The organism is Brevibacillus migulae (genome assembly GCF_004521915.1).
Classification (GTDB): Bacteria; Bacillota; Bacilli; order Brevibacillales; family Brevibacillaceae; genus Brevibacillus_F; species Brevibacillus_F migulae.
In genome coordinates, this window is the sequence record NZ_SDKD01000004.1 from 113784 (window position 1) to 171454 (window position 57671).

Annotated in this window: 43 protein-coding genes (2 of these 43 cut by a window edge); 33 read left to right on the plus strand and 10 right to left on the minus strand. The window is 50.9% G+C overall.

The genetic code is table 11. From position 1 onward, the window contains the following. A protein-coding gene (locus EIZ37_RS06025; protein WP_134683677.1) for a hypothetical protein crosses the window boundary here: on the minus strand, positions 1–18 show its 5' portion. Its footprint begins 513 nt before the window's first position; 18 of the gene's 531 nt are visible here — the first part of the coding sequence; its start codon is at positions 16–18; its stop codon lies off the left edge, out of view. A 304-nt stretch (positions 19–322) separates the two neighbouring features. Here EIZ37_RS06025 and EIZ37_RS06030 point away from each other — a divergent pair, with 304 nt between their 5' ends. Genes EIZ37_RS06030 through EIZ37_RS06045 form a run of 4 tightly spaced genes read left to right on the plus strand, consistent with a single transcriptional unit; the run spans position 323 to position 7139 of the window. Next, the gene (locus EIZ37_RS06030) at positions 323–685 is read left to right on the plus strand and encodes a DUF3307 domain-containing protein (protein ID WP_235827899.1); all 363 of its coding nucleotides are present in this window, start codon (positions 323–325) and stop codon (positions 683–685) included. Positions 686–734: 49 nt separating this feature from the next. Further along, positions 735–2513: a CHASE2 domain-containing protein gene (locus EIZ37_RS06035; protein WP_134683679.1), complete on the plus strand. Its 1779-nt coding sequence runs from the start codon at positions 735–737 to the stop codon at positions 2511–2513. Positions 2514–2560: 47 nt separating this feature from the next. Then, a complete protein-coding gene (locus EIZ37_RS06040; protein ID WP_134683680.1) occupies positions 2561–5989 on the plus strand; it encodes a FecR domain-containing protein in 3429 nt (1142 codons plus the stop codon). Next, positions 5964–7139 carry an NHL repeat-containing protein gene (locus EIZ37_RS06045; RefSeq protein WP_134683681.1) on the plus strand — a complete coding sequence of 392 codons (1176 nt, stop codon included), beginning with the start codon at positions 5964–5966 and terminating at the stop codon, positions 7137–7139. The genes EIZ37_RS06040 and EIZ37_RS06045 overlap by 26 nt, the downstream gene beginning before the upstream one ends. A 52-nt stretch (positions 7140–7191) precedes the next feature. Here EIZ37_RS06045 and EIZ37_RS06050 read toward each other — a convergent pair whose 3' ends face one another. Then, positions 7192–7752 carry a cupin domain-containing protein gene (locus EIZ37_RS06050; protein ID WP_134683682.1) on the minus strand — a complete coding sequence of 187 codons (561 nt, stop codon included), beginning with the start codon at positions 7750–7752 and terminating at the stop codon, positions 7192–7194. A 112-nt stretch (positions 7753–7864) separates the two neighbouring features. Between EIZ37_RS06050 and EIZ37_RS06055 the strand changes: the two genes are divergently transcribed. Beyond that, positions 7865–13810: an AAA family ATPase gene (locus EIZ37_RS06055; RefSeq protein ID WP_134683683.1), complete on the plus strand. Its 5946-nt coding sequence runs from the start codon at positions 7865–7867 to the stop codon at positions 13808–13810. 106 nt (positions 13811–13916) lie between these two features. Here EIZ37_RS06055 and EIZ37_RS06060 read toward each other — a convergent pair whose 3' ends face one another. After that, positions 13917–14288 (minus strand): response regulator, encoded by a 372-nt coding sequence (locus tag EIZ37_RS06060; protein ID WP_134683684.1) that lies wholly within the window; start codon positions 14286–14288, stop codon positions 13917–13919. 247 nt (positions 14289–14535) lie between these two features. Here EIZ37_RS06060 and EIZ37_RS06065 point away from each other — a divergent pair, with 247 nt between their 5' ends. From EIZ37_RS06065 to EIZ37_RS06085, 5 genes are all read left to right on the plus strand, one after another. Continuing rightward, positions 14536–14865: an antibiotic biosynthesis monooxygenase gene (locus EIZ37_RS06065; RefSeq protein ID WP_134683839.1), complete on the plus strand. Its 330-nt coding sequence runs from the start codon at positions 14536–14538 to the stop codon at positions 14863–14865. A 541-nt stretch (positions 14866–15406) separates the two neighbouring features. Continuing rightward, the gene (gene htpG / locus EIZ37_RS06070) at positions 15407–17293 is read left to right on the plus strand and encodes a molecular chaperone HtpG (protein ID WP_134683685.1); all 1887 of its coding nucleotides are present in this window, start codon (positions 15407–15409) and stop codon (positions 17291–17293) included. Positions 17294–17498: 205 nt separating this feature from the next. Further along, a complete protein-coding gene (locus EIZ37_RS06075; RefSeq protein ID WP_134683686.1) occupies positions 17499–19553 on the plus strand; it encodes a BglG family transcription antiterminator in 2055 nt (684 codons plus the stop codon). Positions 19554–19568: 15 nt separating this feature from the next. Beyond that, entirely contained in the window at positions 19569–19844 is a 276-nt protein-coding gene (locus EIZ37_RS06080; RefSeq protein WP_134683687.1) for a PTS sugar transporter subunit IIB, read from the plus strand. Positions 19845–19850: 6 nt separating this feature from the next. Further along, positions 19851–21113 (plus strand): PTS ascorbate transporter subunit IIC, encoded by a 1263-nt coding sequence (locus EIZ37_RS06085; RefSeq protein ID WP_134683688.1) that lies wholly within the window; start codon positions 19851–19853, stop codon positions 21111–21113. Positions 21114–21554: 441 nt separating this feature from the next. On the opposite strand, the gene EIZ37_RS06090 is transcribed toward EIZ37_RS06085, so the two are convergent. Then, complete coding sequence (locus tag EIZ37_RS06090; protein ID WP_134683689.1) at positions 21555–22757, minus strand: MFS transporter; 1203 nt, start codon at positions 22755–22757, stop codon at positions 21555–21557. A gap of 196 nt (positions 22758–22953) precedes the next feature. On the opposite strand from EIZ37_RS06090, the gene EIZ37_RS06095 reads away from it, so the two are divergent. Continuing rightward, positions 22954–24615: a PAS domain-containing sensor histidine kinase gene (locus EIZ37_RS06095; protein WP_134683690.1), complete on the plus strand. Its 1662-nt coding sequence runs from the start codon at positions 22954–22956 to the stop codon at positions 24613–24615. Between the two features lie 72 nt (positions 24616–24687). On the opposite strand, the gene EIZ37_RS06100 is transcribed toward EIZ37_RS06095, so the two are convergent. Further along, entirely contained in the window at positions 24688–25938 is a 1251-nt protein-coding gene (locus EIZ37_RS06100; RefSeq protein WP_235827900.1) for a GGDEF domain-containing protein, read from the minus strand. An 89-nt stretch (positions 25939–26027) separates the two neighbouring features. Then, complete coding sequence (locus tag EIZ37_RS06105) at positions 26028–27227, minus strand: ROK family transcriptional regulator (protein WP_205683792.1); 1200 nt, start codon at positions 27225–27227, stop codon at positions 26028–26030. Positions 27228–27381: 154 nt separating this feature from the next. On the opposite strand from EIZ37_RS06105, the gene xylA reads away from it, so the two are divergent. The 8 genes from xylA to EIZ37_RS06145 all read left to right on the plus strand — a co-directional run bounded on the left by xylA (position 27382) and on the right by EIZ37_RS06145 (position 38356). Beyond that, a complete protein-coding gene (xylA, locus tag EIZ37_RS06110) occupies positions 27382–28698 on the plus strand; it encodes a xylose isomerase (RefSeq protein WP_134683691.1) in 1317 nt (438 codons plus the stop codon). Between the two features lie 34 nt (positions 28699–28732). Continuing rightward, on the plus strand, positions 28733–30229 hold the full coding sequence (gene xylB / locus EIZ37_RS06115) for a xylulokinase (RefSeq protein WP_134683692.1): 1497 nt from the start codon (positions 28733–28735) through the stop codon (positions 30227–30229). Positions 30230–30326: 97 nt separating this feature from the next. After that, on the plus strand, positions 30327–32069 hold the full coding sequence (locus tag EIZ37_RS06120) for a sensor histidine kinase (protein ID WP_328591347.1): 1743 nt from the start codon (positions 30327–30329) through the stop codon (positions 32067–32069). After that, a complete protein-coding gene (locus EIZ37_RS06125) occupies positions 32066–32860 on the plus strand; it encodes a response regulator transcription factor (RefSeq protein ID WP_134683694.1) in 795 nt (264 codons plus the stop codon). Before EIZ37_RS06120 ends, EIZ37_RS06125 begins: the two co-directional genes overlap by 4 nt. A gap of 107 nt (positions 32861–32967) precedes the next feature. Next, a complete protein-coding gene (locus EIZ37_RS06130) occupies positions 32968–34308 on the plus strand; it encodes an extracellular solute-binding protein (protein WP_205683794.1) in 1341 nt (446 codons plus the stop codon). A 108-nt stretch (positions 34309–34416) separates the two neighbouring features. Then, positions 34417–35298, plus strand: coding sequence for a carbohydrate ABC transporter permease (locus EIZ37_RS06135; protein ID WP_134683695.1), 882 nt, complete (start codon positions 34417–34419; stop codon positions 35296–35298). Between the two features lie 84 nt (positions 35299–35382). Beyond that, the gene (locus EIZ37_RS06140; protein ID WP_134683696.1) at positions 35383–36207 is read left to right on the plus strand and encodes a carbohydrate ABC transporter permease; all 825 of its coding nucleotides are present in this window, start codon (positions 35383–35385) and stop codon (positions 36205–36207) included. A gap of 28 nt (positions 36208–36235) precedes the next feature. Continuing rightward, positions 36236–38356: a glycoside hydrolase family 52 protein gene (locus EIZ37_RS06145; RefSeq protein WP_134683697.1), complete on the plus strand. Its 2121-nt coding sequence runs from the start codon at positions 36236–36238 to the stop codon at positions 38354–38356. Positions 38357–38412: 56 nt separating this feature from the next. Here the strand turns inward: EIZ37_RS06145 and EIZ37_RS06150 are convergent, their stop codons facing one another. After that, a complete protein-coding gene (locus EIZ37_RS06150) occupies positions 38413–39174 on the minus strand; it encodes an IclR family transcriptional regulator (RefSeq protein WP_134683698.1) in 762 nt (253 codons plus the stop codon). A gap of 395 nt (positions 39175–39569) precedes the next feature. Between EIZ37_RS06150 and kduD the strand changes: the two genes are divergently transcribed. Beyond that, entirely contained in the window at positions 39570–40334 is a 765-nt protein-coding gene (kduD, locus tag EIZ37_RS06155; protein ID WP_134683699.1) for a 2-dehydro-3-deoxy-D-gluconate 5-dehydrogenase KduD, read from the plus strand. Between the two features lie 137 nt (positions 40335–40471). Here the strand turns inward: kduD and katA are convergent, their stop codons facing one another. Then, positions 40472–41926, minus strand: a complete 1455-nt coding sequence (gene katA / locus EIZ37_RS06160) for a catalase KatA (protein WP_134683700.1) — start codon at positions 41924–41926, stop codon at positions 40472–40474. A 390-nt stretch (positions 41927–42316) separates the two neighbouring features. Here katA and EIZ37_RS06165 point away from each other — a divergent pair, with 390 nt between their 5' ends. The 9 genes from EIZ37_RS06165 (at position 42317) to EIZ37_RS06200 (ending at position 52213) form a co-directional block, all read left to right on the plus strand. Next, on the plus strand, positions 42317–44044 hold the full coding sequence (locus EIZ37_RS06165; RefSeq protein WP_134683701.1) for an ABC transporter ATP-binding protein: 1728 nt from the start codon (positions 42317–42319) through the stop codon (positions 44042–44044). Position 44045: 1 nt separating this feature from the next. Then, a complete protein-coding gene (locus tag EIZ37_RS06170; protein ID WP_134683702.1) occupies positions 44046–45896 on the plus strand; it encodes an ABC transporter ATP-binding protein in 1851 nt (616 codons plus the stop codon). A gap of 201 nt (positions 45897–46097) precedes the next feature. After that, the gene (locus tag EIZ37_RS06175) at positions 46098–46475 is read left to right on the plus strand and encodes a DUF2642 domain-containing protein (RefSeq protein WP_134683703.1); all 378 of its coding nucleotides are present in this window, start codon (positions 46098–46100) and stop codon (positions 46473–46475) included. A gap of 19 nt (positions 46476–46494) precedes the next feature. Then, a complete protein-coding gene (locus EIZ37_RS06180) occupies positions 46495–46692 on the plus strand; it encodes a hypothetical protein (RefSeq protein WP_134683704.1) in 198 nt (65 codons plus the stop codon). A gap of 35 nt (positions 46693–46727) precedes the next feature. Beyond that, positions 46728–48302, plus strand: coding sequence for a glycosyltransferase (locus EIZ37_RS06185; RefSeq protein ID WP_235827901.1), 1575 nt, complete (start codon positions 46728–46730; stop codon positions 48300–48302). Then, positions 48256–48957 carry a glycosyltransferase family 2 protein gene (locus tag EIZ37_RS06190; RefSeq protein ID WP_407921120.1) on the plus strand — a complete coding sequence of 234 codons (702 nt, stop codon included), beginning with the start codon at positions 48256–48258 and terminating at the stop codon, positions 48955–48957. The genes EIZ37_RS06185 and EIZ37_RS06190 overlap by 47 nt, the downstream gene beginning before the upstream one ends. A 4-nt stretch (positions 48958–48961) precedes the next feature. Further along, positions 48962–50089 (plus strand): glycosyltransferase family 4 protein, encoded by a 1128-nt coding sequence (locus EIZ37_RS26320; protein ID WP_235827902.1) that lies wholly within the window; start codon positions 48962–48964, stop codon positions 50087–50089. Positions 50090–50105: 16 nt separating this feature from the next. Beyond that, positions 50106–51161: a polysaccharide pyruvyl transferase family protein gene (locus EIZ37_RS26325; protein WP_235827903.1), complete on the plus strand. Its 1056-nt coding sequence runs from the start codon at positions 50106–50108 to the stop codon at positions 51159–51161. Between the two features lie 149 nt (positions 51162–51310). Further along, a complete protein-coding gene (locus tag EIZ37_RS06200) occupies positions 51311–52213 on the plus strand; it encodes an aldo/keto reductase (protein WP_134683707.1) in 903 nt (300 codons plus the stop codon). 135 nt (positions 52214–52348) lie between these two features. Here the strand turns inward: EIZ37_RS06200 and EIZ37_RS06205 are convergent, their stop codons facing one another. Continuing rightward, positions 52349–53629 (minus strand): sensor histidine kinase, encoded by a 1281-nt coding sequence (locus EIZ37_RS06205; RefSeq protein WP_134683708.1) that lies wholly within the window; start codon positions 53627–53629, stop codon positions 52349–52351. Further along, positions 53626–54312, minus strand: coding sequence for a response regulator transcription factor (locus EIZ37_RS06210; protein ID WP_134683709.1), 687 nt, complete (start codon positions 54310–54312; stop codon positions 53626–53628). The genes EIZ37_RS06205 and EIZ37_RS06210 overlap by 4 nt, the downstream gene beginning before the upstream one ends. Positions 54313–54594: 282 nt before the next feature. Between EIZ37_RS06210 and EIZ37_RS06215 the strand changes: the two genes are divergently transcribed. From EIZ37_RS06215 to EIZ37_RS06230, 4 genes are all read left to right on the plus strand, one after another. Continuing rightward, a complete protein-coding gene (locus EIZ37_RS06215) occupies positions 54595–55542 on the plus strand; it encodes a FecCD family ABC transporter permease (protein ID WP_235827906.1) in 948 nt (315 codons plus the stop codon). After that, entirely contained in the window at positions 55543–56559 is a 1017-nt protein-coding gene (locus tag EIZ37_RS06220; protein WP_134683711.1) for a FecCD family ABC transporter permease, read from the plus strand. It begins immediately after the preceding gene. 21 nt (positions 56560–56580) lie between these two features. Further along, positions 56581–57522 carry an iron-hydroxamate ABC transporter substrate-binding protein gene (locus EIZ37_RS06225; protein ID WP_167568699.1) on the plus strand — a complete coding sequence of 314 codons (942 nt, stop codon included), beginning with the start codon at positions 56581–56583 and terminating at the stop codon, positions 57520–57522. Positions 57523–57584: 62 nt separating this feature from the next. Further along, positions 57585–57671 carry the 5' portion of an HPr family phosphocarrier protein gene (locus EIZ37_RS06230; protein WP_134683713.1) on the plus strand. It continues 147 nt past the right edge of the window, so the window shows 87 of its 234 coding nt (coding positions 1–87); it begins with the start codon at positions 57585–57587; the stop codon falls past the right edge of the window.

The window sequence follows — 57671 nt, forward strand, 5'->3', positions numbered from 1 at the left end:
AGAAAAGTAATAACTCATGCTCCGAAAATCACCTCCTGTTTTTTTTGCACTTGTTCAACGAGTGGGAGTAGGAAGAAAGTCCTTTCTATTGACAACAATACTCTATTTTTTCCATGCGGTAAATTGTAAGCTAGGAATAACGAGGCATGAAAAAAGGGGGGAAAAGGATACCGACTTCTTCTATAATGGGAAAGTGACAGAATAATCGACAATTTTCTTTATGCGGCAACTAGCCACGAATCATTCGTGCAATGGCCAGGGATACATCCGTTGCTGGCAAAAAGCAGCGAAGACTTTTACCAAAAAAGGAGACAAGAAGGAAGTGAATGCTTTTAGTCAGTTTGATCTATTACTCCTTGCTCATTTGATAGGGGATTATTTATTGCAAACCGAATGGATGGCCAAGTATAAGGCCGAGCGTTGGAAGCCTTTGCTCACGCATTGCTTCGTGTACACGCTGGTCGTGGCGGTGGTCGCTTTTCTCTTTATCCCCGGCGGACTCTCCTGGTGGGCAATCGGCTTCATTTTCGTTACCCATGTGATCCTCGATCGCCGCGGATTCATCAGCTTCTGGTATAAACGAGTGATGGGCGTCACCGATGATCGCAACAAGTGGCTAATGATCATGGCCGATCAAATATTCCACCTGGTGATCTTGGCTGTCGCCATACGCATGTCTGCTTGATAGATCGGCAGAAGATCCAATTACAAAGGGGGCGCGGAGCCTACACATCATGAATAAAAAAATACGAAGCTTTTTGCTGGTTGGGAATGTCCTGTCTCTGCTGATCTGCCTGGCTGTTTTCCTCACAGGTTCGCTGCAGGTCTTGAGTCGGGCGCTCTATGATTACAACCAGCAAACATCCATGACACACACCCCGAATGAAGATCTCATCGTCATCGAGATCGATCAGGAGTCCCTCGAGTTAATCGGTACCTTTCCTTGGCCGCGCGATATATACATACCTTTGTTGCAACAAATCGCCAGTGCAAAAGCCATTGGATTCGACATCACATTTACGACGAAAAGTGAAGATCCTGCTGTCGATCAGGCGTTTGCAGAGGAGCTCGCGAACCACGACAACGTCATTATTCCTTCTTATGCCGAAATGGAGAGCTTTTTTCGTAAGGAGACTACGGTAAACCAACATGAGCTGATCAAGGGACAAGCCTTGTACAGACCGATTCCGGAGATAGCTGCCGCCTCCAAAACCGCTCATATCAATGCAACGCTTGATGAAGACGGGGTAATCCGTCGCACCTGGCTGATGTTAGATACACCTGAAGGTACAATTCCTTCGATGGGTTATAAAATTGCCGAAATGGTTGGCGCTGATGTCCATGATTATCTCGATGATCATCCTCAGGCCGAAATGGCTATCAAATACAACAGCTCCACAAAGGACTTCATGAGTATTCCCTTTTACATGGTCCTCAATGGGGAAATTCCTCCTGAAACATTTACAGACCGGATCGTCCTGATTGGATTTGCCGCAGCGGGATCAGATGCGTATCCGACACCGGTGGACAACCATATGTACCTCGTCTATGCCCATGCCAATATCATCGATCAATTGCTACGCCATGAAAAGATCGCGGTGACGGACGATCTACTGATATTGGCTGTAATGCTGATCGTCATGGCAGGCTCGATATGGGTAACCTGGAAAACCAAGACGGTGACAAGCATGGTCGTGCATTTCCTCAGTACGGTCATCCTGCTGGGGGGGCAATGGTTGCTCTTTTATCAGTTCTTGCATTTTTTCGATGTGAGCTACCCGATTGCGGCTTTATGGCTGGTCTACATCGTGAATCTGGCGTTGAAGACGTTTTTTGAAATGAAGCAACGGCAGTTCATTACCAAGCAGTTTGGCCGCTACCTGTCCCCGGAGCTGGTGACGCAAATTGCCAAAAGCGATGTGGAGCTGCCGTTGGGAGGCGTAAACAAGGAGTTGTCCATCCTGTTTCTGGACATCCGCGGGTTCACTCCGTTGTCAGAAAAGCTGCAGCCGGAGGAGATCGTTGATTTTCTCAACATGATGTTCGACATGATTACCAATCAGGTCCTAGCCAATAAAGGGACCATCGATAAATTTATCGGGGATGCTGCCATGATCCTGTTCAATGCCCCTCTCGATGTATTGCATCACGAGTATTATGCGGTGAAGACTGCCTACGATATTCAGAATGGAATGAAGAGTGTGCAAGCAGATATTCGCCAAAAGTATGGCGTAGAGGTCAGCATCGGCATCGGGATCAACACCGGGAATGTGGTAGTCGGCAATATCGGGTCATATTTGCGTGTGGATTATACGGCGATCGGGGATGCGGTCAATACTGCCGCGCGAATCGAGTCCAACTCCTCAGCCAATCAGATCTTGGTATCCGAGGAGACCTATCAGCGCACGAAGGAGTACTTCCTGTATCACGAAGCAGGAGAAAAGCAGATGAAAGGGAAGAGTGCTGCGATCCGCTTGTATGAGGTGGTCGATTTCGTTGCAGCGCCGGAATAAAAGGGGCATTCAAAAAAAAGAGATGGATTGAGGTGAGCGGAAAGACGATGGAGAGATTGGGAAAGTTGCCATTTATCCTGCCGAAAGTGTTAGCCGCTCTAACCCTGTTCTGCTTTTTTCTGGCAGGGATGGGGTCGGATGCGCATGCAGCGGATACTGCGCGTGTCGCGAGAGTGGAGCAAGTAAGTGGAACCGTCATGGTGAAAAAGGCGGGGGGAACAAAGGCATACAAAGCGTTCAAAAGCATGAGCTTGAATAAAGGCGATCAAATTTCAACCGGACCCAAGTCAAGCGTCGTGCTCACGATTGTCGATCATCATGATGAAATCACAGTGGGCGAGAATTCTTCCATTACCCTCGCCCAGTTACAAGCATCCCTTACTGGCAAACAGACCAACGTAAAGGTATCGGCAGGCTCTGCATTCATCAAGGTTAAATCTTTGACCAATCAGAGCGATAACTTCTCGATCAAGACACCGACCGCCATCATGGGGGTACGGGGTACGCAATTTACAGTGATGGTTGATCCAGTGACGGGCAAAAGCAAGGTGATCGTCGCATCCGGAATCGTCCAGGCAGAGAATACGCTAAATCAGGAACAGGTGACGGTGCTTCCGTTGATGCAAGGCGTGTTTTATGGGAATGAGCTCTCGCAGCAGCCTGAGACCGCGACGAGCTTGATCCTGCCGGAGGACATCGTGCAATCGGTATCGCCGGAAATCATAGAGTCGATGATTCGCAACAAAGAGATGCTGGATCAAGAGCACGATCAGCTCATTCAACAATTGCAGGGCGGGGCAGCCGAATACCCACAATTGCATTTGGAGCAGCAAGCAGATGTTGAACAGTATGAGGAAAACTTGAGGAATTGGATGAATGCCTTGATAAAAGAGGCATTAGACGAGAAAGTGGTGAGCGAGAGTCAAATTTCCGGAGCCATCAATCAGGCGAATCCGGAATTGACCCGCAAAATCCAGCTCGGCGGGGAAGGCGACGCCGTCCATTGGAATGAAAAGCAGCTGGAAGAACGCGACCATTTGCTTGAAGCGGAGCGAAAGTATAGGGAGCAGGTGGAACAAGAGTTACAGAACCGCAACAATCAAGTGCCGGTCAGCCTGCAAGAGCAAATCCGGCAACAAATAGAAGAATTGCGCCGGCAAAACGACGCTGCCAAGCAGAAGGAGCAGGACAGGATCGATCAATTAGCGCTCGCTAGGGAAAAAGGAAGTATGGACTCCCATTTGGGCGGGTCTATCGGCGGCTCCGGCGGCTCGGGAGGTTCCGGTGGTTCGGGTGGCTCTGGCGGATCAGGCGGAGGCTCTGATCCCGGCGGCGGAGATGATAAGGAAGATAAACTGGACATCGCCAGCATCCCTGCCATAACAGAACGGATCGAGGCTGGCACCTCCTTTAAACTGCCGTCGCGGGCGACAGCCGTATTGAAGAATGGTGACAAGGCGAAGGTATTCGTGAGCTGGGGTCAGACCCAAGTAGATACCTCGCTGACAGGCAGCTACCGTTTTTCCGGAAAAGTGAAAGATTACAAAGAAGAAGTCATTTTGAACCTGCACATATACGCACCTTTTGACAAGCCGGCGAAGGTACAGAGCGGAACCATGCTGTTTGAAAAAGACTTTATGCTCGTAATGGGCGATCAGACCATTCCAAGCGATGCGACTGTCACCATCACGGAGGTGCAGCCCGCCAACAGCATGACTGCAGCAGGTTTGGTACTCCAGTTTGCTTTTGAGGGGATGAAAGTGAAGGAGTCCGTGACGCTCTCTTATCCCATCGCTTCAGGAGAAGATGCGAGCGATGTCGGTATTTTTAGCGAGAAACGGGAGCAAAGATGGGCATACATCCGCTCTACCAGTGTGAGTGGTGGAAGGGCCATAGCCAGTGTAGACGAATTGGGAACGATCGGCGTGTTTCATGCACCTCAAGTATCCCCCGTTATCGCAACGCCGGATGCTGGACTGGTAGATGGAAACACGAGCATTACACTGGAAACCAGTACAGCGGAGGCCGACATCTACTATCGGCAAAGTGGGAAATTCGACCGATACAAGCGAAGCGATAAGCTGAGGTTATCCGATGGAGGCGAATTGGAAGCATACGCGGCTGCCGATAACATGCGTGACAGTGAAATCAACAGCTGGACATACAGCACGGTAGCGGCTGATGTTGTCGATAGCCAGCACGTAGAGATTTCCTTTTCCGAACCGATACGCAGTGGTTCTGGATCGGAAGTGACCCTGCAAAACGGGCGCACCTATCGTTTGGGCGTCGAATCCAAAGATGGATCACAGCAATTGGCGATAGCAAGCGGCTCGCAAACAGGCAGCCGTGCCGTGCTGTTAACGCTGGCGAACGATACAGCAGAAATGCCGCAAAATACGTTTGTTGTGAAATTTTCGGATGACAGTGATGTCGTGGAGAGTAATTCATTCCTGTTAGGGAAGGTGCCTCCACCGCCGCCGCCACCACCGCCTCCACAAGAAGATAAACGGATTAGCCTTGAGTTAAGCCCTGATGGCAGTGCTCTCTTTATCAGGTGGGATCCGGTCGAAGGCGCTGCTCGGTATGAAATATGCATTGATGGCGAGTGTGTACCTGTAGAACAAGGTGAAGATGGAGACCAGTTGGAATACAAGCTACTGACAGAGCAGGGCGTAACGTACAAGGTGAAGGTTACTGCCTTCGATGGTGAGAATCATGCTATCGCAAAGGGGACGGAGACGTATACAGCTGAAGGGGAAATACCTCCAACGGAGCTGGAATGGATAGAAATCGAGGAAGTCAGAGAAGATCATACTTATATCAGATGGAACGCGGTCGAGAATGCAGACTCCTATCAAGTTTGTATCCTTGAAGTTGCGTGCTCGTCGCCAGGCGAACCCAGTGGAGAAGGACAGCAGCTGGAGTATCATCCTGACATAGAAGCTGCAGGTACTTATGAGGTGATGGTTACAGCTTACTCAGGGGATCAGGCAATCGCCAAAGGAACGAGGTCGATTACCGTTGAAGGGGATACAGAGCCGCTGCCACCATTGGAACTGGAAGGAATCGAAGTTATACCGGATGCATTTTCGGTTCAAATCCAATGGAATCAAGTCATGAACACAAAGCATTACGAAGTATGTGTAAACAACGAATTTAATGATGAAGCCGGCCAGGACAATTGTGGCTATGTGACAACCAATGTTTATGAGATGCAAGACCTGGCACCTGGTTTGTATACGGCGAGCATAACTGCTTTAAGCAACGACGATGATATTTTGGCAAAGGGAGAAGTATCATTTTCGTTTGGGCTGGCTTTAAAAGCCTCAAAGTACACGGATTCCAAACAACGAAAAGACCTGAAAAAAGCGAAAAAGCGAAAAGAAGCGCTAGACCCAACAGATGAGACAGACCCAGTAGAAGAGAAAAGCCAAAAGGAGGGTGAGGTCTTTGAGACAAACAAGGAAACAGACTAGCCAAAGAACGATCTGGTTATCCCTATTCCTGGGGGCAATTCTCTTTGAAGCGAGTCCAGCAACAGCAGCTTTCGGATCCACAATACCCGAAGCCAATCCGATTCAGACAAACACAGTGCAATCCCAAACTATCGCTGGTGCTGGAACGGTAGGAGATAAGAACGGTCCCGCACCGTCCGCCACTTTCCGCCAGCCTATGGGTATTGCCGTGCATTCGGATGGATCCGCCTCTATAGCGGATTCGTCCAACCAGCTCATTCGTAAAGTCACAAATAACACCGTAAATACTTATGCAGGACTTAGCATCTCCCGCGATGCCAAAGGCTTTCCGGAAGGGACGCTTCTGGACGGTCCCCTGCACCAATCGATGTTTCAGCAGCCCCAAGGCTTAGATGTCGATCGGGAAGGCAATCTGTATGTCGCGGATGCTGAAAACCATTCGATCCGTAAAATTACGCCGCAGGGTGTGGTGACAATCGCCGGAGACGGTGTCCAAGGATATCAGGACGGCCGTGAGGAAAAAGCACGCTTCCATTCCCCTGCAGACGTGGCGGTTGCTGAAGACGGAACAATTTATGTAGCGGATACGTTAAATCATGCCATCCGTAAAATCACCCCAAAGGGCAAGGTGACGACCTTGAACCGTGTGTCAGAGCGGATCGTTGCATTGTCCAGCGGGTACGTGGAGCGCGCGGGAGATTACCAGGATGGCAAGCTGAGTGAAGCCAAATTCAATGAACCGTCCGGCATCGCAATCGATGCGCAAGGCAATTTATATGTGAGCGATTCGGGAAATCAGCGGATCCGTTATATCGATCTGAAAAACGAGACCGTGACGACTGTCGCTGGGGAACCGACTCTTGCCTATCCGCCAGCCAGCTTTTATGCGGAAGGAGCTCTGGAAGACGGAGAAGCGGGAAAGGCAAAGTTCCAATTTCCCAAAGGGATTGCCGTAACCGCAGAAGGTGGGCTTGTAATTGCAGATAGCGTGAATCATGCGATTCGTTATTTGCACGGAGGAACGGTAACCACGCTCGCCACATCCTTTGATACGCCAGTTGACGTCGATGTCGATGCGCAAGGGAACATCTGGGTAGTCGATTCCGGCGCGAATGCGATTTTGCAGCTGCAGATTCCCGAAAAGAAATGAAACAAAGAAGAAGCCTTGGAAACAAGGCTTCTTTTCACTTTTGCTCAGTCCTTTATGTATAATACTTTTCCAACGTCTTGGCAGAGCCCGTCCACTTGGACAGCTTGGCCAACAACCCGAACATCACTTTTTGCAAACCACGTGGAACATGAGGAACGTAAAACTCGCCCATTTCAAACAGCGTACCGAGCAACAAGATATTTTTCGGTATGTCCTGCTGCAAAAAGGGCAGGTAAAAGCTTCGGCCATCTGTGTCCAGACCATAGCCGCATCTTACAAAATGCTCAAACGTTCCAGCCGGCCGAATTTCTACCGTAAAACTGACAACCTTGTCAGAAGGATTCCAGAAGCTATGGATCGTACCCTCCGGCACATGTGCCTTCTCTCCTTCTTTCAAAAAGGTCTTTTTCCCATCAATGGTCAGCTCCAGATTCCCTTCCAGACCAGTAAACGACTCGACAAACTGCGTGTGGTAGTGCGGGAAAATTCCATTGGCGGGGGGCAAATCAGTGCGAAAGAGAAGAAACTCCCCATTGGTTTCCTCCATCGTTTTGAGAAAGGTTACTTTCTCACCTGTTCTTGGGTTGATGACGACACGGCTTAATTCAGACATGAAAGTTCCCCTTTAACATTGTAACTTTAAGAAAAGTGCTAATCAGAATATAATGGATATACATAACGTTCGACAAGATTTGACATTTTTACGTTTATGAGGGGAGGGTGTAATGAGCAAGCTAGAATTGGATTTACATGGCTATCGATTATCAGAAATGATTGCAAAGAATCGCAGTACGATCGTATACAGGGGCGTTCGAGCGGAAGACAATCAACCGGTCATATTGAAGATGCTGAAGGAAGAGCACGTCACGATTGAATCAGTCGCAACATTAAGAAATGAGTACAACATTCTTCAATCCATTCATTCCGCAGCCGTTGTCAAAACGGTGGACTTCCTCAATCGGGGCAGAGAAACGGTGCTGGTGACCGAAGATTGCGGAGGTGTGTCCCTGGATATCTTCTTGAAAATGGAAGGGCTCACCATTCGCGACCTGATTTTGATCTGTATCCGGATCGTTGAATGTATTGAGGAAGTACATAAACACCGCATCATCCATAAAGATATCCAACCTGCAAACATCTTGATCCATCCCCTTACCCGAGAAGTGAGATTGATCGATTTTGGCCTTGCCACGCGTCTTCAACCTGGTCATCACGGCATGAAAACGGTCAGGGAGTTGGAAAGCGGCTCCAGCTACATGTCTCCCGAGCAGACCGGGCGCATGAATCGCTCTCTGGATTATCGGACAGATTTTTACTCCTTTGGGGCCACCGCTTATGAAATGCTGACGGGACACCCGCCTTTTCGCGCCGTCGATCTGTTGGAATTGGTGCATGCCATTATGGCGGTCCAGCCAGTCTCTGTGATTGAAAGCAACCCGCAAGTGCCATATGCCCTCTCCGCGATCATCATGAAATGCTTAGCCAAAAACGCGGAGGATCGTTACCACAGTGTCAGCGGTTTGCTGGCTGATTTGCAGCAGTGCAGATTGGAAATGGAAGAGACGGGCACGATACAGCCGTTTCTTTTGGCACAGCATGATCTGTCGGATCGCCTGCATATTCCGCAAAAATTGTATGGACGAGATCACGAGTTGGCCGTGCTTGCCGAGACATATCAGCAAGTCTGCAACGGGAAGACAAGGCTGGTTCTGATCCATGGCCAAGCTGGCGTCGGGAAGTCTGCACTCGTTCAGGAATTTCAGAAAACACTATGGCCCAGCAGAGGGCGGTTTATATCCGGAAAATTTGATCAGTACAAACAAAACATTCCCTACATGTCCCTGATTCAAGCCTTTCAAGGGCTTATCCGGCAGCTTCTTGCAGAAAGCAAAGAGGAGCTGGATGTATGGCGCACCCTGATACGGGAAGCAGTCCAAGGCTTGGGACAGGTGATCGTCGATGTCATTCCCCAGTTGGAAATGATCATTGGCATACAGCCGCCTGCACCTGAATTGCCTCCTGTCGAGGCCAAGAACCGGTTTCAAATGGTCATGCAGCGGTTCGTACGTGCATTGGCCAGGCCAGACCATCCGCTGATCTTGTTCCTGGATGATTTGCAGTGGGCCGATCACGCGACATTGCAGTTAGTCCAGCAGCTGATTACGGACATGCATGTTCGCCATCTGCTGGTCATCGGAGCCTATCGTTCCGATGAAGTCGGGTCGGCGCACCCCCTTGTGCTGATGCAAAGAGAACTAGGCAGCAGGGAAGGCACATTGCAGGAAGTGACGCTGGAGCCTTTGCGTGAATGGGAGATCAACCGCATGATCGCAGAGATGGTTCATACCGATGTGCGGGAGACCATCCCCCTGGCCCGATTGATCGTACAAAAAACAGAGGGAAATCCGTTTTTCGCCAAAGAGTACGTAAAAACGCTTCACGATCGGAAGTTACTCCGGTTTTCCTATGCAGAGAAACGCTGGCAGTGGGATTTCATGGAGATCGAGAAATTCGGCACAGCTGACAACATCGTTGCGTTTCTGGTGGAAAAGCTCCGCACACTGTCTGCGGAAGAGCAAAGACTGCTTGCCTATGCGGCATGCCTGGGAAGCACGTTCACCTTAGAGATGATCGCTGCTGTATATGGAATCTCGGATGCAGGGGCGCTCCGGAAACTATGGCCTGCCATCATGGAAGGGCTTGTCGTTTCCCGGCAAGAAGAGCAGTATCTGGCCTATGTGGGGCTGGAGTTTCAGTCGAATCGTCTTCATCTGCAATTCTCCTTCGTTCACGATCGTTTGCAACAGGCAGCCGTTTCCTTGCTATCCGACAGGGAGCGCGAGACGGTCCATCTGCAGATTGGAACGATGATGCGGAGCTATTTTGCCGATACGCAGCGGGATGAAGAGCTCTTTGAAATGTGTGATCATCTGTATCAGGCAAAAGCGTTGATCAACGACCAGGAAGAAAAGGCTCGCATCGCGCAGCTGCATCTCCTGGCAGGGAAAAAGGCGAAAGCATCGACTGCTTACGATGCCGCTTATACATATCTGAATCAAGGGGCGGAAATGCTGCCTGCATCAGCGTGGGAGGACAATTACCCTCTGGCTGTCGAGTTGTATACTCTGCAAGCAGAAGCCGCTTATCTGAGCAATCGGTTTGAAGAAGCGGAGCGATTGTTTGCGCTTGTTCTTGGCCACGCGCAAACCGTATTGGAGCAGGTTGCCATTTTGGAGATCAAGATCCTGATGTATACCGGCTTGGCCAGGTTCGCGGATGTGCTGGCTTATGCAAAACAGGCTTTGCGTTTGCTGGGGGTTTCTCTTCCGAAAAAGATCGGCATGCTGGATATGCTCACGGAAATCGGGAAGATCAAACGGAGAATGATCGGGCGCAGCGCGGGGCAGCTGGTTCAATTGCCGTTGATGGAAGACGAACACATCAAAGCAGCGATGAGAATCATCAGTATTGCTGGACCCTCTTCCTATTTTGTGGAGCCAAACTGGTTTGCGCTCACGATTTTGCGTGCCCTCACGCTTTCGCTGGAGCGTGGAAATGATGTGGCTTCTCCCAATGGGTACACCGGCTACGGCATCGTCCTTTGCTCCAAATTTGGGGATTATCGAAATGGATACTTGTTTGGCGAGCTTGCGTGCAGCATTGCGGATCAGTTCGCAGATCCGCTAGCGCAGACGAAAGCCTATGGTGCCCACGCACTGCTGATTAATCATTGGCAAAATCATGCGCGGACCAATATCCCCTTGCTGGAAAAAGCGATCCGGCATGGCGTGGATAGCGGCAGCAACATCTATATGGCCTACAACATGCTGGGAATGCTCGATGCGATGTTTTTCTGCGGTGATCCAATGGAGGACATCCAGCAGCAGATTCAGCTTTATGCAGACGTCATTTCCCAAGTCAAAATCGTCGATCACGACGACCGCCTTTTATTGCTGGAGCAAACGATCCATAGTCTTGCAAAAAGCCATCCGGATAAGCCGGGGTTTGCCCTGCACGGTTTTGATGAGGAGAGCTATGCGGGGACAGTAAGGGATCAAGAGAATCACTTTAAACGGTATATGTACCATTATTATAAAATTCATTTGCTTTATCTCTTTGGTCAATACCAGGAAGCGGCAGACCTGGCGTCTGAGGCTGAGAAATGGATGGAAAGCGTAAGAGGACAGCTGCTGGAGCCACAGCATGTATTTATCCAGACGTTGGCGTTGACTGCCTTATATCCTTCCATTCACGCAGCGGAACAAGCGGCCGCGGCCAAAAAGATCAGGTCCAATCTGAAAAAAGTGAAAACGTGGGCAAAACACAGTCCGCAAAACTACAAGCACCGATACCAGCTGCTTGCAGCAGAGTGGGCATTGGTTTGCGGGAAAAAACAGAAGGCGGCAGCCCTGTATGAGCAAGCGATCCAACAAGCAAGACATGATGGCTTTGTCCAAAATGAAGGGATCGCTTGTGAGCGGGCAGCGGCGTATTCCCTATCCATCGGACACGAGACACTCGCGAAATACTATATCAATGATGCGTACCATGCGTATTTGCGCTGGGGAGCTGCTGCGAAAGCAAAGGATCTGGAAGAACGATATCCCCAGCTGCTGTATGGAAGCAAAGGGCTCGATCGTAAAAGTAGAGGAGGAGCGGAGGCACCATCGTCGAGCGTCCTCGATATGATGACGGTCATTCGCGCATCGCAAACCATTGCAAGCGAAATCAAACTGGACAAACTTCTGGAAACGATGCTGCGCACGGTGATCAGCAATGCGGGAGCTGAAAAAGGCCTGCTTATCTTGAAGAAGGAAAAGCAATGGGTCATTGAAGCAGCTGGATCCGTGAAGCATGGTGTAGATATGATGCAGTCTATGCCTTATGAACAATCCGGGCTGCTTTCCGTATCGATCGTAAACTATGCCATCCGAGCTGGCGAGATGATTGTGCGCCGCGATGCCTTCACGGAAGAGAAATACGCCAGAGATCCGTACATCAAACTGCACCAGCCCAAATCGATTCTTTGCTCGCCTTTGTGGCTGCAAGGAAAAATGATCGGAATCATCTACCTCGAAAATAATTTGGCGGCAGACGTCTTTGATGAGAAACGGATCGAGCTGCTGCAGATGATTTTCGCGCAAATCGCGATCTTCATCGAAAATGCACGGCTCTATCATCAGCTCGAAGCGTGGAACCACTCCTTGGAAAAGACCGTCGCCGACCGTACGGATGAGATCCAGCGGCTTTTGCGTGATAATAAAAACCTGCTTGATCATGCTGGACAAGGATTTTTGCTGTTTTCTCGCGATCAAACGGTTCATTCCCAATACAGTCGGGAATGTCTGCGAATCTTTGGCAAAGAGATTTCCGGCTTCCCGGTTGCGGAGCTGCTATACCCGGATCGGCCAGAAGATCAAGTGTTTGTGCAGCAGCTACTGGACAAGTATTTTGAAACGCAAAGCAGCAGTGAGAAGGAATTGTATCTCTCCCTGCTGCCGACAGAAGTCGTGGTCAATCATATGCCGATCAAGGTGGAGAGCAAGCCTATCTTTGACACCAAAGGTGACTCCACAGAAAAATTGATGATGGTGCTAACAGACCTGAGCGAGAAGCGAGCGCTCGAGAGCAAAATGGAGAAGGAATGGCAGACGCTCAAAATGGTGGTAACGGTTGTGACCAATCTGGGCATGTTCCATGAAGCAGTCCAAGAACTCTCCACCTTCTGCGAACATCATCAAGAGCAAGCAGATTCACACGAGGCATTGATCAAAGTACTTGGCAGGCTGCACACCTTTAAAGGGGAATTTAGTCAGTTGCAAATGATTCATACCACACAAATCCTGCAGGAGCTCGAAACAGCTTTTGTGGAGAGGATCAAAGAACGTGAGCAGCTGAAGGTAGTTCCGGACATGACGGCTGTACAGAAGGCTTTGCAGCAGGATATCGCCATCCTGCAGCAGATTCTTGGAAGCGGCATTTTGGAGCCAAAGGAGAGGATCGTATCATTTGCAGAAAACAGATGGGAAGCATTTGAAACGAAGCTCAAAGCCTATTTGCAAGAGCAGGGACGTCATGAGCTATTGCATGATGTGAAGCAGCTTCATTACCGGCCGTTTCGGGAGCTGCTGACGAGATACCCGGACTATGTGGGCAGAATCGCGGAGCGTTTTGGTAAAAAGATTGCACCACTAAGCGTCGATGGCGGCCATATGCTGGTCGACTCTTCCTGCTTTGCCGAGTTTGCTGAGTCGCTGGTGCACGTTTTCCGCAATGCCGTCGATCATGGACTAGAGGATGACAGCACCCGTCTTTCACAGAACAAAAACACGTATGGGACAATCACTTGCAGCATTGCACAGATCGGACAAGAGATCGTCGTTACCATTTCTGATGATGGCAAGGGCATTGACATCGAGGCAATCAAGGCGAAGGCCTACCGAAGCGGACTCCTTAAAGAGTCTGCCGAGAAGTGGAGCGATCAAGAGTGGATGGCAATGATATTTACCGATGTATTTTCTACAAAAGAGGAAATCGGTGAGTTATCCGGTCTCGGTATGGGGTTGTCCATCGTCAAGGAGGCAGTGGACCGCTTGGGCGGGCGCATTGAGATCAGAAGCAGCAAACACGAAGGGACAGCTTTTCTCTTTTATCTGCCCTGGCAGTCTTGAGAATAACAACAAAAAAGAGAGTCCGCGGTATAGCAACATACGCCGGATTCTCTTTTTTTCTGTATCAGAACGTGTATACTTCACTAGGCTTCTATTGAAGTATTTCTTATTTACGGGGAGTAGAAAGCACCAAATCAATCACAGAAAAAAACTTATCATGGTCAAAGGGCTTGATGATATAATGTCTGGCCCCGGCCTTAATGGCCTCAAATACCTGATCCTGAAACCCGAGCGTACTGATCATGACAATTCTGGCATCGGGAAATTCATGCTTAATTTTTTTCACCGTATCAATCCCATTCATGACCGGCATATTGATATCCATGGTGACCAGATCGGGTCTGTGCAGGCGATATTGTAAATAGGCCTCTTCTCCATTGGTTGCTTCAGCAACGACCTCGTGTTCCGATTGGGAAAGAATTTTCTTAAGCGATTCTCTGACGATGTAGGAATCATCCGCAATTAGTACTTGAGCCATACTATCTCCACCTATATATCAATCTTGATCGAGGGGTTGTCTACCTATATATAAACCTATTTTACTATAACAATCAGATGAATATGACTCAAGATAAATAAATATTTTATATTACTTTTGACCTAGGACTAACCTCCTTGTTTATTGCTGATGAAATAACATTTGCACTAATAATGATTCTCATTTATAGTTAGGGATGCAGATAAGGGAGAAGAAAAGAACCGTTACGAAAGGGGAAATGATCACCTTGCTCATCCAGACAAGAACAATCGTTGTACAAAAAGGCTTTGCAGATCAAGTCGTCGAGCGATTTACCAAAGAGAGCCCGATGGATTCCATGGAGGGTCTTTTGGATAAAACCGTCATGGTGAATAAAAGAAACAAGGAAGACCAAGAAGAAGTCATGGTCATGATCCGCTGGGAATCGGTAGATGCGTGGAAGAACTGGGAGAAAAGCGATGCCCATATCCAAGGCCACAGAGAAAACAAAGGAAAGCCAGTACCAGAGTTCGTCATCAGCACGACCGTGAACATGTATGAAGTCAAATCGGTAAAGCCGGGGATCGGCCGTTCATAAAAACGTTACAGCAGCAGGAGACCATCCTTTTCAGGGTGGTTCTTTTTTTGGGGGATGCTTCGTTGGGGAGGGCTTAAGCAGGCGCTCTATTGCGAAACATGCTCTCTGACGTCATAAAATGAAAAATTGAAGAGACTCGCTTTTATCTTTTAGTCCGTTCGACTTTATGCAATGGCCACGTGAGGAAGGGAAGAGAGGGACGGGCGGAGTCTTTGTCACATCTACTTAGGTGGAGCTTCCAAAAGCGGTACACGCTTGTCGCGCAACCCCATCGGTTGAATACGCTTCTTTGAAACCTTTTGCGTGACGTACCGTTTTTGGAAGCGGAACCGGACAGTTTTCGCTTCCTTACGGGTGTGGCAAGAACGCAGCCCGCCCTCTCTTCCCTTCCCCCACCACTATGTATGCACCAACCGTTTTGTATATATTGACTCGATCGGCACCCATATGATATGAAAAAGGTGATTAGCACTCGATGGAGTAGAGTGCTAAAGAACCAGAATCGAGCATGAAGCAGCCAACAATAGAAAGGAGATTCAACATGGAAAAGAAGCAATTCCAAGCAGAATCCAAACGGCTATTGGAAATGATGATCAACTCGATCTATTCGCAGCGTGAAATCTTTTTGCGAGAGTTAATCTCCAATGCCAGCGATGCGATCGACAAAATCTATTACAAAGCGTTAACGGATGAATCTTTGCGTTTTGATCAAGACAGTTACTATATCAAAATCGTGCCAAACAAGGATGAGCGGACACTGAAGATCATCGATACCGGGATCGGCATGACAAAGGAAGAGTTGGAGAATAATTTGGGCGTTATCGCCAAGAGCGGCTCCCTTGCCTTCAAGAGTGAAGTCGAGCAAAAAGACGGACACGATATCATCGGCCAGTTTGGGGTCGGCTTTTACTCTGCCTTTATGGTGGCCGACAAGGTAACGGTCGTCAGCAAGGCGTTGGGCAGCGAGGAAGCGTACAAATGGGAATCCTCCGGTGCGGACGGCTATACGATCGAGCCCTGTGAAAAAGATACGGTGGGTACAGAGATCACCTTGTCCATCAAGGCCAATACCGAAGAGGACAATTACGATGAGTATCTGGACGAATACCGACTGCAATCCATCATCAAAAAATATTCCGATTTCATCCGCTACCCGATCAAAATGGATGTCACGACAAGAAAGCGCAAAGAGGGCAGCGACAATGAATTCGAAACCGTCCAGGAAGAGCAGATCATCAACAGCATGGTGCCGATCTGGAGGAAAAATAAAAACGAGCTGACTCCGGAGGATTACGAGAAGTTTTACAACGAAAAGCATTATGGCTTTGACAAGCCGCTGAAGCACATCCATATCAGTGTAGACGGGGCGGTACGTTATAATGCCATTCTATTTATCCCGGAGAAAATCCCGTTCGATTACTACACAAGAGAATACGAAAAGGGTCTGGAGCTGTATTCCAACGGCGTCCTGATCATGAGCAAATGCCCGGATTTACTGCCTGACTACTACAGCTTTGTAAAGGGCATGGTCGATTCAGAAGATTTATCGCTCAATATCTCCCGGGAAATTTTGCAGCATGACCGCCAACTGAAGCTGATCGCCAAAAATATCAAGAGCAAGATTACCGGCCAATTGCAAAGCATGTTAAAGGACGATCGGGAAAAATACGAAGCGTTCTATCAATCCTTTGGCAGACAGCTTAAATATGGCGTCTACAGCGACTTCGGCAGCAACAAAGACACTTTGCAGGATTTGCTGATGTTCTATTCCTCCAAGGACAAGAAGCTGGTCACGCTGGATGAGTATGTATCCCGCATGCCGGAGGATCAAAAATACATCTATTACGCTTCCGGGGAATCGATTGAAAGAATCGAGAAGCTGCCGCAGACCGAGCTGGTCGCGGAAAAAGGCTATGAGATTCTCTATTTCACCGATGAAATCGACGAGTTTGCCATCAAGATGCTGATGTCCTATAAAGACAAGGAGTTCAAATCGGTATCCAGCGGTGATTTGGGCATCGACTCCAAAGAGGATGAAAAGGATACCGAGGCGACCGAAAAAGAGCACAAAGAGCTGTTCGACGCGATGAAGCAATTCCTGACTGGCAAAGTAAAGGATGTGCGCGTCTCCAAACGGTTGAAGTCCCACCCCGTATGTCTTTCCACGGATGGTGAAGTGACCATCGAAATGGAAAAAATCCTGCGCGCCATGCCGAATAACCAAAATATCCAGGCAGAAAAGGTGTTGGAAATCAACCCCAACCATGAGGTGTTCCAATCGCTGCAGGCTGCCTATGAAAAAGATAAAGAAAAGCTGGAGCTGTACACCCACTTGCTTTACAACCAAGCCCTGCTCATCGAAGGCTTGCCGCTGCAGGACCCGGTGGAATTCTCCAATCACATCTGCAAAATCATGGTGACTTCCTAAGAAGGGCAAATCTCCATGTTAAACCGTCTGTCTATCAAAGACAGGCGGTTTTTGTATGTAGAGCACAGTTTTTGCACAATTCCGTGGGGTGAATTCGGTCTGACTGTACAAACCTATTTATTGTAAAGTAGAAGCATAAAGACTGATCCACACTCATATCTTGTGCAACAAGTTGTGCATGATTTTGTGCTAAAAGGTGGCCGCCATGTTAGACAAAAGAACAATGCAAATGTTGCAGCTTCTTGTGCAGACCCAGCATTATGTCGCAGCCAAAGAATTAATGGAGCATTTCTCCATTTCGCGAAGGACGCTATACTACGATATCCAAAAGATCAATGATTGGCTGGAGAAAGCCGGCCTGCCGCTCGTCCGGTACATTTACGCAAAAGGCTTTTATCTGGACGAGGGAAGCAGACAGGCAGCGATGCGGTTGATCGGGGAAACAAAGTCCAGTTTGTATGCCCTGCGCTCAGGGGAGAGGCAAGTCTATTTGCTTCTGTACGTCCTGCTGGCAGATGAACGCATTACGACACAGGAATGCATGGAGAGAACAGGGGTCAGCCGCAATACCATCTTGCAGGATCTCAAGCAGATGAAAAAGGAACTGGGCAAGCATGGTCTGAGCCTTGCGTACTCCTACGCGAGCGGGTATGAAATCACGGGGGATGAGCTGGCGATACGCAATCTGTTGAGCCATACTGTGCAATCTTTGCTGCATGATGGCCAGGAGCAGCTGCTGCGAGATCTGCATGAAGCGGATCCGGACATACCCTCTCCCGCAATCATCCTGGATTGGCTGCATGATTGTGAACAGCAGCTGCAGCTTCAGTTTGCCGAGGATTCACTCAAGCCGCTAAGCTACTTGTTTTCGTTGTATCTCAAGCGGATCAAGAGCGGGCATGCGGCTGCCTATCCGCCCGAGCAGCGCAAGCATATCGTGCAAACCAAGCATTATGGCGTCATCCAGTCGTTGGAGCAGGTCGTGCAGACCAAGCTTCCCCGGGAGGAAAAAGGCTATCTGGCCACACTGTTGTTAAGCGCAAAGGTGAATGATTTCGAGCTGTCTGCGGAGCACTATGAGCTTCCGCTGCTAAAACAGGCGATTGCGGAAATGGTTGACCTTTTTGAAATGAGAGCCTGTGTGGTGTTTGACCAGCGGGTGCAGTTAGAGCGCAACCTCTACATCCATCTGCAGCCAGCATACTATCGGTTCCTGTATGACATCGACGTGGCCAACCCGTTAAAGGAAGTCATTCAGGTTCAATACCGCGATATTTATGAGCTGACCAAAAAAAGCATTGCTCCGTTGGAAAAATTGGTGGGCAAAGCGATACGCGATGATGAAATCGCCTTTATTACGGTTCACTTTGGGGGATGGATGCGTCGCCAAGGAATTCGGGCAACCGCGCTGCGGCGTGTGTTGCTGGTATGTGCGAACGGGGTGGGTACCTCCCGCATCCTGGCCCAGCAGTTGGAGGGCCTGATTTCCAACATGGAGCTGCTCGGTCCCATCACGCTTCGGCAGTATGAGCAGTTCCAGGAGGACGTCGACATCGTCATTTCTACTACCAAAATCGCGAACCCGCGGCATCGCATCATTTTTGTCAATCCGATCTTAACGGATCGCGACAAAGTTCATCTACTCAGTCAAATAGAGACGATTTCCCAAAGCTCGCCCTCCCATATTACGGCGCAAACGATCGTAGATCTTGTAAAGAAATATGCGGTCTTGGAAAAGGAAGAGCAGCTGGTCGAGGAAATCAAACAAGTGTTACAGCAGCAGAAGCAGGTGAAGAGGGAGAGAAAACCAATGTTAGACGAGTTGTTGCAGGAAGATTGTATTCAGCTGAAGGACTATGTGAGCGATTGGAGGGAAGCGATCCGCATCGCGTCCGAACCGCTTCTGAAAAACCAGTCGATCACGGAGATGTATGTCCAGGCGATGATCGACAACGTCGAAGAAAATGGCCCTTATATCGTCATTGCTCCCATGGTGGCCCTGCCGCATGCAAGACCGGAACAAGGGGTCAACCGCGTAGGGATGAGCTTGCTTCGCTTGGAACAGCCCGTGTCTTTTTCGGAGAAACAGCTGCGCGAGGCACAGCTGATTATCGTGCTGGCTGCCGTGGACAACGAGACCCATCTGCAAGCATTGTCCCAGCTGTCGGCGATGCTGTCCGAAGAAGGCAATATCGACAGGCTGATCGCTGCCGATGATAGGGAAACCATCCTTCGCTATATCAAAACCTACTCAAAATAACAGGAGGAATGAAGCATGAAGAAGATTTTGGTCGTGTGCGGTAATGGATTGGGCAGCAGCTTTATTGTGGAGATGAACGTGAAAAAGATTTTAGGAGAGCTGGGCATTCAGGCGGAGGTGTCCCACACCGATCTGGCGACAAGCAAAACGGAGCAGGCAGATGTGTATCTGGGCTCAAAAGACATTGTCGGTCAACTGGAAGACGGCAAACGTTACGTGATTGGCTTGCAGAATATTTTAAGCCAGCCGGAAATCAAGGAAGCGTTACAACAATATTTCGCAAAGGAATGATGACCGATGCTCGACGTAATCATGAAGGACATATTGGGGACGCCCGCCATATTGGTAGGTTTGTTTGCCCTCGTGGGTTTGCTCCTGCAAAAGAAAAGCACGGCTGATGTCGTCTCCGGCACCTTGAAAACCATCATGGGCTTTCTGATCCTGGGAGCAGGCGCCGGGATCTTGATCGGCGCATTGGGCGCTTTCGGAAGCATGTTCGACAAGGCGTTTCAAATCCAAGGGGTCATTCCAAACAATGAGGCTATTGTCGCTCTCGCGCAGCAGACGTTTGGCGCAGAAACAGCCATGATCATGCTGTTTGGGATGATTGTCAACATTTTGTTGGCTCGCTTTACCCGGTTTAAGTACATTTTCTTGACGGGTCACCATACGATGTTTATGGCGTGTCTGATTGCCGTGATTTTGTCTACAGGCGGTGTCAAAGGCCTGCCGATGGTGATTCTGGGCTCCCTCATTCTGGGTGCGTTGATGGTATTATCTCCTGCGATGCTGCAGCCATTTATGCGAAAAATCACAGGCAGCAATGATATTGCGATGGGACACTTCGGATCCGTAGGCTACCTGGTTGCAGGCTATATCGGGAAAGCTGTAGGGAATCCGGCAAAATCGACGGAAGATATTAAAGTGCCGAAATCATTGGGATTTTTACGGGATACATCCGTTTCCGTCTCTTTGACCATGACGATCCTGTTCATCATCGTTGCGCTTGCGGCAGGACCAGGCTTTGTTGAAGAAAAATTGAGCGCAGGGCAGAACTATTTAGTGTATGCGGTATTGCAAGCGATTACGTTTGCAGCAGGCGTATATATCGTGTTGGCCGGGGTACGGATTTTGCTCGCCGAAATCGTGCCTGCCTTCAAAGGGATTGCTGATAAAGTCGTGCCAGATGCCATCCCGGCGCTGGATTGCCCTACGGTATTCCCATTTGCCTCCAATGCGGTGGTCATCGGATTTTTCGCAAGCTTTGTGGCAGGTCTTGTCTCCATGTTCCTATTGCCGATCTTCGGCTTGAAGGTCATTGTGCCAGGCCTGGTGCCGCACTTCTTTACCGGTGCGGCGGCGGGTGTATTCGGAAATGCGACAGGCGGACGCCGCGGGGCTATTGCAGGATCCTTCGTCAATGGCTTGCTGATCAGTTTTTTGCCAGCGCTGCTGCTGCCGGTGCTTGGTTCGCTCGGGTTTGAGGGCACCACATTTGGCGATGCGGACTTCGGGATCGTTGGTATTATCCTTGGTAAAATAGTAGCTTTGTTCAACTAAAACTAGTTAAAGGGATAGGGAGGGCATTGAAGCTTTGGCTTCGATGCCTTTTTTGATTACCCAAAAGCCTGTTGGAAAGGTACAGCAGTGGGGCGAGCATGTTTTGAAAGAGAAAAGTGCAAAGGAATCAGGAAAAGCATGATGCATACAAGAAAAACCCCGTAAAAACGGGGGTTTATAAGATAGTGGATAAACAAACGCTACGGTGAGGAAGGGAAAAACGGGACGGGCGGAGTCTTTGTCACACCTACTCAGGTGGAGCTTCCAAAAATGGTACATGCTTGTCGTGCAAACCCTTCGTATGAATACGCTTCTTCGAACCTTTTTGCGCGACGTACCGTTTTTGGAAGCGGAACCGGACAGTCTGCACCCCCTCGCGGGTGTGGTAAGAACGCAGCCCCGCCCGTTTTTCCCTTCCCCCACCACTATGATTGCACAAATTTAAGCACCGACGGCCATACCAGTACGTGAGGCACGATCTTTTTTCCCATGCAATACATGGTAAAGCAACGCGGAAGCCAAAATCAGAACACCCATGATGACATACAAAGTCCGGTAACCGGTAACTGGAATGATAAAACCGAGCAAATAAGGACCAAATCCAAGCCCTGCATCGAGAAAGATAAAGAAGGTAGAGGTAGCCAACCCCAAACGTTGGGGAGCTGTCAATTTTACCGCAATCGCCTGTGTGCTCGACTGCATATTCCCAAAGCCGAGACCAATCAAGATGCCGGCAGTCAACAATGTCAAACTATGGCCTGCCACACTGAGCAGAAACATACCGGCTGCAAAAAGCAAAAAAGCCGGATACATCACATAGTTCGCGCCCTTTTGGTCCAGCATCCGGCCTGTGAAAGGGCGAGAAGCCAATACAGCCACTGCATAGACGATAAAGAAAAAGCTTGCCGTATTGACCAAGTCCACTTCCTTGGCATAAAAGTTCAAAAAGGAAAGAACACCTGAGTAACAGAAAGCAATCGCCAGTGTCACAAAAGCGATCGGAAGGGCTTTTGGTTCAATATAACTGGAGATCGACAGTCCACTGCTTGCCGTAGGCCGGGTGGATACCTCTACAGCGGGAACATGCACAAAGAAAGCCGTGAGGAAACTGATAATCCCCAGGATCAGGCAAAAACCGAAAATGACCTGGAAGCTGGTATGCTGGCTCATGTAAAGACCGATGAATGGCCCGATGGCAGTAGCCAGTGTCGCACTCATGCTATAGTAGCCGATCCCTTCCCCTTTGCGTGCTGCAGGAATGATTTGGGCAACGATGGTTCCTGTGGCCGTACTGGCTATCCCCAAAGTAAGACCGTGCAAAAAACGGTTCACCAGCAGAAAGGTGATCCCGAAATTGACAAAATAGAGAAGCGTCGTCAAGGTAAAGCAAAGCAAGCCGATGAACAACGTTTTTTTACGGCCGATAAAGTCGATCATTCGTCCGATAAACAGACGGCCGATTAACGTACCGATAATAAAGATTCCGGTTACCAGGCCGGCTTGACTGGTCGAGGCTTGAAAGACATCGACGGCATAGACAGCAATGGTTACCAATAATAAATAAAAGACCAGTGTTAAGAAGAAATTGATGGAGGAAACAACGATAAAATCTTTGGACCATAATCGTGGCCGTGCTTGACTCATGGTTTTTACCCCTTTCGCCTTAAAAGTTACCTAGGTAACTATTTGACAAGAGAAACTATATCAAACCGAATGGTGGATGTCTAGTCAACAGGAAAAATGAGGGTATGAAATATCGTGTTGAATATAGAAATACTGCCAGCTCTGGTTTATGATAGGTAGGTGCAAACGAGTTTAACAAGATGCGGGTGAACATTCGTTGATTATTTTTGATTATATTGTAAATCTGTCCATATTTTCCCTGTTGGTTAGTATCCCCTTGGTGATTCGTTCGTTTATTAACCATAAACCGATAAAGCTGTTTGGGCTGTGGGTTGGCCTATATGCAGGGGTTGTATCGATTATACTGGTGATGTTGTCGATCAAGCAGGCGGGCTATTCGTACGACATACGGTATGCGCCTGTCATTCTGGTTTTTGCTTACCTAGGTCCGGCAGCAGGAATCATTACCGGGATCTTCTCCTTGCTCACACGCCTCCTGGCAGCAGGCAATTGGCTTCCGGCCATCATCGGTTGGACATCCATCATGCTGGTCTTCTCTGTATTGCATCGCTATCTCTCACGGTTTACTCCTATGAAAAAGAGTGTCTGGTTGTTTGGCGCGTATATCATCCTGTATGTATCCACGGTATGCGCCTTTCATATTTTGACGGACGAACCGTTCTTTCACCTTCAGTATCTCGTATTCATCATGCTGGGAGTCGTCATCGGCGGCTTGCTGATCGAATCTTACGTGAGACTGCACCGCACCATTACGGACAGGAAGACGATGGAAAAGACGCTGGAGGCGAGCGAATCAAAATATCGCCTGATCGCCGAAAACACTTCCGATCTGATCATGGTGATGGAAAAGGACCAATCGATCAGCTATTTTTCCCCGTCCCATGAGCACGTGCTGGGGTATCAAAGCGCGGATCTGGAAGGAATTGAATTGTGCAAGCTGCTGCATCCGGATGATATCAGCATGTTTCGCAGTACAGTAAAGCAAATGTTTGAGGACAAACAATCCCAATCGATGGAATTCCGTATCCGCAACAAATCGGGGGATTGGATTGAATTTGAGTCACGTTGTAAGCCCGTCCAAGGCGAAATGGCCGTTGAGCATATCGTCATCATCAGCCGTGACATTTCAGAGCGCAAAAAAGCCGAAGAGTTTCTCCTGCAATCCGAAAAACTCTCCATCGTCGGGGAGCTGGCAGCTGGAGTGGCCCATGAAATCCGCAACCCCCTTACGACCTTGAAAGGATTTCTGCAGCTGTACAAAAAAGAAAATCAGTCCATCCAATATGGCGATTTGCTCTTGAGTGAACTGGAACGGATTGAAACAATCACCAACGAGCTGCTGTCCTTGGGAAAACCGCAGGCAGTGCAGCTTTCCCGTACCAATCTGCGCGAGTTGATCGAAAGTACGGTTGAGCTGCTGTCTCCACAGGCTCTATTGAATAACATTGAATTCAAGTTGAGCTACGGACAATCGGACATTTCCATCGTCTGTGAAAAAAATCAGCTCAAGCAGGTATTTCTCAACATCATCAAAAATGGAATCGAATCCATGCCAGATGGCGGGGAAATCCACATTGACATGCGCAAGGAGACAGACAATGAGTGTATTGTTTCGGTGAAAGATCATGGCTGCGGGATTCCGGAAGACCTGCTGCCGCGATTGGGAGAACCGTTTTACAGCCTGAAGGAAAAAGGAACCGGACTGGGGCTGATGATCTGCCACAAAATTATCAAACAGCATCAGGGAAGCATTTCGTATCAGAGCAAGGTAAACGAAGGAACCTTGATTGAAATCCGCTTGCCTTTGGCCAATGAACAAGATTCGCATGCAAACGAACAGCAGCCTTATTCCGCATGAAAGCGGGAAGAAGGCTGCTGTTCTGTTCTCCATATGCAGGCTTGAATAAACCCAAATGAATGCCTGCAAAAGCTAGCACTGTATGCCCAAATCCAATCCATTCTTCGCGGTCACCCGATTTCTCCCCAGCTGTTTTGACTGAAGCAGCAGTTGATCCGCGCACACATAGCCTTTTTCCAGAGGCGTGTCCACCCCAACATTGAAGTAATATAATCCCAATGATGCCGTGTAACATAGAGATAGAGGCTCCGCATTATACTCGCAGCCAACCGTACTGTTTTGCAAGCCAGCCAGAATATCCTCAGCCGTTTCGTTGCATTGCGCATAGCTTCGATGTCGGAGAAAGATCGTAAATTCTTCGCCGCCGGTGCGAAAAAGCAAATCGCCTTTTTGTAAATGGTTTTTCAGCGTGGCCGCAAAGTGCTGAATGATCACATCCCCGACAGCGTGGTTGTAGGTATCATTGAATTGCTTGAACTTATCGATATCGGCTACGACGATCCCGATGGTCTCATCAGATTGGTTGAGTTCGTCCATTTTTTTGGCCATAAAAGCACGGTTATATGTGCCGGTCAAAAAATCGGTATACGCCATTTTTTCAAATTGGTCCCGCTCTGTCTTGTTTTGAATGCTCTGTGACTTGGAATAAAACGAACGGCTCACGAGATCATTCAAAATGAACATGCCGAGCAGCATTTCCCAGTTTCCCTCTAGCAGAAAATAAAGCAGCAAGCCATTCGTAAAGGCAATCTTTCCAACATCCACCAGAGTCCGGTTGGTGAAAATCACTGTGAACGCATCTTTCCGCGATTGGATATTTCCTGTCAATAGCAAAAAGGCTGTCAAAAAAACAGAAGAAAGCAGGGAAGAAAGATAGACAGAGGCGAAGATCAGCAGCCAAAAGCCTAACGGGATGCTTTGCACAAACGGAGAGAGGAGCTGAAACAGATAAAAGCCCGCCGAATTGCTCAACACAAAAGAAGCGATGTTATAGAGTGTATCCATAAACTCTTCAGGATCGGCCGTTTTGGTTCTCTTTTTATTGAAATACACGGTAAACCGATACAGGATTTCAAATACCAACAGACCGAACGGACCCGCAAACAAGACAAAAGAAGGACTGAAGCTGACCCCGTAATCAATATTGATATTATGGCTCTTATAAAAGATCCGCTGATTATGATAGAAGCTGGAAAACAGCCAATAACTGAGCAAGGCTATCAAGAATGGCTTGGTGTCCACCAAGATGTGCCCCGAACCAAATGCAACCGCTAAGGCCAAGGCTAGCAAAACCACGTCGTATATCCTGTTTGTCAACATCATCTATGTTCCCTCTCAAAGTAAAACTGTTCCACTACCAGTACTATTACCCCGAAAATCGATCGTGGAAACACAGAGCGCTTGGCTACAGCTTAATCGACAAGGACCTTGGTACGCGTGAAAAATTGCGAGATGGCGAAGGAAGCCGCGCCTACCACCGTGGAGTCCATCCCCAATTGAGAGAAAAGAATCTGCAGCTGCTGTTGATGATAGGGAAGGGCACGCTCAGCTACTGTATGGAAAAGCGTTTCTTGAATCCATGGCTGAGCGATCGTCATCCGGTTGCCAAGAATGATTGATTCCGGATTGAAGATATTGATCAGATTGGTGATGCCGATGCCCAAATACATTCCGATCTGCTGAAACAGTCCGATCACCGCTGCGTTTCCGTTGGCAGCGAGAGAGACCAGCAACTCCATGTCAGGAGAGTCTTTTCCAGTTTGCCGCAGCTGCTGCTGGACTTCTGTGAGCCGGGCAGCCTGCCGGAACAATGCTTTTTCAGATGCGTACAGCTCCCAGCAACCACGATTGCCGCAGCTGCACAATTCGCCGTTGGTCTCAATTGAAAAATGCCCGGCTTCCCCGGAAAAGCCGCGGCTGCCTTTATAGAGCTCCTTGTTCATGACGACGCCCGTCCCGATGCCATGACCGACACTGATGTAGACCAGATTCGATGACTCTTGTCCGGCGCCAAACTGTTTTTCCCCCTGAGCCCCTGTCCTCGCCTCATTATCGATTACGACGGGAAGCTGGAATTCAGCTGCAAGCACATGCTGCAAAGGCACGTTCTGCCACTTCAAATTGGGGGCAAACAGGATCGTTCCATTTTCGTCCACGATTCCTGGCACACCGACGCCGATGCCGACAACCCCATATGCACTCTCCGGCGCTTTGGCGATGAGGCTATGGATCGCATCCTTCAAAATCGAGCAAACTTTCTCGACATCATTCGTCTGCAGCGGTTGTTCCGTCCTCTCGATGATGTTCCCCTGCAGGTCTGTCAGTACAGCAGAGATGCTGTCCACGCGCAAGTCCACGCCGATTGCGTAGCCAGCCAGATGGTGGAATAAGAGCATCAGCGGTTTGCGTCCGCCGCTGGATTGGCCGGGGCCGGTCTCGCGGACAAGGTCGCTTTGGATCAGCTCGTTGACCAGGCTGGAGACCGTTCCTTTGTTGAGGCCGGTCACTTGGGATACCTGTGCGCGAGAGATGGGGGAATGCCAACGAATGGTCTCGAGAACAAGCGATTTATTGATTTGTTTGACCAGATGCTGGTCGCCGGTTACAGTCATAATCCACCTCAATAAGTTTTGTGCTACGTTTCGTTATCAGTGTAGAACGGAATGCGCGGATTGGCAAATACTTTGTTTAGCCAATCGACAAACTAACTTTTCGCTGTTATGATAATCGTGTAGAAACCATATTCATCCAATTGGAGGGGTTCGCATGAGTTATTTTCAAAATGTTCTTGAAATCGCTTACGAAGGAAAGCAGTCCACCAACCCACTCGCCTTTAAATACTACAACCCGCAGGAAGTCGTAGCAGGAAAAACCATGGAGGAGCATCTGCGCTTTGCCGTTTCCTACTGGCATACGTTTACCGGGGAAGGCGCCGATCCTTTCGGGGGAAAAACGGCGCTGCGTCCATGGGACCGCTACACGGGTCTTGATCTGGCGAAGGCGCGTGTCGAGGCATCCTTCGAATTTTATGAAAAGCTGAATATCCCGTTCTTCTGCTTCCATGATCGCGACATCGCGCCAGAAGGAGACACGTTGCGGGAGACAAATGAGAATCTCGACCAGATCGTGGCGATGATCAAGGATTACATGAAAACAAGCAAAACCAAGCTCCTGTGGAATACATCGAACATGTTCAGCCATTCGCGGTATACGCACGGAGCGGGCACTACCTGCAATGCCGATGTGTATGCATATGCAGGAGCCCAGTTGAAAAAGAGTCTGGAGATCGGCAAAGAGCTCGATGCGCAGAACTATGTGTTCTGGGGTGGGCGTGAAGGATATGAGACCTTGCTGAATACCGATATGGAGCTCGAGCTGGATAACCTCGCGCGCTTGTATCAGATGGCGATTGAATATGCCAAGGAGATTGGCTTCGACGCGCAATTTTTGATCGAGCCGAAGCCCAAGGAGCCGACCAAGCATCAGTATGATTTTGATGCGGCGACAAGCATCGCGTTTTTGCAAAAATACGGACTGAAAGATTATTTCAAACTCAATCTGGAAGCCAACCACGCGACACTGGCTGGCCATACGTTTGAGCATGAGCTGCGCGTCGCACGGATCAACGGCGTGCTTGGCTCGCTGGATGCCAACCAGGGCGATCTGCTGCTCGGCTGGGATACGGATGAATTCCCACAGGATTTGTACTCGACGACCTTGACGATGTATGAGGTACTGAAAAACGGCGGTCTGGGCAAAGGCGGGGTGAACTTCGACGCCAAGGTGCGCCGCGGCTCCTTTGAACCGGAGGATTTGTTCTATGCCCACATCGCGGGGATGGACAGCTATGCGAAAGGCTTGAAGGTCGCGGCGAAGCTGATCGAGGACCGTGTGTTTGAGCAAGTGATTGAACAGCGGTACCGCAGCTTCCGTGAAGGAATCGGCAAGGAGATCGTGGAAGGCAAAGCGACCTTGCACACGCTTGAGCAATATGCGCTGAATAATCCTGTCGCCAAAAACGAATCGGGACGACTCGAGCTTCTGCGATCCATCTTGAATCAATATATTCTGGGTGACCTGTAAAAAGGCACACCGCTTTGGCGGGGGGAATGCTGCGATGACGTATGTAATCGGAATCGATGTGGGCACGAGCAGTGTCAAAGCGCTGCTAGTGGATCAGCAGGGGATCGTATGCGGGGAAAGCTCCGCGTCGTATCCGCTGATCCACGAAAAATCGGGATACAGTGAACAGGAGCCTGAACAGTGGGTGACACAGACCATCTCGGCGCTGAGGGAATTGCTGCATACGAGCGGCATTTCCGGCGCTGAGGTGGAAGGAATCAGCTTTTCCGGGCAAATGCACGGACTGGTCCTGCTGGATGAGCATGACCAGGTGGTGCGCAATGCGATCTTGTGGAATGACACCCGGACAACCGACCAATGCAGAGAGATCAAGCGGGTCTTGGGCGACAAGCTGCTGCAGATCGCGAGAAACCCCGCTCTGGAAGGCTTCACGCTGCCAAAGCTGCTATGGGTGAAGGAGCATGAGCCTGAGCGTTTTCAGCGAGCTGCTGTATTCCTTCTGCCCAAAGACTATGTGCGCTATCGTCTGACCGGACAGATCGCCATGGATTTCTCGGACGCTGCGGGTACGCTTTTACTCGACATCACAGGCAAGAAATGGAGCGCTGAGATTCTCCAAGCATTCGATTTGCCGGAGAGCCTTTGTCCGCCACTCGTGGATTCAGGTGATCTCGTGGGCACGTTGTTGCCGGAAATCGCGGCCCAATGCGAGCTGACCAGCGCGGTGAAGGTGTTTGCAGGCGGGGCAGACAATGCTTGTGGGGCGATTGGCGCAGGCATTCTCACACAGGGCGAGACCATGTGCAGCATCGGAACGTCTGGCGTGATCCTCTCCTGTGAAGAAAATCCCAGCGCAGATTATGCAGGCAAGCTGCACTTTTTCAACCATGGAAAAAAAGATGCCTTTTACGCCATGGGAGTGACGCTCTCGGCCGGTCAAAGCCTGACGTGGTTTAAAAACACGTTTGCGCCGAATCAGTCCTTTGAGGAATTGCTGCAGCAGCTTGACCGGGTGCCGGCTGGTGCGGGTGGCCTCTTGTTTTCCCCTTATCTATACGGGGAGCGTACACCGCATGCGGACGCGCTTATTCGCGGCAGCTTCATCGGCATGGACGGCGGACATGAGCTTGCTCATTTTACGCGAGCCGTTGTGGAAGGCATTACGTTTTCATTACGAGAATCCATAGAAATATTGCGTACGGAGGGAAAAGCGATTCCGTCTATCGTCTCGATCGGAGGCGGAGCCAAAAATGAGACATGGCTGCAAATCCAAGCGGATGTGTTTCAGGCGGAAGTGATCAGGCTGGAGAGCGAGCAGGGTCCGGCGATGGGAGCGGCGATGTTGGCCGCGGTCGGATGCGGATGGTACCCCACGCTGGAGGATTGCGCTCGACAGTTTATCCGCAGGACGGACGCTTTCCAGCCGCGCTCCGAGCATGCGGAAGCGTATGACGAGCTGTACCGTATTTACAAATCCCTTTATCCGCAGACGAGGGAAATCAGCGGGGAGCTTGCTGCATTCAGAAGGTAAACGCACGACTGAGATAAATACGATCGGGATGGAAAGAAACCGTGTTTCCATCCTTTTTTCGCTGAAACGCTATGGGTGAAAGGATGAACGCAGCTTGGTGGCTCGTTTAAGCAAAATGAACACGTTGCGCAATCAGATTCTCGTGGTGTTTTTGCTCGCCATGGGGATTGTGCTGCTGTTGGTAGGGATCATGACGTTCCAGCTGGTTTCTACCCTGTTGAAAAATAATGCGGAAAAGCAGATGCAGCAGACAGCGGTTCAAGCAAGCGGCAGATTGGAGACGCTGTATCAGCAAATCGATATGCTGTCCCAGCAAGTCGCGACGAATTCGTACGTCCAGCAATTATTGATAGCGGAAAGTGACGGGCATCGCTCTGATTTTTATAAAAGACAATCGCTCATGCAAATCATCAATTCGTACCAAGCGTACTCCGACGGGATTCATTCGTTTGAGCTCTACCTGCCAAGCTACCGCCGTTTGCTCCCGCTGGGGGAAGGGCATCTGGCCAAACGATTGGATCCGAACTGGGTGAAGCAGGCAAACCTCGCTAAAGGGAAAATGGTGTGGGCGGGAAAGGATCCCAAAGATCCGGGGTATTTTCTGGCGATCCGCAGGGTCAGCCTGATGGACCGTTGGTTTTCCAATGGCGGTTACTTGGTGATCCGGATCAACGCTGGCTTTTTCCAATTGATCGAAGCGGCATCAGCCGGGAAAGAGCATGAATACATGGTGCTGGTGGATGAACAGAATCGTCCGATCGCCTCCAACTATAGCGGGGACTCAAGACCGATTTTCGCGGAGCATCAGCAGGTGGTCACCATTCATGGCCAGGAATACATCGTCGTGAAGCAAACATCGGAAAAGACCGGATGGACACTGGCGATCCTTACGCCGATCAGCACCCTGACGGAAGGGATCACTGTGCTGCGTACTGCCATTACGATTTCCGCTGCGGCTGGCTTCATCATTTTTCTCATATTTTCCTATCTCCTTTCTACAATCATTACTCGTCCCATCCTCACGCTCACCAAGACCATGCGTAGGGCCAGGCAGGGCGAGCTCAAACCGAGTCCCCATCATTTTTCTACCGTGGAAATCAATGAATTGAATGAAACCTACAATCAGCTGGCGGAAAACACCAATCACTTGATCCAGGTGGTCTATGAAAAGGAATTGCTCCGCAGCCGCAGCGAGCTGAAAGCCCTGCAAGCGCAGATCAATCCGCACTTTCTCTTTAACACGCTGGACGCGCTCTATTGGTCCTTGGAGGAGAAGCAGGAGGAGGAGCTGGCGGAGCTGGTGATCGCGATGTCGGAGTTGTTCCGTTACACGATCAGCGATCCCAAGCAGGATGAATGGGTATCGGTAAAAGAAGAGCTGGAGCATGTGGACCGCTACCTGCAGATCATGAAGATGCGCTTCGGGGAGCGTCTGACGTGGGAGATATCGGCCGCAGCGGAATGCGAAGAGGCAAGGATGCCGAAGCTGCTCATTCAACCGCTCGTGGAGAATGCGATCCTGCATGGTGTCGGCAACAAAATGGGCCCTGGCTCGGTGCTGATCACCGCTGAACGCCTGGCAGATGATCGTAAACTGGTCATTACGATAAAGGATGATGGACCGGGAATCGAGCCAGATGCGCTGCAATCGATTGTGAGATCGCTGGAGGAGGGGAAAGTCTCTCCGTTGAAAGGCAAGGGAATGGCGATTGCCAACGTGAAGAAGCGACTGCAGCTGTATTATCAGGAACATCAACCGAGCGGGCTGCATATCCGCAGCGATGCAGGCCAAGGTACGAGCGTAAGCCTTGAAATTCCTTGTGAAGGGGGAATTCCATGATGGGTGCCAAAACGATTTTGATCGTCGATGACGAACCGCGAACCAGACAAGGCTTGCAAAAAACACTGGGGGCATGGTCGGCCGGCCGCTTTGTGATCGTCAGTGCGGCAGATGGTGAGGAAGCGCTGGAGGTCTTGGACCGTCGCAGCGTGCATCTGCTGATCACAGACATCCGCATGCCGGAAATCAGCGGATTGACCTTGATCGAGACGCTGCAGCGGAAAGGTCACAAGCCCGTGGTCATCATTATCTCGGCTTACTCGGAATTTGCGTATGCCCAGCAAGCCATCTGCCTGGGGGTCGTCAATTATCTGCTCAAACCGTTAAACAAGACCAAGCTGATTGAAGCGGTCGAGCAAGCGCTGCAGGTGGAAGCCCATCGGGAGCGAGCCGGACTTATCGAGAAAGTAGTGGACGATCGGTTGATCATACTGAAAAAGGAACATGTGCCACCCCGGTCGCCTATACGAGAAGCGATGCGCTACGCCGACGAACACATCAAAAGGCCGATCAGCTTGCGGGAAGTGGCTGAGCACGTGCATCTCAACCCGAGTTATTTCAGCGTGCTATTCAAGGAGCAGACAAACCTGACGTTCGGCGAATATGTCACGCGCAGCCGATTGCAGCAGGCGAAGAGTCTGCTGGTGACAACCAACCTGCCGATCGCCGACATCGCGGAAGCAGTCGGGTATCAAACCGCAAAGTACTTCATCAAGCTGTTCAAAGAATACACGGGCATTACCCCTCATCAATTTCGCAAAGAATCTCACTCCCCGGAAATCCCGATCTAAACAAAGTGGAATTTTCCCCAATGGCTGTTACCTTACTGCTCATCAGACGAGATGCTACACTGATCGTACACAAAAGGTGAATCCACTATGGAAACGGGGGTTTTTGCTTGATTAAGAAAGCGGTTACATCATTCTTGTCCCTTTCGCTCGCTTCCGTGCTCGCATTTGCAGGGTGTTCCAGTCAGAGTACGCAGCAAACGGGAAATCAGAGTGAGGGCAGCACTCAGACAGCCAATGCGGGGGAAAAGGTCACGCTGAGCTTCATGCATTTATGGCCGGAGGGAAGCTCCAAGCAGCACAACATGATCGTCAAAGACATTATTCAGGAGTTCCAGGCAGCTCATCCGAATGTCACCATCAAGACCGAGATCCTGGAGAATGAACAGTACAAAAACAAGCTGAAGGTGCTGTCTGCTTCCAATGAGCTTCCGGATGTAGGCATGACCTGGGCAGCAGGCTTCCTGGAGCCGTATGTGAAAGGCAAGCTGTTCGCGCCGGTGGACGACATTTTGGCTGGTGGTCTGAAAGAGTCATTCGTACCAGGGACGACGGAAGCATATGCCGTTGACAACAAGACGTATGCGCTTCCCGTGGAATTGAACATCGTCCCGGTCTATTACAACAAGGCGATTTTTGCGAAATACAATCTGCAGCCGCCGCAGACGTACGAAGAGTTCCAGAGCGTCGTCAAGACATTGGCGGATAACGGTGTGCCTCCGATCGCGCTGGGCAACAAGGACCGCTGGACCGGGTCGCTTTGGTACATGTATCTGGCTGACCGGATCGGCGGAGCGGAAGCGTTGAAAAAGGCGATCGATCGCAGCGGCACCTTCGAAGATCCGAGCTTGGTCCAAGCGGCGGGCGAAGTGCAGAAGCTGGTCGATATGAACGCTTTCGTAAAGGGTTTCAACGGATTGTCCAATGATGAAGGAAAATCGGAATTCATGAACGGGAAAGCAGCGATGTACCTGATGGGAACATGGGAGCTGCCCAATTACACGACCAATGAGTCGGTACCCAAGGAATTCCGTGACAGCATCGGGTTCTTCAAGTTCCCGTCGGTAGCGGGCGGCAAAGGCAATGTCGACAGCTGGGTCGGCGGACCGGGGGTAGGCTTGTTCGTCGCCGAAAATTCAAAAGTGAAGGAGGAAGCGAAACAGTTCGCCAAATTCTTTGTGGAGAAATGGGGCGAGCAATCCGTCACCAAAGCGGGTGTGATCCCCGCCACGAAAGTCGATACATCCAAAGTGCAGCTGCCGCAAATGTATATCGATATCCTCAGCGAGCTGAACAAGGCCAGCAACATCACCCTGTTTGCCGATGTCCAGATGAGCCCAGGTGTGGCACAGACCCATCTGAACATGATCCAATCCTTGTTTGGAAAAGAGGTTCCGCCTGAGGAATTTGCCAAGAAGCACGAAGAGGCACTCGCCCAGGAACAGAAATAAGTGACACAGAAAAAGGACATATCTCCTTCGCCCGATATGTCCTTTTTTCCTGGTCGATCAGAATATACCAGAAAATTCCTGTCGACATAAGAAGGGGGTGAACCCGCCATGGATAAAGTCATGTCCGATAAAAAGGTCATCGCGCTTTACGTGCTTCCCGCTTTGACGCTGGTCCTGGCCCTGATCTATATCCCGATCGTACTGACCGGGTATTATGGCTTGATGCAGTGGGATGGCATCGGTGAGATGGTATTTATCGGATTGGACAATTACAGCAGGCTGATTGCGGACCCGATGTTTTGGAAAAGCGCGTACCATTCGTTTTTGCTGGCGATCTTCTCCACGGCCAGTTTGTTCGGGTATCTCTTGATCGCCCTCATTCTTGCGGAAAAAATCAAGGGGGCTAACCTGCTGCGGAAAATCTATCTCATCCCGATGCTGTTGTCCTCCGTCGCGATCGGACAACTATGGCTGAAAATTTACCATCCGTCCAACGGGGTGCTGAATCAGTTTTTGACCGCGCTAGGGTTTACCGAGACACCTGCCTGGCTGGCGGATTCGTCGACAGTGCTGGGCGCGATCTTTCTCCCGATCGTCTGGCAGTATGCCGGTTTCTATATTTTGATCTATTACGCTGCGCTCAAGAGCATTCCCGAATCGCTGATCGAGGCAGCGCGGATCGATGGAGCGACTCCGTGGCAGATCGCGTTTCGCATCAAGATCCCGCTGATCGCGAGTGTGATCAAGGTGACGCTCGTGCTGGCCATCGTCGGTTCCTTGAAATACTTTGACCTGATCTACGTGATGACGGATGGCGGGCCAAACGGAGCCAGCGAGGTCATGGCCTCCTATATGTACCATCAGGCGTTTCGCGGCTTTGATTTTGGCTACGGCAGCGCCATCGGCTTCTTCCTGCTATTGATCTGCCTGGTGGTGACCTGGCTGATCCGCAAGCTGACGGCCGTGGAGGAAGAGATTCAATATTCGTAGAAAGGAGGGCTTCCGATCAAAACGGCGATCACCACGCAAAGACCTTCGGCGCAAAAGCCGACGGGGCTAGCCGCACACACGATCATGCAGCGTTTTGGGGTGGGAGGATTGTATGCCTTTCTGGGCCTAGTCGCGATCATCCAAGTCCTCCCGCTGGTCTGGCTGCTGTTTTTTTCCCTGAAAAATAACCAGGAAGTGTTCAATCTGCCGCCGCTCGCACTGCCCGCCGAACCAAAATGGGAGAATTACGCGAAGGTATGGACAGAGGGCAATATCAGCCAATACTTTTTCAACAGCGTCTGGATCACGGTGGTTTCCGTGGTGCTGACCATCCTGTTGGCCAGCTTCGTTACCTTTGCGATCACGCGGATGCATTGGAAGTTGAAAAAGTTCGTCCTCGGCCTGTTCATGGTCGGCTTGATGATCCCGGTCCACTCGACGCTGATTCCGTTGTTTCACATTTTTCTGAAGCTCCATCTGGTGGACAATCCGCTGGCGGTGATTCTATCGTTTACGGCCTTTAACCTGCCGTTGACCATCATGATTCTTCTCGGATTCTACTATTCTTTGCCGCGCGAAGTAGAGGAAGCGGCGATCATGGACGGCTGCTCGGTGCATCGGCTGTTTTTCCGCATCATTTTGCCGATGACGTCCCCCGCGATCGTGACGGCTTCGATCATCAATATGATCTACAACTGGAATGAGTTTGTGTTTGTGAATACATTCATCAGCTCGGACGAATACAAGACGCTGACGGTCGGGATCCAAAATTTCATCGGCCAATATACGACCGACTGGGGAGCGATCGGCGCTACCTTGATGATCAGCATCCTGCCGATTTTAGTCGCATTCTTTTTCTTGAGCAATCGCATCGTGGAGGGCATCACGTCCGGATCGGTAAAAGGGTGAACATTCATCCAATCATGGAGGGGAGTCTATGTTGAAAAATCAATTTTTCAATGCTCATCACTCGCCAATTGGGGCCTTTTCCAGCTTTACGCTCGGCTTTCCCGGCAGCGGGGGCGGGCTAGATCTGGAGCTGGGGCGCTCGCCCAAGCAAAATGTGTACATCGGCGTGGAGTCGCTGGAGCAGGAAGGCATGTATCAGGCGCTGCCCTTTTTCGCCTTTGCGGATGACGAAAGCAAGCGTTACGACATCGAAAATCCCGACCCGGAGCCAAACAAGCCGAAGATCATCCTGCCCTTTTCGCAGGACGAGGTGACCCGAGATTTTCAACTGGGCACCGATACATGGAGAGCGGGGGATTTGACGTTTACGTTGTATACGCAGGTCCATCCCGTGCCAGACCCGGCCGTTGCTAGCGAGGAAGAAATGAAGCTGACCTTGCTTCCGGCTGTGCTGGCCGAGCTGACCATCGACAATACGCATGGGAACAGGAGCCGTCGGGCGTTTTTCGGCTACCAAGGCAGCGATCCGTACAGCTCGATGCGCCGATTGGACGATACGTGCGACGGGATAGCTGGCGTCGGGCAAGGCCGGCTGACGGCCATTGCTTCATCCGATCCCGAAGTCAGGTCTGCGCTGCATTTCAGCCTGGAAAACATATTGACCACACCGCTGGAGGAAAACTGGACGTTTGGTCTGGGGCCGCTGGGGGCGCTGATCATGGATGTGCCTGCGGGCGAAAAGCGGAGCTATCGGTTTGCCGTATGTTTTTATCGCGGGGGCATTGTGACGGCTGGACTGGACGCATCGTATTACTATACCCGGTACTTTCCGAATATTGAGGCGGTTGCGTCCTATGCGCTGGAGCAATCCGCTACCTTCCTCGCACGATCGGAACAGGCAAACGGCATGATTCGGGATGCCGAGCTGTCTGAGGACCAGAAATTCATGATGGCGCATGCGATTCGCAGCTATTATGGCTCGACCCAGCTGCTGGATGTCGATGGAGCGCCGTTTTGGGTGGTCAACGAGGGTGAATACCGGATGATGAACACGTTTGACCTGACGGTGGATCAGCTCTTTTTCGAACTAAAAATGAACCCGTGGACAGTCAAAAATGAGCTGGACATGTTTGTGCAGCGGTTCAGCTATGAGGACCGCGTGCGCTTTCCGGGCGATGACCAGGAATATCCGGGCGGCATCAGCTTCACGCATGACATGGGCGTCGCGAATACGATTTCCCGCCCGCAGTATTCCTCCTATGAGCTATATGGGCTGGACGGATGCTTCTCGCATATGACGCATGAGCAGCTCGTCAACTGGGTGCTGTGTGCAGCGGTTTACGTGGAACAGACCGGCGATCGCGAGTGGCTGCAGGAGAACCTCGGTGTGCTTGAGCGCTGCTTGGAGAGCATGCTGAACCGGGATCATCCCGACCCTGCGCAGCGCAATGGCATCATGGGTCTCGACTCCACCCGCGTGATGGGTGGTGCGGAAATCACCACCTATGACAGTCTCGACGTATCCCTCGGGCAAGCGAGAAACAATATTTATCTGGCCGGAAAGTGCTGGGCTGCCTACCTTGCGCTGGAGAAGCTGTTTGCGGAAAACGGCAAGCCAGAGTTGGCCGAGACGGCAGGGGGGCAAGCGGAAAAATGCGCGCAAACCATTACGAGTCATATGACACCGGACGGCTATATTCCGGCCGTCATCGGCGAAAACAACGATTCCAAGATCATTCCGGCGATCGAAGGGCTGATTTTTCCGTATTACACGAATTGCCGCGATGCGCTTGTTCGCAATGGCCGCTTTGGCGCGTACATCCAGGCGTTGGAAACGCATTTGCGGACAGTATTGACGGAGGGTGTCTGCTTGTTTGCGGACGGCGGGTGGAAAATATCTTCTACCAGCAACAACTCCTGGCTGAGTAAGATCTATCTCTGCCAGTTTATCGCCCGACAGATTCTCGGCTGGAAATGGGATGAACAAGGGCAAAAGGCAGACGCCGCGCATGTTGCCTGGCTGACCCATCCGACCTTATCCATTTGGAGCTGGAGCGATCAGATCATTGCCGGGGAGATTTCCGGCAGCAAGTACTATCCGCGTGGGGTTACCAGTATCTTGTGGCTGGAGGAAACCGGCGTACAGTAAAAGCGAAAGGCCTTCTGCAGAAGAGCAGAGGGCCTTTTCAACTGTCAATGCAAAGATTATCCCCGGTACCCCAATTGACGGGAGATCGACAGGGACGTTTCCCGCATCTTGCCGATCAGTTCATCATGGACGCGTTCCATCGTGATCCGGTTGCTGGGACCGGATGTGCTGAAGCTGGCGATCACCTTGCCTTGGTAATCGAAAATAGGTGCGGCGATGCAGCGGATGTCTTCTTCATTTTCGATATTGTCCAGCGCGTAGCCTTGTTTTTTGACGGCTTCCACTTCTTCGGCAAGCGCTTCTTTGCTGGTAATCGTTTTGGGGGTTTTCGCGACGAACTCGATTTGCGATACCACGTTTTCATAGGTCTCGGGATTCATGCCGGACAGCAGGATTTTTCCGACGCCCGTACAATACATTGGGGCGCGGCTGCCGATCCGCGAATACATGCGGATGGTCTGATTGCTTTCGATTTTATCGATATACATCACTTCGCCGTTGTCCTCGATGCACAGATGCACGGTCTCGTTAACATCCTGCGCCAATTTTTCGAGAAAAGGCTTGGCGATCCGGATCACATCGAGGCTGTTCAAAATGTGCCGGGACAAATAAAGCAGCTGCAAGCCAAGCTTGTATTTCTCGGTTTCCTCATCCTTGACGACGTAGTTCATCGCCAGAAGAGTGGCCAACAGCCGGTGTGTCGTGCTTTTCGATAAGCCTACCTGTTCGGATAGGCGGGTAATCTGAATGCCGTCCGGGTATTCGGAAAGGACATTTAAAAGCGTAAGTGCTCGTTCCAAGGATTGGACATTTGACATAACGTTCCCCTTTGAGTCGCATCATCTATTTTTCGGTGAAAGCTTGACGCTCGAATTTTGAAATGCTGTTCCATTTTATCTTATTTCAACTGTTCTCCTTTGTAAACTAAGGGGCAATGCATAAAAACAGGCAGCCGCTGTTGGTATATTGAAAAAAATTGGATAACAGGTATAATATAATAAATGGAACGTTGTTCTACAATACGGAACTTCATTTGCCCGATATGGAAGCTTCGAAGCATCCTCCCAATCATGGATCGGATGATGATGGGAGGAGACACGCCAGTTGCGAAAGCGCTCACATTGCAAGACTGGCACAGGAGAAGCGCCATGTTTGATCAGAAGTGTTGGTAATGGATGGCTGGGCAGATCACACGATTCGGGGAGGAAAAAAGATGGCAGGATATCTGGATTTGTTTTCATTGCAAGGAAAAACGGCATTGGTAACGGGAGCTCGTACAGGGATTGGGCAAGCGATATCTTTCGGCTTGGCTGCAGCGGGGGCGCATGTGCTGCTCTTGGGACACCGGGATAATCTCGATGAGACCAAAGCAAAGATCGAAGAAGTCGGCGGCAGCTATGAAACGGTGCTGATTGATTTGAGCGAGATCAAGCAAATACGGGAAAAGCTGCAGCCGGTGCTGGAGAAGCATCAGATCGATATCCTGGTGAACAACGCAGGCGTGATCTACCGCGAGCCGGCTGTTGATTACAATGAGCAGGAGTGGATGCGCGTCATCGATGTGAACCTGCACTCCGTATTTATCCTGTCCCAGGAAATCGGGAAAGGGATGGTTGAGCGCGGCTCCGGAAAAATCATCAACATCGCGTCCTTGCTGTCCTTCCAGGGAGGAGTCTTTGTCCCGGCTTATACGGCAAGTAAGCATGCGGTAGCCGGTTTGACCAAATCGCTGGCCAACGAATGGGCTGGAAAAGGCGTGCAAGTGAATGCGATCGCTCCAGGCTACATTGAAACGAATAATACGGAAGCGATCCGCAATGATGAGAACCGCAGCAAATCCATTCTGGAAAGAATCCCGGCAGGTCGCTGGGGACGCCCGGAGGATCTGGCCGGAGCGGCAGTATTCCTGGCTTCCCCTGCGTCCGATTATGTCAGCGGCCACGTGCTGGTCGTGGACGGCGGCTGGATGGGGCGATAAACGAAAAAAGAGAGGTATCCGCGGCTTAGACGGATACCTCTTTTTGGTCGATAAGAATTTATAAAATTCCCATCGACATAAGAAAAACTAAGCTCCGCCTTTTGCGTAGCCAAGTTTTTCTAACTGTTTGGTGAAGATTAAGCGTTTTGCGGCACTGGCAAGCCAAGGCCTTCTGCGATGCGTGTTCCGTACTCAGGGTCTGCTTTGTAGAAGTGTCCGATTTGACGGAGCTTGATCTCATCGGATTCAACCGGTTTCATCGCGTTCACGATGTTTTGCACCAGACGAGTGCGCTCATCCGGAGTCATCAGGCGGTACAGATCGCCCGCTTGCGTATAGTGGTCATCGTGGTCATACGCCACGTTTTCAGCAAGACCGTATACCGGATAGGGAGTCGTTTTGTGCTCAGGCGCTTCTTTTGGTCCGCCGAAGCTGTTTGGTTCATAGTACACGGAACCGCCGCCATTGTTGTCAGGACGCATAAAGCCATCGCGTTGGTACGTGTTCACTTCGGATTTTGGACGGTTGATCGGCAGCGCATTGTGGTTCGCGCCGACACGGTAACGGTGTGCGTCGGAGTAAGCGAACAGACGGCCTTGCAGCATTTTGTCCGGAGATGCTTCGATACCAGGCACGAAGTTTCCAGGAGAGAATGTTGCTTGCTCTACCTCAGCAAAGTAGTTCTCCGGGTTTTTGTTCAATACCATGCGGCCGACTTCGATCAATGGGTAATCCTTTTGCGACCATACTTTGGTTACATCGAATGGATCGAAACGGTATGTGTTGGCATCTTCCAAAGGCATGATTTGCACATACAGTGTCCAGGATGGGAAGTCGCCTTTTTCAATCGCGTTGAACAGATCTTCTGTATGGTAGTCAGGATTTTCACCAGCCAGCTTCGCAGCCAGTTCCACATCCAGGTTTTTGATGCCTTGATTGGTTTTGAAGTGGTATTTCACCCAGACGCCTTGGCCTTCCGCATTCACCCATTTGAAGGTATGGCTGCCGAAACCGTGCATATGACGGTATGTAGCCGGAATACCGCGGTCAGACATCAGAATGGTGACCTGATGCAGAGACTCAGGAGACAAGGACCAGAAATCCCATACCGCATTCGGGTTTTTCAGGTGCGTTTGCGGATGGCGTTTTTGCGTATGGATGAAGTCAGGGAACTTGATCGCGTCGCGGATGAAGAACACAGGGGTGTTGTTTCCAACCAGATCGTAGTTTCCTTCTTCGGTATAGAATTTCACAGCAAAACCGCGTGGGTCGCGTACGGTATCAGCAGAACCGAGCTCACCGGCAACGGTGGAGAAGCGGATGAACATCGGCGTGCGCTTGCCCACTTCGGAAAGGAAGGCAGCTTTGGTGTATTTGGAAACATCGTTGGTTACTTCGAAATATCCGTGCGCACCTGCACCTTTCGCGTGAACCACACGCTCTGGAACGCGCTCGCGGTTGAAGTGTGCCAATTTTTCCAATAGATGGACATCTTGAATCAGAGTTGGGCCGCGCATCCCTGCGGTCATGGAGTTTTGATTATCGCCGACAGGAGCTCCCCAGCTGGTCGTCAGTTTTTTGTCGTTGCTCATTACAGAAATCACCTCATAATCAAGTTTAGGTACAGCATAAAGAATAAGACTTCTTATTAAAAAATTACTCTCTATTAATAATTATTCTAATAGATTTCCGCCTAGAAGTAAAGTTGAAAACATTTTTCTGTTCCAAAATCAAAATTCCGATTCGCATGTAGTGACACGAAACCGATGTCTCTGCCCTTACTGGGAACAATATGTCACCCATATATTCTAAGCAGGAGCTGCAGAAAAAAGAACGAGCCAAAGCGCGGCACCGTCCACTCTTTTCGAGCTGGCAGCAGCACTTTTTGAGAAGCTTTCCCACATCCCCCTCGTGACATTTCGGACTTCTAGGAGTATGTTTTCTATAGAAATGGATGGTGTTCCATCAGGAGAGGTGAATGCATGCGGTTTTTGCAACCATATGTAAAAAAGTACGGGCTGCCTTTCTGTGCATCCCTGTTTTTTCTGACGCTTGAAGCGATCTGTGACCTGCTTCAGCCTACGATCATGTCAAAAATCGTGGATGTCGGCGTAGCGGGAAATGATCTTGGTTATGTATTGCGCATGGGCGGGCTGATGCTTTTGATCACGGGCGTTGGCGCTGCGGTTGCGTCGACACGCAACCTGATTTCGAGCAGGGTGTCGCAAAGCTTCGGGGCCGAGCTGCGATCTGATCTGTTCCGCAAAATTCAGTCGCTGCCGATCGGGAATCTCGATCGGTTTGACAGAGCCTCGCTCGTCACTCGATTAACGTATGATGTCAACCAGGTGCAGATATTTGTGAACGGCTTGATGCGCATTTTCGTCAAGGCGCCGTTGATATGTATCGGCGGTCTGATCATGGCGACGCATCTGAATGCCGAGCTGTCTATTGTACTTGCGGTGGTCGTGCCGATTGTCGGGCTGTTCATCTTTTTAAATATGAAGATCGGCCTCCCTTTCTTCCAGCGGGTGCAAAAGGCGCTGGATCGGGTGAATGGAGTCATGCGGGAATATTTATCGGGTGTGCGGGTCGTCAAGGCGTTCAATCGCTTTGATTTTGAGGTGGAAAAGTTCGGCAGGGCGAATGAGGAGCTGCGAGAAGCATCGACTTCAGCGGCACGTCTCATGTCTGTCTTTAGTCCAGCGGTCATGCTTTCTGTCAATTTTGGCATTGTGGCGGTACTCTGGCTGGGCAGTATCGGCGCTCAACAGGGCACGATACCGGTCGGCCACATTATCGCGTTCACCAACTACATGACGCAAATCTTGTTTTCCTTGATGATGATTTCCATGGTGTTCAACATGTTTGTCCGGGCAAAAGCTTCCGCTGGACGAATCGGCGAGGTGTTTGCGGAGGAAAACATGATGACCTGGAAGGAGGCGGAGGAAAAATCGCCGCTTCAGCTTGGCGAGATCGAATTCGATCAGGTGACGTTTTCTTATGAAGGAACAGCGGGTCAACCGGTGCTAAAAGACGTCTCCTTTACATGCAGGCCAGGGGAAACGATCGGGATCATCGGCTCTACCGGTGCGGGGAAGAGCACGCTGGTGCAATTGCTTGCCCGTTTTTACGATGTCACATCCGGCTCCATCCGGATCAATGGAGAGGATATCCGCGAGATCGATCCAAAGCGGCTGCGGGAAAAAATCGCCATCGTGCCGCAAAAGACCATGCTCTTTACGGGTACGGTCCTGGAGAACATCCGCTGGGGAAAGGAAACGGCAACGATGGAGGAAGTCGAGCAGGCCGCGAAGATTGCCCAGGCGCATGATTTTCTCCAAGCCACGCCGGATGGCTATCTGGCCAGAGTCGGGCAAGGGGGCATCAATTTTTCCGGCGGGCAAAAGCAGCGCCTCTCGATTGCGAGAGCGTTGGTGCGCCAGCCGGATATCCTCATCCTGGACGACAGCACGAGCGCAGTCGATACCGCCACGGAGGCCAAAATCAAAGAAGCGCTTCGCACATACGCGCAGGATTTGACCTGCTTGCTGATCGCCCAGCGAATCACCTCCGTGATGGATGCCGATCAGATCGTCGTCCTGGACAACGGGGAGCTGGTCGGCATCGGGACGCATGAGCAGCTCCTGGCCACATGCAAGGTGTATCAGGAGATTTACCACTCCCAAATGGGCAGGGAGGTGCAGTAACATGTCGCAACAACAACGCCAACAGAAGGATGCGCTGCCTCCTCCTCTGCCGAGACCGGGTGGCTTTGCCGGGCCGACGCGTGGTCCGGTGGTCAAGCCGAAACATTTCAAAGCAACGTTAAAAAGGCTGTGGCAAACCTTTGGGACACAGCGCAGACGGTTCCCGCTGCTGTTCTTGATCGTTTTGATCGATTCCATGCTGATGCTGTTAGCCCCGTACCTGCTCGGAAAGTCAATTGACGCGATTGCGGGCGGTCAGGAGTCAATGGGGTTGTTTGCCACGACCCTGCTCGCCTTGGTCAGCTCCTATATCGCGGATGGGCTCCTGACCTTTTGGCAGGGATGGATGATGACGGGTCTTTCCCAGCGGATCGTGACCAATCTGCGAGCCACGCTCTTTGCCAAGCTGCAAAAGCTGCCGGTCGCCTTCTTTGACTCACGCACACACGGTGAAATGATGAGCCGGCTGACTAATGACATTGACAATGTGAGTACATCCATCTCCCAATCGACGACGCAGTTGATGTCGGGAGCGATCATCATCGTGGGCTCCGTCGTGATGATGCTGGTGCTGAGCCCGTTGCTTACCTTCGTCACATTGATTACCGTGCCGCTTGTCTTTTTGCTGACCCGCACCATCGCCAAAAAGACCGGCCTGCTGTTCAAAGAGCAGCAAAAGGAGCTGGGGCGACTGAATGGTCTCATTGAAGAGTCGATTACCGGCATCCAGGTGGTGAAGGCTTTTAACCATGAGGAAAAAGCCATTGCAGAATTTGATGCGATCAACGACAAACTGTGCAAGGTCGGCTTGCAAGCGCAAATCTGGTCAGGCTTTCTCATGCCGATCATGAATGTCATCAATAACCTGGGCTTCGCTTTGGTCGCGGTCGTCGGCGGGATTCTGGCTGTGAAAGGAATGATCACGGTCGGGGTAATCGCCAGCTTTATAAGCTACTCGCGGCAATTTGTCCGCCCGATGAACGAGATGGCGAATATCTTCAACACGCTGCAGTCCGGTGTGGCAGGGGCAGAACGGGTATTTGAGGTGCTGGACGAAAAAGACGAACCGGCAGATGCGCCGGGGGCAGTAGCGCTCACGAACCCGAAAGGACATGTCGTGTTTGACAACGTCAGCTTCGGGTATCATCCGGAACAGCCGATTCTGAAGCAGGTCAGCTTTGAAGCGAAAGAAGGCAGCAGCACGGCCTTGGTTGGACCTACAGGGGCAGGGAAGACGACCATCATCAACTTGCTCACGCGCTTTTATGATGTGACCGGTGGTACGATCTATCTCGATGGCAGGGACATCCGGGAATATACGCGGGACAGTCTGCGCAAAAGCTTTGGCATCGTGCTCCAGGATACGTATCTGTTTTCGGGCACGATCAAGGAGAATATCAAGTATGGCAGGCCAGACGCGACGGATGATGAGGTGCAGGCAGCGGCAAGGATGGCCAACGCACATACGTTCATCAGCCGTTTGCCCCAGCGGTACGATACGATGCTTTCGGAAAATGGCGGCAATCTCAGCCAGGGGCAGCGCCAACTGCTGGCAATCGCGCGGGTCATCCTCGCGAAGCCATCCTTGCTCATTCTCGATGAGGCGACCAGCAGCATCGATACGCGTACGGAAATTCATATCCAGGAAGCGCTGCTCGCCATCATGAAAGGACGGACCAGCTTCGTCATCGCTCACCGGCTGAACACGATTCGGGACGCGGATACCATCATGGTGGTGGATCGAGGCGAGATCGTGGAGCGGGGGAATCATGCGGAGCTGATGGAGCAACAAGGCTTCTACTATCAACTTTTCTCCAATCAATTCAAAAATATAGAAGCAGCCGTCGAATAACGGAAAGGCCGGGGATAGATGCCCGGCTTTTTTTATGCTCCGTCAGGCATTTGCATCGAGCATGGCTGGAATATGTGAATGAAGGTAAAATGAACTATTTTTAGCCAAATTGCACACATGTCCTACAGCAAATCCAAATCTCTCTGTATACCTTGTTAGGGTAGTACAAATTCAATTGGATAGGAAATAGGAGGTTGAAAGATGAAAGTGTGCATCAACGATAAAGAGTTGAAAGAGTATTTCGAAGGGTTGAAGCGAGTCGTCTGGGGACCCAGGGATCCCAAGCCCGGTGACGATGAAGGCTGCCATCCGCAATCAATCCGCGAGGCTCTTCGCCAAGAGCTCTTCTCTGCCGACTTTGCCGTTTTTCTCCAAAAAAATACAAAAGGCAAATGCGAAAAGTCCTTTCGCGATGTATTAGAGCATTTTCTCCATCAGTCGATCGAGCTGGGCACTGATGCCGGCAGCATTGTTGGCGTCCTGCAGGAGCTTGGCAAAGATTACGCAGAGATCAATGAACCCAGCGGCTCGAGCGTACTGATTCGTTTTGATCAAATCAACTACGTGCAAGCGTTGTGAATAAGGGAGGTTTTCAGGGATGGATTTTCAAAGCAAATTGGCAACATGGATCGGTGATACGGTACAAGTGGTGACCACTTATCAGGTAACGACCGGGGTATTGGTAGGAGTGACCGATACAACCGCAACCATTCGCACAGCGAGCGCACCGGGTTATGGCAGCGGGCAAGATGTGATTTATCAATTGGATCGCATTATCTACGTCCGTGGCGAATGAGGAAGGCGGGAACCGATAATCGACGCAGGCTAACATTGTCCATTATCATTCCCGTCACGGAGGAAATCGGCTTTCTTGCCGACATGATCGCCATCTGTCGCCATCTCGCTCCTCTGGAGATGATCGTGGTATGTCCGCAGCAGCTGATGGGTACTTTTCAACTCCCTGAAGAAGCCGGTTGCCGCGTGATTTCTTTGGAGGAGCCTGCGGGACTTTTTGCGGGGCGGTCTGTGGGGGCAAAGCATGCCCAAGGAGATGTGCTGCTTTTTCTCGATGAGGGGAGAATCTTTCCACTGCCTGCCTTGCAGCGGTTTTTGTTCCCTGTCTTGTACGGGAACGCACAGGCCGTGCTGTCACTGGCAGACAAGCGCAGCAGCAGAAATCGGACGAGAAGAGGCTCGGTCCGATGCCTCTCGCTGCTGGTGAATGAATGCTGTGGCCGGGCGAGTCTGCAGGAGGCCACTCTTTTTGACGTCCCCCATGCATTGACAGCAGAAGCGCTCCGGGAAATCGGCACGGATCGACTGGCATATCCGGCGGAGGCTCATCGACAGCTGGTGTGCAGCCAGATGAACATCGCGGTGCAACCGATCGCTCCCATGAAAGAGCGGCAATCGTTTCGACCGTCCTTGCATGCGGCCTTGAGGTGGGAGCTTTCCCGTTATGAGCACATGGTAGTGGAACAGCAGATTCGCGCTTTTTCCCGGCTTCCCGTAAGAGCCGGGTATACGGACGGGGGAAGACGAAGGGATATCGTGGAAGGACTTTTCCAACAGTTAGCGGGGATTCCCGTGACTCAGCGGGGAAGCTGGCCGCTCCGGCGATCCTCTCTTTATAGGGGACAGCGTCTATCGGTGATCATCCCAGCTTGCAACGAGGAAGCCACGATCGACGATGTGATCCGGGAAACGTTGATGCTGGAGCCTGCGGAGATTATCGTCGTCGTGAACGGCTCTACGGATCAGACGGCAGCGATCGCCAAAAGATCCGGGGTCACCACGGTCGAATATCCCGAACCGCTTGGTGTAGACACAGGACGGGCGATCGGTGCGCTGCTGGCCAGGGGAGATCTCCTGCTCTTCATCGATGCAGATTTTGTCATTCCTGCCCGCGATATGTACCCGTTTCCTCTCGCTTGTGAAAAAGGTATCGATGTTGCCCTCAATGATTTGTCTGGTTTCCTGGAGCCGCATCATGAGAGCAATCTGGTGGTTGCGGCCAGGCAGGCGCTGAATGTGGCGGTGAATCGAAAGGATTTGGCGATCGGCTCCATGGTGACGGTCCCTTTTGCCATGCGGCGAGAAGTCGTTGCCGCCATCGGGTGGCAACTGCTCCTGTGTCCGCCCAAAGCGCAAATCGCCAGTGTATGGACGGGCTTTCAGCCTCAGCTCGTTCATGAAGTGAATATTTTTTCATCCAACCGGTTTCGGCCTCAGAAGCATCTGGCTGGGGCCGGGACAACCAAGTCGGCTGCGGTCGAACAGATTCTTGGTGATCATATCGAAGCGTTTCAATATCTTGCCAATCAGCTTTGCACGATACAAGGTGGTGAACAAGTTGCCTATGGACAGAATATCCGGTCTCGTCAGCGTGGTGATTACGAATCATAACCGCGCTCCTTATATCAGGGAGTGCCTGGACAGCATCAGCAGACAGAGCTATCCGCAGTGGGAAATCATCTTCGTTGACGATGCCTCTACCGATGAATCGGTGCGAATCGCCCAAGAGTGGCTCGAACAGCATCGCGACTCCCTTCCTATGGAAAATCAGGTGATCATCCATTCCCTGCCCCGCAATATGGGCTTTGCCGGAGCGATCAATGTCGGCTTGTATTTGGCCCGGGGTGAATTTATCGCCATTCAGGATTCGGATGATTACTCACATATACTTCGTTTGCAAAGACAAGTCGATTTTCTGCAAAGTCACCCCGAGATTGAGCTGGTCGGCACCAATTATTATTCATTTCCGCATGACCAGCCGGAGCAAAAGAAGCTCGCCAATTGGATCCAATATGGGGAAGACATCCGCAGGGTATATGGCAATGGAGGTCACTGTGTCTGCCACGGCACCATCCTGTTTCGCGGACAGCTGTTTGACCAGATCGGCGGACCGACCCGCCGGATCCATGGCGCCGAGGACTATGAATTCATCGCAAAAGCCCTGAATGCCAAAGCGCGGATTGAGAATCTTCCAGAGGCTTTGTATTTCTATCGGGTTCACGCGAATCAAAGATCGAGCCAATTCTATCGAAAAAGGGAGGTGTAACGCCATGACTGATAGCCCTTATCGCATCTTAATGGTGCTGGATAATCTGGGGACAGGCGGAACTGAGACGCATGTGCTCAGCTTGAGCAAACCGCTTCGGGAAAAGGGAGTGCAGCTTCATTACGCAGGTGCCGACGGTCCCTTGCACCAAACGTTTGTCGAGGCGGGCTTTCAGATCCACATTGTCCAATCGAATCTGGAGCCTTTAGCGGCACGCAAGGAAATGCTGAAGCAGTCCTATCGAGGCATCATGCAAGAAAATAACATCAACATTGTCCACGTCCATCAAACGCCGTCCGGTCTGGTAGCGGCAGCTGCAGCCAAGGAACTCGGCATTCCTGTCGTGTTTACGATGCACGGCACGTATTACCCCAAGGGGGAAGCGGTGCAATTGGCACAGCTCTGTGACGCAGTCATCACGGTGAGCAAGCCTGTGCAGCGGTACTGGCAAAAAGCGCAAATCGCCTCTACCGTCATCTCCAATGGGGTAGATTTTGAAGCCTTTCATCCGATCGCAGAAGCAGACCTGCAAGCAGCCGAGCTGCCCGATATTCCGCCAGATGCCACGGTTGTCACCTATGTGAGCCGCTTGGCCTGGCAAAAGGCGACGGTATGCAATATGGTGCTGCGCGCCTCTCGGATCCTGCTGCCGGAGATCCCAAGCCTGCATATCGTCGTCGTGGGAACCGGGGCATCGTCGTTCCATGTGCATGAGTTAGCCAAAAATCTGAACAAGGCGGCAGGGAAGCCATACATTCATGTCGTGGGCGAACAAACCGAGGTACAGCCCTTCTATGGGTTCAGCGACCTCGTCATCGGAACCGGACGTGTGGCGCTGGAAGCTTTGGCCTGCGGAAAACCGGTGCTGGCGATCGGCAACCACGGATTTTTCGGACTGGTTACGCCGCCATCCTACAACCTCGCGTGGGAGTACTACTTCGGAGATCACTTTTCGGTACAAAAGCCCGCCCCCAATCTGATAGCCGATGCACTGCGCAAAGCATTCGCCAACCGACAGGAACTGCAAAAGATCGGTGCCTTGGGAAAAGAGTGGGTCCGTACCGAATTCGATATCGTCAAGAAAAGCGCTCAGCTGCTGGAAGTCTACGAGCAAGTGCGCGCAAAACATTAACACGGGAGGCACAAGCATGAAAAAAATTTTATATGTGGGGTGGATCGGATTTAACAATCTGGGAGACGAATTGATGTGGCATGTTTTCCGCGATCTGGCGGAAAAACACCTCGATCCGGCACAAGCAGAAGTCATCCCGTCCCTGCCGAAGATCGATCTCAAGAATCTCAATCCGTACGACACAGTCGTTCTCGGCGGAGGCTCCCTGCTGATCCCCGGCTATGTGGACGTCGTTCACAAGGCCGTGCAGCTGAAGAAAAACGTCGTCATCTGGGGCAGCGGATATGATTCACTGGAACCTGTTACACTTGATGAAAACGGAGCATTCTCCCTTCCCCCGGTCCAGCCGAATGAGCGGATGCGGCACATGCTGGATGAGATTGGCGAGCATGCTTCCTTTTTTGGCATCCGTGGCCCCTTAACGTATCAGTACCTACAGCAGCTTGGCGTGCGTGCAAAGCCCATCATCAGCGGGGATCCGGGCATGCTGCTTTTGCCGCAGACTCCTGTAGAAGCGATCGATCTGGCTGGAAAGTCCATCATCGGCATCAACTGGGGCACCTCGTACAACCGCATTTATGGGAAAAATGAGGCAGTTGTGGAAGAAGCGCTGACCGAAGCCGCTAAAGCACTCATCAAAGATGGACATCACATCTATCTGTTTGCGATGTGGGGACCGGATCGGGAAGCCATCAAGCGTCTCTACAAAAAAATAGCTGCCCCTGACCATACTACCCTCGACCTGACTCTGCATAATCACGTGGAACTGATGAAACGAATCAGCGGATTTCAAGCGACGATCAACTTCAAGCTACATGCCAATGTGATCAGCGCTGCGGCGGGCGTACCGTTTGTCTGCCTGGCATACCGCTTCAAATGCCTGGACTTTGCCTGCTCGCTCGGTGCTCCGGAAACCATCGTTTCAACCGATCATGCCCAGCTCCAACAAGAAATCCTCACCCGTACGCAGGAAGTACTGCAAAATCGAGACACGCTTGCAGCGAAAATCAAGGCGCAGCAAAAAGCAATCATGCAAGAGCTGGAGCAGCCGTTTCTGCAACAGCTTTTGTAAGGTGGATTCTGAAGCCCTCTGTCGATAAGGAATGGTTTGTGATTACAAAATAGCAGAAAAGCCCGTTCCGTGATTGGAGCGGGCTTTTCGCATGCGAAATGCTATAATAATAGGCATGATTGTTTTGCCAATGTGAAGGAGTGAACAAGATGAAAACGATCACTGTTCATCAGGACTTGCAATTTTCCGCGATTATCCATGGCTTGTGGAGACTGGCAGAGTGGAAGCTTTCGGCGGCAGAGCTGCTCCGATTGGTCGAGGAATGCCTGGATCTCGGGATTACCACTTTCGATCATGCGGACATCTATGGCCGCTATACCTGTGAAGGACTGTTTGGCGATGCTTTGGCATTAAAACCGTCACTCCGTGAGCAAATGCAGCTGGTGACCAAATGCGGGATCAAATTGATGACGCCGGACAGACCGGAGCAGAAGCTGCCCTTCTATGATACAAGCAAGGTACATATCGTCAATTCCGTAGAGCGCTCGCTGCAAAATCTGCGTACAGACTATATCGATCTGCTGCTGATCCATCGCCCGGATCCGTTGATGAATCCGGAGGAAGTAGCGGAGGCTTTTGTACAATTGCGGGATCAAGGCAAGGTCAGACACTTCGGGGTATCCAATTTCACCACGTCCCAGTACGATATGCTCCAGTCTTACCTGGATATGCCGCTGGTCACCAATCAGATTGAAATTTCGGTACTTCATCTAGACAATATGCAAAACGGCACGCTCGACCACTGCCAGATGAAACGCATCGCCCCGATGGGCTGGTCGCCGCTCGGCGGAGGCAGAATTTTCACTTCGGAAGATGAGCGGGCAGTGAGACTGCGCCAAAAGCTGACCGAGATTGCCGCAGAGACCGGAGCTGCCTCGATCGATCAGATCATGTATGCATGGCTGCTGATGCATCCGGCCCGCATCATGCCGATTGTCGGCTCCGGCAAGCTGGAGCGGATCAAGACAGCGGTGGACGCGCTTGATGTGACGATTACCCGCCAGCATTGGTTTGAGATTCTGAAAGCTTCTCTCGGAAAGGATGTAGATTGATCAACGGCCGCTGTCGATGATCCTGTATTACTTCCCCGTCCATGGCAGGAGGGTGCCCAGTGCGCGCACCCTCCCCTGCTCTGCGGCGGTTCTCCCTCTCCACCGATCCCTCCCCTATTCGAAAAGGCAGTTTCATTATTTGGGCAGTCTGATTTTAAAAATCGTTCCTTTGGGTTTGTTATGGGACGCTTGAATGGTGCCGCCATGGCTGGAAACAATCCACTTGGCTATTGACAGACCCAAGCCTGAGCCGCCGGTTTCACGCGTACGAGCCTTGTCCTCCCGGTAAAAGCGGGAAAAGATGTGCTGCAAGCCCTCCTCGCTAATCCCGATGCCGGTATCACTGACCTCAATCAGACACTTATGATCTTCCATGGATGTTTTCACGATGATGCTATCATGCTCGCCCGTATATTTCAGCGCGTTGTCCAATAAGATGACCATCAGTTGATGAAGCCTGCTCTTATCCGCTTCGATCATCAGCCCGGATTGCGTGGTCACCCGCAGATGCTTCTCCTGCAGCTCGGCCATCTCTTTGTACGGCTCACACACTTCTTGTACGAAGGCATCCAGGTCAAACCGTTCCTTGACCAACTGGGTTTCCATCGAATCCGCACGTGCCAGGGTCAACAGGTCGGAGGTCAGCTTTGACAGCCTGCGCGTTTCCGATAGGGTCAGCGCAATCGATTCAAATTTGTCCATGATTCTTTCATAGGGTGTGGTCAACAGCAGTTCGAGCTTGTTCTGGATGATCGTCAGAGGTGTGCGCAGCTCATGGGAAGCATTTTCGACAAACTCTACTTGTTTGTTCCAGGAACGGATGATGGGCTTCATGGTCTTTCTGGATAGAATGAAGCTGGCCGCGATAGACAGTAGGACAAATACGACGGTACAGATGGTAAGCAGCCTGCCGTAGTTATTCAGAATGTTTTGCTCTCCATCCACATTCATCAACAGCTGGATATAGTCCTGATCATCATTATTGTGCGGATTTTTGAACGAGATCGTCCGAAAGGTATATTGGTCGTACAGCGTAATGTTTGTGATGTCATCGATTTGCTGAAACGGCAGATCGACAAAGAAATCTCCGTAAAACGGCGTGTTTTCCGGATTGTTCAATTGCTTGTCTTTATTCCAGGTGAGGACAATCATCCGGGGATTGGGCCTGTTCCTCATCTCGTCGGACGGCGCACCTATTGGAGGACGTCCGGAAGGCTGCAGCATCCGCTGAGACAACCCCTTTTCGATAATGCTGTTCTTGAAAGCCAGCAGATCGGCGTCAGTCTTGGAGTACAGGGTCAGCTTCGTTTGACTGAAGATGATCAGTGCGAAAATGGAGAAGATGATGGAGAACGCGATGAAATTATAGAGCATGAAGGTAAGCTGCTGCTTCCGGATGATGGCTTGCTCACTCATTCCTCCCCCTCCCCTACTTCACTCAGCATGTACCCTAACCCGCGAAAGGTCTTGATATAGCGGTCATAGCCGTACTTCTTCAAATTTTTCCGCAAATGGCTGGCGTAGACTTCGACGACGGATGTGGACGTATCGGAATCAAAGCCCCACAGCCTGTCAAAAATCTGTTCCTTGGTCAGGATCGTATTTTTATTGGCCATGAGGTATTCCAAAAGTCCAAATTGCTTGCCGTTCAGCTTGATCGTTTTGTCACCGATGATTGCTGTGCCATTCTTCGTATTCAGCTTCAGATCCTTAAAGCTGAGCATATTTTCTTTGAACTCCCCTACCGAGCGCCGCACGATGGCTTCCAGTCTGACCAGCAGTTCTTCCCGGTGGAACGGTTTGACCAGGTAGTCGTCCGCCCCCTTTTTAAACCCATGGATCTTGTCATCGATGCCGTCCTTGGCGGTGAGCATGATGACAGGTGTCGTAATCTGCTGCTTTCGCAGGTTTTCCAGCACCTCATATCCATTCATCAGGGGCAGCATGATATCCAGGATGATGACGTCGTAAATATTTTGTGAAGCCTGATAGAGCCCTTCTTCCCCATCGAAGGCTTGAACGGTTTCAAACATGCTTTCGGTCGTCTCGCGGATCGTATCGGAAAGATTCTTATCGTCTTCAATGATTAATAATTTCATAGGAAGCACCTCTTGTATGGAAGCGGGATATGCCTATTATCATAGCAGGATCGCACAGGTAAACAAAACAATGATAGAGTGGCAGACCATGTGATTTCAGCAAGATTGATGCTTGCAATTGCGAAGATATTTCTTTATGATAATAGTCAAAATATGATAATGATTCTCACTATCAAAAAGGAATGACATATGGATGCTCACATGTTCGATAAACACGCGAAGCAACTGACCCGATTTTCTGTTGTGAAGGTTGGATCGATCTTTGCAGCGGCCAGCCTCGTCATGCTCATCTCCATGTTTCTCGCGGTGCTGCATGGCGCAAAGGAATTGACCATACATACGGTGATGGAAGCGATCACGGCGTATGATCCGAAAATCACCGCGCATCAGATCATCCATGAGCTGCGGCTGCCACGCGTGATCGGTGCGGCTGTGATCGGTGCGGCTTTCGCAGTCGCTGGAGCATTGATGCAAGGGATCACACGCAATCCGCTCGCTGATTCCGGGATTCTCGGGATCAATGCAGGAGCGACATTTGTGGTGGCGCTGAGCTTTGCATTTTTTCCGAACCTTCCGTACTACAGCTTGATACTGGTTTCCTTTAGCGGAGCGGTCATGAGTACGCTGCTTATTTTCGCACTCGGATCATCGACCCCAGGCGGACTGACACCTGTACGTTTGACCATTTCAGGAGCGGTGGTCGCGGCTTTATTGAGCTCGCTCAGCTCTGGCATAGCCATCTATTATGATTTGAGTCAAGATTTGGCCTTTTGGTATGCCGGCGGAGTGGCAGGGATCAAATGGCTGCATTTGCGATTTTTGCTGCCCATACTGCTGCTTGCGATCATGTGGGCAGCTGCATTGGGACGCTCTGTATCCCTGCTTTCCCTGGGGGAAGATGTCGCAGCCAATCTCGGAATGAACACCAAGCGGATTCAGATTACTGGTATGGCGGTGGCGGTCATCCTGGCGGGGGTTTCCGTTTCAGCGGTTGGCGCGGTTGGCTTTATCGGGCTGGTCATTCCACATATCGCGCGGAAGGTGATCGGGGTGGATTACCGATTGATCATTCCGCTGTCCGCTTTATTAGGGGCGATCTTGTTAGTTTTGGCGGATTTGGGTGCGCGGACCGTGAATCCACCGAAAGAGCTGGCGATTGGTGTGATGGTGGCCCTCGTCGGTGTTCCTTTCTTTCTCTATTTGGCACGGAGGGAAAGGAGGAATCTGTAAATGAAGCAATCGGTCATGCCGGCAAAGCACAACGTTTTTGTGGTAAGTCTGGTATTGTTGGTGATCAGCGTGGCTGCGGTTTTCTTCAGCTTGAATGCAGGAACCATCAAGCTGTCCGCCCTCACTATGCTGCAAACGCTTCTTGGTTATGGCAGTCCGGAAGATTCGATGGTGTTGTTCCAATATCGTCTGCCGCGCATCTTGATCACGATGCTGGCAGGCATCGGATTGGGCGTTTCCGGCGCGATCCTGCAAGGAGTCACGCGCAATTTGCTGGCTGATCCGGGGATATTGGGTCTCCATGCCGGGGCATCGTTTGGCCTGATTATTTTCGTGACTTTTTTTGGCGCCATGGAGGGCCCGATTTCCTTGCTGATCCCGTTGTTTACCTTTGCAGGCGGAGTATTGGCTGCGGTATTGATCGTATGGCTGGCTTACGATCGTCACCGAGGGGTGGTTCCGATCCGGCTGATCTTGATCGGGATCGCGGTGGCTGCCGGATTCAGTGCCGTTTCGCTGTTTTTATCGCTACGGCTGGAGGACACCACTTACACGTTTGCTTCCCGCTGGCTGCTCGGCAACGTGTGGGGAAGGGATTGGTCCAATGTATGGGCACTTGCACCGTGGATCCTGCTGATCGTCCCGTATGTGTTTTTCCAGGCGCGCACGTTGAATGCCTTTACGCTTGGCGATGAGGTCGCGGCTGGGCTAGGCACATCGGTGCAGCCCAAACGGCTGCTTTTGCTCGCAGCTGCTGTGGCGCTGTCGAGCGCCAGTGTCGCGATGGCAGGCGGCATCGGCTTTATCGGCTTGGTTGCTCCTCATCTCGCACGGCGGTTGGTAGGCCCCATGCATGAGCATTTTTTGTTGGTCGCAGCGCTTATCGGCCTGGTGATCCTGGTGATGGCGGATACAATCGGGCGCACGTGGTTCCTGCCCAGCTCCATTCCCGCAGGCGTCATCGTGGCAGCGGTTGGCGCCCCCTATTTTCTCTATTTGCTTACGAAAACCAAATAAACGACTTAGGAGACAGACATGATGAAAAAGACGATCGCCATTATTCTCACGCTTATTTCGATTCTCACATTAGCAGCTTGCGGTCAGACAGCTACTCAACAGCCGGCGGCCGAGCAAACACAAGCTGCCGCACAGCAAGACCCATCGGCAGCTGGAAAGGAAGCGGTGAGCGCCGATCCGAAAATCGCATCGCTGTCGGCCCATCTGACGAATAATCTGCTGGCCCTTGGGATTACTCCTGCAGGTTCTGTATTGGGCGGAAAAGCGAAAGACTTCTTGGCACACGTGAAAGATCGTTTGAAGGATACGCAAAAACTGGGTGTTGCCGCTGAGCCTGATATGGAAGCATTGCTTGCCTTGAAGCCTGACATGATCTATGCGGATGAGGCATTTGCCAGCAAGGATCTTTCCAAGTATGAACAGATCGCGAAAACCAAAGTCATTTCCCTCGATAAAGGCACATGGCGCGACCATTTGCTGGAGATGGGCAGGGATTTGAATCGCGAGCAGCAGGCAAAGGATTTCATCGATGAATATCAAAAGCAAGCCGAGCATGTGAAGGAATTGATCAAAAAGAAAATCGGCGATGGCACCGTCATGGCGATCCGTGTATCTGCGAAGGAGCTCCGCGTTTTCGGCATGGGACGTCCGATGGGACCGCTCTTTTATGATGATCTGGGCTTGAAGCCGGCAAAAGGCGTAGAGAAAATCAGCAAAGCGTATGAAGTGATTTCACAGGAAGTTCTCCCTGATTACGATCCGGATGCGATCTTTGTCATGGTGAATGTCGAGGATGATGCGAAAAAGGTATTTGAACAGCTGCAGCAAAACCCGCTGTGGCAGGGACTCAAAGCAGTGAAAGCAGGCCATGTATACTTCGTAACGGAACAGCCTTGGCTCGATTACTCGGCGCTCGGCCGCAAAATGACGCTGGATGAGGCGGAGAAAATCTTTGCGAAATAAGGAACTACCTTGTATGATGGAGGCAACAGGGTTACTACCTATTTGCTGAGAGGGTGCTTAGCATGATTACACCAATCCGTGTGAAAGATCATAAAGATATCGAAAAAATCAACAAAATCGTGGCCAATTACGATTTTGACATCTGGATT

Excerpts from the sequence above, each read along its gene's own strand:
- EIZ37_RS06035 (WP_134683679.1), top strand. The coding sequence starts at position 735 with ATGAATAAAAAAATACGAAGCTTTTTGCTGGTTGGGAATGTCCTGTCT.
- EIZ37_RS06040 (WP_134683680.1), top strand. The coding sequence starts at position 2,561 with ATGGAGAGATTGGGAAAGTTGCCATTTATCCTGCCGAAAGTGTTAGCC.
- EIZ37_RS06050 (WP_134683682.1), bottom strand. The coding sequence starts at position 7,752 with ATGTCTGAATTAAGCCGTGTCGTCATCAACCCAAGAACAGGTGAGAAA.
- EIZ37_RS06055 (WP_134683683.1), top strand. The coding sequence starts at position 7,865 with ATGAGCAAGCTAGAATTGGATTTACATGGCTATCGATTATCAGAAATG.
- EIZ37_RS06060 (WP_134683684.1), bottom strand. The coding sequence starts at position 14,288 with ATGGCTCAAGTACTAATTGCGGATGATTCCTACATCGTCAGAGAATCG.
- htpG (WP_134683685.1), top strand. The coding sequence starts at position 15,407 with ATGGAAAAGAAGCAATTCCAAGCAGAATCCAAACGGCTATTGGAAATG.
- EIZ37_RS06075 (WP_134683686.1), top strand. The coding sequence starts at position 17,499 with ATGTTAGACAAAAGAACAATGCAAATGTTGCAGCTTCTTGTGCAGACC.
- EIZ37_RS06080 (WP_134683687.1), top strand. The coding sequence starts at position 19,569 with ATGAAGAAGATTTTGGTCGTGTGCGGTAATGGATTGGGCAGCAGCTTT.
- EIZ37_RS06085 (WP_134683688.1), top strand. The coding sequence starts at position 19,851 with ATGCTCGACGTAATCATGAAGGACATATTGGGGACGCCCGCCATATTG.
- EIZ37_RS06090 (WP_134683689.1), bottom strand. The coding sequence starts at position 22,757 with ATGAGTCAAGCACGGCCACGATTATGGTCCAAAGATTTTATCGTTGTT.
- EIZ37_RS06100 (WP_235827900.1), bottom strand. The coding sequence starts at position 25,938 with ATGATGTTGACAAACAGGATATACGACGTGGTTTTGCTAGCCTTGGCC.
- EIZ37_RS06105 (WP_205683792.1), bottom strand. The coding sequence starts at position 27,227 with ATGACTGTAACCGGCGACCAGCATCTGGTCAAACAAATCAATAAATCG.
- xylA (WP_134683691.1), top strand. The coding sequence starts at position 27,382 with ATGAGTTATTTTCAAAATGTTCTTGAAATCGCTTACGAAGGAAAGCAG.
- xylB (WP_134683692.1), top strand. The coding sequence starts at position 28,733 with ATGACGTATGTAATCGGAATCGATGTGGGCACGAGCAGTGTCAAAGCG.
- EIZ37_RS06125 (WP_134683694.1), top strand. The coding sequence starts at position 32,066 with ATGATGGGTGCCAAAACGATTTTGATCGTCGATGACGAACCGCGAACC.
- EIZ37_RS06135 (WP_134683695.1), top strand. The coding sequence starts at position 34,417 with ATGGATAAAGTCATGTCCGATAAAAAGGTCATCGCGCTTTACGTGCTT.
- EIZ37_RS06140 (WP_134683696.1), top strand. The coding sequence starts at position 35,383 with ATGCAGCGTTTTGGGGTGGGAGGATTGTATGCCTTTCTGGGCCTAGTC.
- EIZ37_RS06145 (WP_134683697.1), top strand. The coding sequence starts at position 36,236 with ATGTTGAAAAATCAATTTTTCAATGCTCATCACTCGCCAATTGGGGCC.
- EIZ37_RS06150 (WP_134683698.1), bottom strand. The coding sequence starts at position 39,174 with ATGTCAAATGTCCAATCCTTGGAACGAGCACTTACGCTTTTAAATGTC.
- kduD (WP_134683699.1), top strand. The coding sequence starts at position 39,570 with ATGGCAGGATATCTGGATTTGTTTTCATTGCAAGGAAAAACGGCATTG.
- katA (WP_134683700.1), bottom strand. The coding sequence starts at position 41,926 with ATGAGCAACGACAAAAAACTGACGACCAGCTGGGGAGCTCCTGTCGGC.
- EIZ37_RS06165 (WP_134683701.1), top strand. The coding sequence starts at position 42,317 with ATGCGGTTTTTGCAACCATATGTAAAAAAGTACGGGCTGCCTTTCTGT.
- EIZ37_RS06170 (WP_134683702.1), top strand. The coding sequence starts at position 44,046 with ATGTCGCAACAACAACGCCAACAGAAGGATGCGCTGCCTCCTCCTCTG.
- EIZ37_RS06175 (WP_134683703.1), top strand. The coding sequence starts at position 46,098 with ATGAAAGTGTGCATCAACGATAAAGAGTTGAAAGAGTATTTCGAAGGG.
- EIZ37_RS06180 (WP_134683704.1), top strand. The coding sequence starts at position 46,495 with ATGGATTTTCAAAGCAAATTGGCAACATGGATCGGTGATACGGTACAA.
- EIZ37_RS06190 (WP_407921120.1), top strand. The coding sequence starts at position 48,256 with ATGGACAGAATATCCGGTCTCGTCAGCGTGGTGATTACGAATCATAAC.
- EIZ37_RS26320 (WP_235827902.1), top strand. The coding sequence starts at position 48,962 with ATGACTGATAGCCCTTATCGCATCTTAATGGTGCTGGATAATCTGGGG.
- EIZ37_RS26325 (WP_235827903.1), top strand. The coding sequence starts at position 50,106 with ATGAAAAAAATTTTATATGTGGGGTGGATCGGATTTAACAATCTGGGA.
- EIZ37_RS06200 (WP_134683707.1), top strand. The coding sequence starts at position 51,311 with ATGAAAACGATCACTGTTCATCAGGACTTGCAATTTTCCGCGATTATC.
- EIZ37_RS06205 (WP_134683708.1), bottom strand. The coding sequence starts at position 53,629 with ATGAGTGAGCAAGCCATCATCCGGAAGCAGCAGCTTACCTTCATGCTC.
- EIZ37_RS06210 (WP_134683709.1), bottom strand. The coding sequence starts at position 54,312 with ATGAAATTATTAATCATTGAAGACGATAAGAATCTTTCCGATACGATC.
- EIZ37_RS06215 (WP_235827906.1), top strand. The coding sequence starts at position 54,595 with ATGCTCATCTCCATGTTTCTCGCGGTGCTGCATGGCGCAAAGGAATTG.
- EIZ37_RS06220 (WP_134683711.1), top strand. The coding sequence starts at position 55,543 with ATGAAGCAATCGGTCATGCCGGCAAAGCACAACGTTTTTGTGGTAAGT.
- EIZ37_RS06225 (WP_167568699.1), top strand. The coding sequence starts at position 56,581 with ATGAAAAAGACGATCGCCATTATTCTCACGCTTATTTCGATTCTCACA.